The following is a 56,797-nucleotide window of genomic DNA, read 5'->3' on the forward strand; positions in this document are numbered from 1 at the left end:
AATCTGCAGGAATATTTTTAAAAAATACTTACAAGACATCTTGGTATTCTTTCGTGCGATCATAGTAAATATGGCGCGTTATTTTAAATATAGTGGACGAACACAGAAAGCCCAATGAACGTGCATGGTGCGTTTGTGGCGTTTCATGGAAAGATAAAGTCCTTAATGAAGAAAATTCCCAATCACATAATCTGGAATTTTCTTCACTAAATAAAAAAGTATAATTCATTGTCGGGGATTTGCTCAGCCATTCCGCAACTTGCAGGATGGCTGACGCAGCTTTTCCGAAGACCGGTTTGGTACGGATTCATAGGGCGCTTGACTGGATCAGGACCTGTTCAGGCCTGATGGCGCTCGCGCTCGATCAGGGCCAGTCCTTCGGCGACCGAGACGAATTCCGATCCGCCGTCTACACGCTCCGCCCCGAAACGACGGTCGAAGAGATTGCGGACGGCGGGGACGAAGGATGTGCCACCGGTCAGGAAGACCCGGTCGATATCGTCCGGTCCAAGCCCGGCCTGAACCATGGCGTCTTCGATGGCGTCATCCAGCCGCGCCAGATCAGGCGCGATCCAGCTTTCGAAATTCGCGCGGGTGATGGTCTCTTCGATCTTCAGATCGCGATGAATGAAGCGCAGGACAGTGCTGTCCTGACGCGACAGGTCGCTTTTGGCCTGTCCGACCGCGCGATAGAGGTTCTGGCCTTCCTGATCCTCGATCAGTCGCAGCAGGCTGCGCAGCTTTTCCGGCTCGGAGGATGTTTTGGCCACGTCGGCAATGTCGCGCAGGGTCTGCGGCGTGCGCATCAGCGACAGGCGGTGCCAGCGGCCGAGGCTTGCGAACCATTCGGCAGGGACGGGCAGGGGCTGACCACCCATGACGCGATAGGTCGCATCCCGCCCCAGAGCCGGGGCAACGGCATGGCTGATGATGCGGTAATCGAACTGGTCGCCGGCGATGCCAACACCCGAATGGCCCAGCGTTGTGACACGCTGGCTTCCATGCGGATCAAAACGCATGACCGAGAAATCGCTGGTACCGCCGCCGAAATCGCCGACCAGAACGGTGGCAGGCTTGTCGAGGCGCTGCATGAAGCGCCAGCCTGCACCCTCGGGTTCGAGGACGATATTGGGCTCGGGAAAGCCTGCTTCCAGAAAGCTCTCGCGCAGACGGGCGACACCGAGCGAATCATCGGCCAGTTCGCCCGCAAAGCGCACGGGACGGCCGATTGTGGCACTCACATCGCCCGGGTTCAGCCCGGCCTTGTCCATGAGCGACGTCAGAAAGCGCGCAATCAGGGCTTCAAGCGTCATGACGCTGCTGAAAACCCGCGTCTCACGGAAAGACCCCTGCGCGAGATAGGTCTTCATGGACATGATGAGGCGGCTCTCGGCCGGATCGTCCAGATAGGCCTCGATGGCATCCAGACCGATCGCGTCCTTCACGACGCGGCGTCGCCCGTCCTGATCCATCCAAAGGCAGAGCAGCGTGCGGCAGGTTTCGCTGGTCGCATGATCCGTGAAGACGAAGCGGGCAGGCTGCGTGTTGCCATTTTCATCGGCGATCACGACCACGCTGTTGGTGGTGCCGAAGTCAATTCCGACGCGGATTTTGGTCTGGTTGTGTCCGGGCGCCGTCATTGGTTCTGCTTTCTTCCGGTTTGGGCAAAGGGCGTGGGTTTAGGGAAGAAGCGGGCAAAGGCCAAGCATAAAAAAGGGGAAGCGCCCTTTCGAACGCTTCCCCTTTCAGACGTGGACCAAGGATCAGGAGACGGCCATCTCGCAGACGGCGTCTTCCGTCACGGCCGGGCGCATCGTGCCCATCTCGGCTTCAGACTGCACCATGGGCGACATGCCGAGCGCGGAGAGGAGCTGCCGGTCACGGTGTTCGGCCGGGTTCGGCGTGGTCAGAAGCTTCTCGCCACAGAAGATCGAGTTCGCACCTGCCAGGAAGCACAGCGCATGGGCTTCGTCCGTCATGTTCTCACGGCCTGCGGCGAGGCGGACATGGCTTTCCGGCATCATGATGCGGGCCGTGGCGATGATGCGGACGAAGGTGATCGGATCGACCGCTTCGGCCTCACCCAGCGGGGTGCCTTCGACGCGGACGAGCAGATTGATGGGTACGCTCTCGGGATGCTTGGGCAGGTTGGCCAGCGTCATGAGCAGGCCGGCGCGGTCGGACAGATCCTCGCCCATGCCCACGATTCCGCCACAGCAGACATTGATGCCCGCGTCGCGCACGTTCGAAAGCGTGTCGAGGCGCTGCTGATAGGTGCGGGTGGAAATGATAGAGCCGTAGAACTCTTCGGACGTGTCGAGGTTGTGGTTGTAGTAGTCCAGCCCCGCCTTCTTGAGACGCTCGGTCTGCTGCGCGTCGAGCATCCCGAGTGTCACGCAGGTTTCCAGCCCGAGGGATTTTACGCCCTCGATCATCTCGCAGACGGTGTCGAGGTCATGATCCTTCGGTGTGCGCCAGGCGGCTCCCATGCAGAATCGGCCCGCACCGGCCTTCTTGGCAGCCCGTGCTTCCTTGATGACGGACTCCACGGCCATCAGGCGCTCGGCCTTGACGCTTTTTTCGTGCAGCGCGCTCTGCGGACAATAGGCGCAGTCTTCCGGGCAGCCACCCGTCTTGATCGAAAGAAGCGTGGAAATCTGCACTTTCGTGGGGTCAAAGTACCGGCGGTGCAGGGTTTGCGCGCGGTACATCAGCTCCGGAAAAGGCAGGCTGATAAGGGCTTCGACTTCGTCGCGGGTCCAGTCGTGGCGGACGTCTGGCTTGGTCGTGGTGGTGGCCGTCACGGATCAATCTCCAAGGGTTGCTGCATCACACCTACCCAAAATTGTCCCATCGTGTCATCTCATCGTCACTCTTGATGAGCCGGAAAACGGACGAGGTCGCAGAATGAAACACTGGCATATCGATCAGATGGACTGGAACTCCTTTGATCCTTCCCGCGTCGATCCCGAGATCATCCCCCTCGTGAAGGCAGCTTCCGTGGTGGAAAAGAACGGTCTCGACTACGCCCAGTATCTCCGTCGCGTCTTCGTGGGCGATCCGGATTTCAGCAAGGCTGCCGAGAACTGGGCTGTCGAGGAAGTGCAGCATGGCGACGCGCTCGGCCGCTGGGCCATGCTGGCTGATCCGTCCTGGGATTATGAAAAGGCGTTCGACCGCTATCGCGCGTCGTACAAGATCGATGCGGATGTGGACGCCTCTATCCGCGGCTCGCGTACGGGTGAGCTGATTGCGCGCTGTATGGTCGAGACCGGCACGTCGTCGTTCTACACGGCGCTGGCCGATGCGACGGACGAGCCGCTGCTCAAGGCTATCTGCAAGCAGATCGCGGCCGATGAATACCGGCATTTCAAGCTGTTCTACGATCACATGAGCCGCTACCTGAAGCGCGAGAAGCTCGGTGTCTGGGCGCGGACGCGCATTGCGCTGGGCCGCGTGACGGAAAGCGAGGACGACGAACTGGCCTCCGCCTACCACACCACCAATGAGCCGCCTGGCATGGCTTACGATCACCAGCGCTGCATCGCGGCCTACATGTCCAAGGCCATGGGGTTCTACAAGCCCAAGCATATCGACCGGGTGACGGCGATGATCTTCAAGACCATCGGTTTCACGCCCCATTCGCGCTGGCAGAAGCTGGCCGCGAATGTTGTCTATCGTCTGATGCAGTGGCGCCGGAAGGTCTTCCAGAAGGCCGTGGAAGCCTGAGTCCGGAAACGAAACATTGGGATACTGAAAAAAGAAGACGAAACAGGGCGGTTGTGCCATGAAAGGCAGCAGTTTTCCCACCCTGCGTCCGGAGATCGAGATGACCGTTTCCGCCCTTTTCTCCCGTCGTGCCGTCTATGGGGCCACCCTGGCGCTCTGTGCCGTCGGGCTGTATCAGTTTCCGGCCGCAAAAGCGGATCCGTATTCGCTTCCAATCGCCTCATCCGGGCCGGTCAAGACCGATATGCTCAGCCCCGCCACCCTGTCCGCCCAGCAGCTTGCCAAGCAGGTCGGCTACGCACAGTTCACGGCGCCTGACTGGCATGTCGGTCCGGTCCGGCACATGGTGATGTTCCGCTACACCAAGGACTCAACGACCGCCCAGCGTGCCGAAGTCTCGGGCCGTTTCCTGCATCTGGTGCAGGACAGCCGCCGTATGGACGGAAAGCAGGTCGTCGCCAGCATCGAAACCGGCTTTCAGAGCAGCGGGGAAGGGGCGGATGCCGGCCTGCAGCAGGCGTTCCTCGTGACGTTCCGTTCGGAAGGCGACCGCAACTACTATGTCGGCAAACCCATTGTAACGGATCCTGCATTCTTTGACCCGGCCCATGAGGCCTTCAAGGAATTTGCAGCCCCGTATCTCGAGAAGGTTGTCGTGTTCGACTACACGGTTGCGGCTGAAGTCACTCCGGGCGGGACGGGCGCAAAGGCGAAGAAAGCCAAGCATAACCGCTGATCGCGCGGTTTACGTTCCGTCCTTTTGACGAAATGATATTTTATACCTCATTATAGGGGCACCACTCTGGAATGAGGTTTAATGTGAAACGATTCCTTACGTCACGACATGCTCTGAAACATGGAGCCAGCCTGTTTGCCCTGGCAGCAGGACTGATGGTCTCTGGCGCGCAGGCTGCAGGATACAACGCGGGCTGGGGCTTTGACGAAGCCGGAATGAACCGTGCCGTTCAGCCGGGCGACAATTTCTTCGAGTATGCCAACGGCACCTATCTCAAGAACCTCAAGATCCCTGGCGACATGAGCAGCTACGGCCCGTTCCGTATCCTCTACGAACTGTCCCTGTCGCGTCAGAAGACCATTCTTGACGAAGCCGCAAAGAAGTCCGTTGACCAGCCGACGGACGACATGGGCAAGATCGGCACCTATTACGCCAGCTTCCTGGACCAGAAGGCCGTGGATCGCCTGGGTGCCAAGCCGCTCGCTGCCGACCTTGAAACCATCCGCAACGTCAATGACGGCAAGGGTCTGGCCGCGGCATTCGGTTCCTCGCTCAAATCCATGGCTTTCACGACATTCCAGATCGGCGTGGAGCAGGACCAGAAGGACCCCGAGCACTACATGCTGATGCTCGATCAGGGCATGAGCATCGGCGTCGGCGGCGGTCTCGGCCTGCCGGATACGAGCTACTACACAAACCCCAAGCTGGCGGACAAGAAGAAGGCCTATCAGGCTTACATCGCCAAGATGCTGACGCTTGAGGGCTGGCCGGACGCCGAGAAGAACGCACAGGCTGTCGTCGATCTCGAGACGGCTCTGGCCAAGGTCGAGGTCCCGCGTGACCAGACCCGTGATCCGATCAAGACCTACAATCCGATGCCGGTTTCCGAGCTTCAGAAGCTTGCGCCGGACTTCGACTGGGCCACGTTCCTGATCAGTGCCGGTCTGCCGGCCGAAGGGCTGGAAAACCGCAAGATCGACGTGCGTGAGCCGGCCGGGATCAAGGCGATGGCGACGGTCCTGAAGGGCGCGGATATCGGAACGCTGCGGGCCTGGCTCGCATTCCATCTCGGAGACAATGCGGCGGCCTATCTGTCCAGCACGTTCTATGATGCGTCGTTCGAGTTCAACAGCCATACGCTCTCGGGTGTCGCGCAGCAGTCCCCGCGCTGGAAGCGTGCCGTACGCGTGACGAACGGTGCTCTGGGCTGGGCTCTGGGTCGCGAATATGTCGCACGTTACTTCCCGCCTTCCGCACAGGCGCAGATCACGTCGCTGGTGCAGGAAGTGAAGGCGTCTTTCCACGAGCGCCTCGAGCACAACAGCTGGATGGACGAGCCGACCCGCAAGGCAGCCCTGAACAAGCTCGATCATTTCGCCATTCAGGTCGGCTATCCGAAGAAGTGGTGGGATTACAGCAAGCTCGAGATCCGCAAGGGCGACGTCTACGGCAATGCCGTGCGTGGCGCGGCGTTCAACTGGCAGCACGACCTGGATAAGCTCGACAAGCCCGTTGACCGTGACGAGTGGGGCATGACGCCGCAGACGGTGAACGCCTACAACGATCCGACAATGAACGAGATCGTGTTCCCGGCTGCGATCCTTCAGCCGCCGTTCTTCGATCCGAAGGGTGATGTCGCCGTCAATTACGGTGCCATCGGCGGCGTGATCGGTCACGAAATGAGCCATGGTTTCGACGACCAGGGCCGTCATTACGACGAGCATGGCCGCCTGAGCGACTGGTGGACCAAGGCCTCCACGGATGCGTTCCAGAAGCTGGCCGACCGTCTGGGTGCGCAGTACGATGCACAGGAAGTCCTGCCGGGCGCGCATGTGAACGGCAAGATGACCATGGGCGAAAACATCGCGGATTCCGGCGGGCTGAACCTCGGTCTGCAGGCCTATCATGACTCGCTGCACGGCAAGCCCGCGCCGGTCGTGCATGGTCTGACCGGTGATCAGCGCGTCTTCCTCGGCTGGGCTCAGGTCTGGCGTGAGAAGGATCGTCCGGATGCGCTGCGTCAGCAGATGCTGTCGAACGAGCACGCCCCGGCCATCACCCGCGTCAACATCCCGGCTCACAACATCGATGCCTGGTATGACGCGTTCGACGTGAAGCCCGGCCAGAAGCTCTATCTGGCACCGGATCAGCGCGTAAAGATCTGGTAAGGTCGTGACAAATCGGAACGTGGGGCCTAATCACGGTCTCACGTTTCACTTTTTCTACCTGACGGACCCATTCTCATGACGCAAATGACGATCGGCCATCTGTACACCTCGTTGCATGCGGGCTGTGCCAGCGCGGTCGCGCGCGTTCTTGAGGCTTACGAGGTCGAGATCGAATATGTCGATCTGGACCCCGATGATATCGAGGACGCTCTCGAAGGGGCGGAAGTCGATCTTCTCGTCTCCGCATGGTTTCCGCGGGACGAAAAGTTTGCCGGTCCGGGGCGTCGGGTTCTGGGCGATCTGTACCAGCCTGTCGTCAGTTTTGCGGCCCTGTCACCGCTGGGTGCCGTCGGGACGCTCACATCCGCGGATGTGGACCGCATCATCGTCAGCGATGACAGCCGTCAGGCGCTGGAAGATGCTCTCAAGCAGCTTCCGGCCCTCTCGGTGCTGCCGATCGAAAGCATCGGGGAAGGGGCGCTGATCGAGCGTCTGGAAAAGGCGCGCGATGCCGGAGAGAAGCCGCTGGTCGTGGCGACGCAGCCTCATGCGGTCTTCCATACGGATCTGCTGACCGTGATCGAGGATCCGGCCCACCTGCTGGGCGGAGAAATGTCGGCCCGGATGATCATGCGTGAAGATGTGGCCCGTCAGGCGGACAGCGATCTGCTCGACGAGCTTTCGGAAATGATGCTTGGCAACAGGGTCATGAGCGCCCTGGACTATGTCATTTCCGTTGAAGGGCAGGATCCGGAAGGGGCCGCCGAAGCCTGGCAGCGCGGCCGTCTGATCGGCCGCTGACAAAAAAGGGGGCGCGGGAAACCGGCCCTCTTTTTTATGATCTCAGCGGAAAACGAGACCACCGTCGATCAGGACGGACTGACCCGTCATGTAATCGGCGTCACTGCTGGACAAATAGGCGACGAAGCCCGCCACATCGTCCGCCGTCTCCACGCGGCCAAGAGCGATTCCTTCAACGTATTTCTTGTAGGTCGCGCCGATTTCCGTACCGGTGATTTCGGCCATGCGCTTGTCGATCGTGACCCACATGTCGGTTCCGACAATGCCGGGGCAGTAGGAATTGACGGTAATGCCCGAGGACGCGAGTTCCTTGGCGGCCGACTGCGTCAGGGCGCGGACGGCGAATTTGGTCGCGGAATAGGCGCCCAGAAGGGGATAGCCTTCATGGCCGGCGATCGAGCAGGCATTGATGATCTTGCCCTTGGTGCCCTTCTCCTTGAAGAGGGTCGCAGCCGCCTGCATGCCCCAGAGCACGCCCTGAACGTTGATGCTGAAGATCTTCTCGATTTCCGCAGGCTCGATGTCCAGGATCGGCTTGACCTGACAGATCCCCGCATTGTTGACCATGATGTCCAGGCCGCCGAGCGTCTTTGCTGCATCGGCCAGCGTGCTGCGGAACTGGTCGCGGTTGCTGATATCGGCCGTCAGGGCCACAGCGCGCCGGCCGAGAGCTTCAACTTCCTTTGCGGTTTCGGCAAGCGTGTCCTGCTTGACGTCGAGCAGGATGACATCCGCGCCATCCTTGGCCAGACGAAGCGCAATGGCCTTGCCGATACCCTGGGCTGCACCCGTGACTGCGGCGATTTTTCCAGAAAGGGACATTGAAAAAAGATCCTTCGATTGTCCGTCATCGGCATGTGACTGCCATGACGGCGGGAACCATCAACCCTTTGCTTTCCGTATTCCACAAAAAATCGCCTGTTCGGCAGGCCTGACACAGGATTGTGTCAAAGGGGACGGGGCCTGTCCTGGGTAAGGATAATTTTCATAAACCTACTCTGGTCATCTGTTTCCGGGCCTGCGAGGATGCGTTAAATAAACGTTACGAAGAGCCTCGGCAGGACTTGATGAACCACACGGACAGCATTAGTGCCGTTTTTGAGACCTTTGGTGGCATCAGCGATGAGGAATGGCTTCAGGTCCTGGTGTCGTCCGTCCATATTCCCGAAATCCAGGGCGTGACGATGCCTTCGTTTCCGCCGGATGATCTTCAGCGGGAAATCCATGGGCATCATGGGGAAATTTCCATCCATGAGGCGCATGTCTTCTTCCGGGAAATCAAGGCGTACTGCGCCTATGCCGGCCGGCCGGTCCGCCCCGAGACGACACTGCTGGATTTTGGCTGTGGCTGGGGACGCATCGCACGGCTGTTCATGAAGGATATCCGGCCGGCCAATCTGTACGGCGCGGAAACCACCGACCGTTTTCTTATGGCGGCGCGGCGGGCCAATCCCGCGCTCAACTTCCTGGGGAGCGGTCTGGTGCCGCCGATGCTCCTGACGCCCGAAAGCTTTGACCTGATCACGTCATGGTCCGTGTTTTCGCATCTGGACGAATTTCTGGCCGGGCACTGGGTGCGGGAGTTCCATCGCCTGCTCAAGCCGGGCGGCATGCTGGTCATGACGACGCAGAGCCGCAGGTTCATCGCTTTCTGTGCCGAGCAGAGACTCAAGCGCGCGTCCGGGATCAGGCTTGAACACCCCTGGCATGAAGTCTGCGCGGACAGCTTCATCGACGAGACCCGTGCCAACGCAGAATTCGAAGCCGGGCGCTTCCTGCATGCGGCGTCCTCGAAACCACCACAGCCCCAGTCGCATTATGGCGAAGCGATCATTCCGCGCAATTACATCATCAAGGCCTGGGGTGGTCTGTTCCGTCTGATCGAATACATGGACAACCCCGTGCGGTTGCCACAGGTCCTGATCGTGATGCAGAAGATCGGATAGTCATCATTTGTCATGAAGCGACGGGACGTGAGGAGAGGGGTTTGAGAAAAGCCAGTATCGGTACGGTCCTGTTTGCAGCTCTTGTGCTCATGTCTTTCTCCGCTGCGCCTGCCCAGACAACGGAGACCGTGACCGTCACCGGGCAGCACGCGATGCGTGTTGGCAGCTACAAGGGCATTCACTGGGTCTATGACCGGTTCGACCGTCTGCCCGAAAGCGCACGGAAGGATCTGTCGCTGCATTTTCTGGGCGACATCCTGCCCGACCATGCCGTGCCGTCCGAGGCGCATGTCGTGCTTCATGCCAAAGGCGGCGATATTCCGCTCTTCGTAGGGCAGGACCGGGACATGCATTTCCCCCGTTCCGATGCGCTTCTGGCCGAAAATCCGCCCGTTCTGCTGACCCTGCCGCCCGACCGGAAAGTCCAGCTTGAACTGGCGATCGAGGTGGCTCCTCTGCCCACGCCCTCTTTCACGAAAGAGCAGGCCGGGGTCTGGATGGGGGAGATCAACGCCGCCATCCGGGATTTCTTTGGCGTGATCCTCGCCTTTCTGGCCCCGGACGCCCATCGCCTGAAGGTCGATGTCGCCCCCGGCGCACGGTTCGAGGCTGTGGAGAACGGGACGGCGCGGCTTCTGGTCGATAATCAGGGAGCCGTGTCCTACACCTTCATTCTCCGGCCGCAGGACTATCAGGACGGCACGGTATTTCGCTCGGACCGGCCGTTTTCCATGATCCGCGTGAAGGTGCCGACGAACGAGTTCTTTACGCTCAAACGGAAAAAATGACGCGGGATTTGACAGATGGCCCGCAAGGACGCATCACGCGGAACCTTAAATTCACTGCCAGCAGGGGGATCCATGTCGGTTCACGCGTTCGTCTTTCCGGGACAGGGGAGCCAGTCCGTCGGGATGGGTCAGGCCCTGAATGAGGCTTTTGCATCCTCCCGCGCCGTTTTTCAGGAAGTGGACGAGGCCCTCGGCGATCATCTGTCACGCCTGATGTTCTCCGGTGACGCAGATGAACTGACGCGGACCGAAAACGCCCAGCCGGCGCTCTTCGCGGTCTCGCTGGCCGCCGTGCGCGCGCTGGAAAGCGAAGGTGGTTTCAAGCTGGCGGACAAGGCCGCTTTGGTGGCCGGTCATTCGCTGGGTGAGTATTCCGCCCTGGCTGCTGCTAGTACGCTGGGTATCGCAGAAGGTGCCCGTCTGCTGCGTCTGCGCGGACAGGCCATGCAGCGCGCGGTTCCGGCCGGTGAGGGCGGTATGGCGGCTCTTCTGGGCGTTGATGCGGCACAGGCCCGTTCGATCTGCGATGAAGCCTCCCAGGGTGAGACGCTTGAGATCGCCAACGACAATGGGGGTGGCCAGATCGTGGTCTCCGGTGTGATGAGCGCCATTGACCGCGCCATCGTCGTCGCCAAGGAGCATGGCATCAAGCGCGCCGTGAAGCTTCCGGTCTCCGCACCGTTCCATTCGTCGCTGATGGCTCCTGCTGCGCGGGAAATGGAAGAGGCGCTGGCGACCGCAACCCTCAATCCTCCGTCCATTCCCGTCATCGCCAACGTCACGGCCGCCAAAGTCACTGACCCTGCCGTGATCCGCGATCTGCTGGTCAAGCAGGTGACGGGCACGGTACGCTGGCGCGAAAGTGTGCAGACGATGGTGGCCATGGGTGTGACGAACATGCACGAGCTTGGCGCAGGCAAGGTCCTGTGCGGTCTGGCGCGTCGCATTGCTCCGGAACTGGCGACCAGCAATGCCGGGACGCCCGCTGAAATCGAAGCCCTGCTCAAGGCCCTGTAAGGACAACCGATCATGTTCTCTCTTTCCGGCAAGACTGCTCTCGTCACGGGTGCCTCCGGCGGCATTGGCGCTGCGATTGCCCGTCAGCTTCATGCGCAGGGTGCGACGGTCGTGCTCAGCGGTACGCGCGAAGCCGCTCTTCAGGAACTGGCTGACAGCCTGGGCGAGCGTGCCCATATCGCCGTCGCCAACCTGTCCGACCCGGCCGAGGCTGATGGCCTCGTCGCCAAGGCTGAAGCCGTTGCGGGTGCGCCGCTGGACATTCTGGTCAACAATGCCGGCCTGACGCGTGATACGCTCGCCATCCGCATGAAGGACAGCGACTGGTCGCAGGTCATGACCGTGGATTTGGAAAGCCCGTTCCGTCTGGCCCGCGCTGCGCTCAAGGGCATGCTGCGTCGCCGTGCGGGGCGCATCATTTCCATCGCCTCCGTGGTAGGAACGACGGGCAATGCCGGTCAGGCCAACTATGCCGCCGCCAAGGCCGGCATAGTGGGCATGAGCAAGTCGCTCGCGCAGGAAGCCGGTCCGCGAGGCGTGACGGTCAACGTTGTGGCCCCCGGTTTCATCGAAACGCCGATGACGGATGTGCTGCCGGAAACCGTGCGCGAGAAGCTGATTGGCTCCATTCCGCTCGGCCGGATGGGGAATACTGGTGACGTGGCGTCCGCAGTAGTATATCTGGCTTCCGATGAGGCGGCATGGGTCACGGGTACGACCCTGCACGTCAATGGTGGCATGGCGATGGTCTGAATGCTTGGCCTTTTTGGTTAAAGCATGCTAATCGCGCGCTGCTTTGCCCGGCCTGCTTAAGGCTGATGTCCGGTTCTTCCGGCGGCAACGCCTCCCCTGCGAAGGGGGCGGTCCTGCGCTGGAGGAACCTCCGGGCTTCCGGACTGGCAGATGGCAGTACGAGTTTTGATGTAACGCACCGGACGGGCAAAAGGGTCCCGGACGGGCAGAAGGAACGAACAGATGAGCGATATTGCTGACAAGGTAAAGAAGATCGTTGTCGAGCACCTCGGTGTGGACGAAAGCAAGGTAACGCCGGACGCGTCGTTCATCGACGACCTGGGCGCTGACAGCCTCGACACGGTCGAGCTGGTCATGGCTTTCGAAGAAGCCTTCTCCGTCGAGATCCCGGAAGATGCAGCCGAGAAGATCGCAACCGTCAAGGATGCCATCGACTACATCGAGAAGCAGAAGGCAGCCTGACGCTGACTGGAGCCGGTTTTCCGGCTCCGGATTCCCGTCTCGTCATACGAGGCGGAAGACCAGCCGGGCCTTTTCCTGAGGCCCGGCTGCAAGACCAGGACATAACGTGAGACAAGAGGCATCGATGAGCGGGACTGCAACTAACGGGCGGCGTGTCGTCGTAACCGGTATCGGTGTTGTCAGCCCACTGGCTGTGGGCGCGGAACTGACATGGAAGCGGCTGATCGAAGGACAGTCCGGCATTGGCCGGATCACGCATTTCGATCCCTCCGAACTTCCTGCCCAGGTCGCCGGACAGGTTCCGGACGGCCCGACGGCGGAAGGCGGTCTCACGTTGTCCGACTGGGTGCCAGTCAAGGACCAGAAGAAGATGGACCGTTTCATCCATCTGGGCCTTGCCGCAGCCATCCAGGCTGTCGAGGATTCGGGCTGGAAGCCTGAGGACGAGGACGGTCGCTGCGCCACGGGCGTGATGATCGGCTCGGGTATCGGCGGTCTCCAGACGATTTATGACGGCTCCCTGACGGTTTCGAGCGGCAAGGCCCGCCGTCTGTCGCCGTTCTTCATTCCCTCGGCCCTGATCAATCTGATTTCCGGTCACCTCTCGATCCGCTACGGGTTCAAGGGACCGAACCATGCTGTCGTGACGGCCTGCGCGACCGGCGTTCATGCCATCGGTGATGCCTCGCGCCTCATCCAGTATGGCGATGCCGACGTGATGGTGGCTGGCGGTGCGGAAGCCGCGATCTGCTCGCTCGGTATTGCCGGCTTCTGCTCGGCCCGTGCGCTCTCCACCGGCTCCAACGATGATCCGACCAAGGCCTCGCGCCCGTGGGACAAGGACCGTGACGGCTTCATCATGGGGGAGGGTGCCGGTGTGGTCGTGCTTGAGGAACTCGAGCATGCCAAGCGTCGTGGTGCGAAGATCTATGGTGAGATCGGCGGCTACGGCATGTCCGGTGATGCGTATCACATCACGGCTCCTGCCGAAGGTCACAACGGTGCATTCCGTGCCATGAAGGCCGCGCTGCGCAACAGCGGCGGCCTGACCACGGCCGACATCGACTATGTCAACGCCCACGGCACCTCCACCATGGCGGATGATCTTGAGCTTGATGCGGTCGAGCGCTTCTTCGGCGATGACGCCAAGCGTCTGGCCATGTCCTCCACGAAGTCGGCCATTGGCCATCTTCTGGGTGCGGCCGGTGCGGTCGAGGCTATCTTCTGCCTTCAGGCCATCCGTGACGGCATCGTTCCGCCCACGCTGAACCTGGACAACCCGGCGCGTGAAAGCGTCATCGACCGCGTGGCGCATGTGGCCCAGGAGCGCAAGATCGACGTTGCCCTGTCCAACAGCTTCGGCTTTGGCGGCACGAATGCGAGCATCATCCTCAAGCGCTTCAAGGACTGAGGAAGGGTTCGTTTTCAATGTCTGAAGGTCAGCCTGACGGCGAGGAACCGCGGAAGCTTGTTCTTCCGCCAAAGGCTGGCCGCAAGCTGGCGCTCTTCGGGGCGCCACTGCTCCTCGTCGCAGGACTGGCCGCAGGTTACGGGCACTACACCGATCCCGGACCGCTGCAGGACGAGAAGACTTTCGTCATTCCGCATGGCAACAATGCCCGTGTGACAAAGGCGCTCCAGGACGACGGGATCCTTTCCTCGACCTGGGCATCCGGTACGTTTTTCCGGATTGCCGCGTTCCTGACGCATCGCGATGGCCAGATCCACGCTGCGGAACTGCAGTTTCCGGCCCGGGTTTCGGTCGCACATACCCTTGAAATCCTGCGTCACGGCAAGCCCGTTTCCCATCAGCTTACGGTACCCGAGGGGCTGACGGCCCTCAGGATTGCGGCCATTCTGAACAAGGCTCCTGCGCTGAGCGGTGAAGTGCCCACGCTTGCCGAGGGCAGTGTCTTTCCGCAGACCGTCTCTTATGTGTGGGGAACGTCACGTCAGGCTCTGGCCGAAAAACTGCAGAAAATGATGGCGGCCAGACTTGCCGCTGCCTGGGACGGCCGTAATGTCGAAGCGCTGGATGGGCTGATTCAGTCTCCACAGGAATTGCTGGTTCTCGCATCGCTGATCGAGCGTGAGACGGTCGTGCCGTCCGAGCGGCCGATGGTGGCGCGCGTGTTCCTGAACCGCCTGAAACTGGGTATGCGGCTTCAGACGGATCCGAGCGTGATCTACGGGCTCAGCAATGGTGCAGGCACGCTGGACGCGCCGCTGACCCATGAAGATCTGCAGACCCCGGGGCCTTACAACACCTATCTTCAGACTGGACTGCCACCCGGTCCCATCTGTTCGCCGGGACCGACCTCACTGGATGCCGCAGCGCATCCGGCTGACGGGAAGATGCTGTATTTTGTGGCGACGGGGACGGGCGGGCATAATTTCGCCGAGACGCTCGCCGATCAGGATAAAAACATCCGCGCCTATCACGCCCACCTGTCGGCGACACCCCAGAACCAGAACTGAAGTCCCGTCCTCCGGAGAGGACGGGCGTAATGGCCTCAGTGCTTCAGCGGGGCGAGGGTCTGGCTCTGTACGCTGGACGCCTGTGCCGAGTACGGGCGACTGGCGTCATAGCTCGCCGGATAGGGATTGTTGCCAACGACGTCCTGCGTGGCAGTCGTACGCGCGGCGGTGGCAGCCTGTGACACGCGGGACGTCGCGGTGGCTGCGCTGCTGGTGGGCAGTTTGGCCACGGACATCAGGGCGCGGCGCAGCGGATCGGCAGACGGGTTGTTGACGCGCATCGTCACAACGATGTCCTCGGGGCCGACGGTCTGGTTGTAATAGGCCCGGTTGGCGCCACTATCGACGGTCAGCTTGGAACCACCCAGCGCTGCACCGGCATACAGGCCCTCGTTCTTCTGGGCGGCGTAGATGTCGGTATTGTGCGCGCCAGCCGTGCTGTCCTCCAGACCCGAGCCGATGCTGGCGAAGGAGGCGGAGGCGGAGGCATCAAACTTGAACTGGCTGTCCAGAATGGCCTGGATGCCGCGCTGGGACATGATGAACAGGATCGTTTCCGTGCTCTGCACGCCAAGCTGAAGCCCCATCGAGGCCGTGCCCAGACGGTAGAATGCCGGGTCGGACCATGATCCGCGGGCGTCACGGCTCAGAAGCACGCAGCGGCCGCCGGAGCCGCCGATCCCGAAGGACATGTTCAGCACGGACGGGCAGACCATGACGGCCTTGGCTTCGGCCAGCAGCTTCTGGGAGCGGGACTGCGCTGTTGTTCCCGTGAAGAGATCCTGAACCGCCAGCGTGGCACGATCGACAATGATCTGCTGCTGGCTGGCCGTGGTCTGGGGAGCATCGGAACAGGCTGACAGGGCGGCGCAGCCCGAAGCGACGAGCATGGTCTTACGCAGGAGACCGGACAGGGTCATGGAGGATACCTTCTGCAGTCATCGTAGGAATATTTCCCCGCACTATGCGTCAAATGCGGCCAAATCACGAGTGCGGGGCGGAAGGGATGTCAGATTTCCACGTCAACGGCGGCTGACAGGGCCTTTGCAATGCCGGGCGCGGCGGCAAGAATGGTTGCCCCACCCGTCAGGCCGCCTGTCTGAAGGAAACGCGACACCGCGGCCCCGGCTTCCGAAAGGATGACCAGTGCGGCTGCCACATCCCAGAGCTGGATGACGATTTCCAGATATCCGTCGGAGCGCCCGCAGGCCACATCGGCCAAGGCCAGCGCGCCCGATCCGCCGGAGCGCGGCATTGCGCCGAGCGCCATGATGGCGGCGATCTTCTCGTTGAAGGTTTCGGTCGTCACGCGCGCGGACCAGCCCATTTCGATCATGGCTTCCTGCGTGTTCGTAATGGGGGATGCCTTGATCGGCTTGCCGTTCAGGAACGCGCCCTTGCCCTTCTGGGCCGTGAAGACTTCGCCAAGCGCCGGAGCATCGATCACGCCGGCAACAGGTTTGTCTCCGTCCAGCAGGCCGAGCGAGACGCACCAGCGGTCACGGCCGCGTGCATAATTGGACGTCCCGTCGATCGGGTCCACGACCCAGCGGAAGCCGCCCTGACGCGTCGCACCATTTTCTTCGCCCTGAAAACCATCCTCGGGGAAAAGCTCCTGGATGCGGCGGCTGACAAAGGCTTCGACGGCGCCATCCGTCTCGGTCAGGTAGTCCTGCCGGCCCTTGAGTGTTCCGGTCGGGCCACCCGGAGCAGGGCGCAGGGAGAGAGCAAGCCGGGCTGCGTCCCGCACAACGGAACGGGCGGCTTCGAGGCGGACGGCAATCGGATCGAAGGTCATGAAACTGTCCTAGTCTGTGCGCCGTGCAGCGCGGAGGGATGCCGTAATGGCGGGGTCTTCAAGGCTCATGAGACGACTTGCGGCCGTTGTCGCAAACAGATGCAGCAGAGTGCGCCGCCGTGCGGGAGCGAGCTTGTGGAGCGTGGGTTCCCGAATGATCGTGCATTCTGCCAGAATACTGTCGCGCAGGGCAGCAGGGACGGCGCTGACGCTGACGACGATCAGGCCCACATCCGGCGGAATAAGGTCCAGCGGAAAGCCGTCATCCACCGCAAAAAACAGCCGGTCGGACCAGTCCCGGTATTCGGGCCATTTCTGATCGGTCTGGAAATCGCGCAGGCCGGACTTGATCTCGATGCAGGTCAGGGAATGATCGGGCAGGAGCGCCATGATGTCCGCGCGGCGTCCCGCGGCGGGAAGGGCGAATTCATTGATGGCGGCCCAGTTTATTGTCCGGCACAATCCGAGGACGGCGCGCCGGATGGCCAGCTGCGTTTCCGGCAGGCCACAGGATGTTGCAGCGGGATTTTCGGCAAGAACCGTACTCATGGTTCCATCCTGCCCCGATCTGCGCTCTACGTCTGCCCCGGCAGGCTTTTTTTGAAGCTGTATTTTTACGGGAGAGTGCCTCATGCCATTTTTGCGAACGGATCACTGGCGATGCGCCATCGTTCACGCGCCTCTGGCTGAGGTGGTCGAAGCGGCCAGTCTGAACGGCTTTCCCATCACGACTCTGCCCGATATCGGGGATCATTGTTTTCTGGCCGATCCGTTCGGATTCTGGCGCGACGGAAAGCTGTATGTCTTTGCCGAGGCCTTCGATTACCGCAACCCCACGGGAACGATCGAGGTCCTGATCTATGACGGAACGGGCCGTCTGCTGTCGCGTGAAACCGTTCTGCAGGAGTCTTGGCATCTGTCCTACCCGTTCGTGTTCGCGCATGAGGGCGAGGTCTATATGCTGCCCGAGGCCAGTGCTTCGGGCCGTCTTTCGCTCTATCGGGCAAAATCGTTTCCGCGTGAGTGGGAGCGGGTCGAGGCATTCGATTTCCCCGAAGCCGCGATCGATGCAACGCCATTTCAGTATGCCGGTCGCTGGTGGATGTTCTGGACGCCCGCAGGGAGCAAGGACGAACGGCAGAGCCTTCTGAACATTTCCGTGGCCGACACCTTGATGGGGCCATGGAAAAACCTTGGGCTTTTCCTGAACGACCGGGCAGGGGCCCGTCCCGGGGGCACGCCGGTTCTTGTGGATGGAAAGATCTTCCTGCCTACCCAGGACTGCCGCGGAACCTATGGCCGCGGGATCCGGCTGCTGGAAATCGAAGGGCTGGAACGGGGGCTGCCGAAAGTCACACCGGGACTGTCCATTTCCATTCCGGCGTCTTTGCGGAAGCGTTATCCGGACGGGATGCACACCCTGTCCGCAGCCGGGCAGGTGACGCTGATTGACGTCAAGAAAATCGGGATTGGCCCCAGGCGGGATCTGCTCAATCTGAAGCGCCGGATTTTCGGCGCCTGAGACGTGCGTATCCCCGGGCGCTCAGAAGCCCGGGATACGATCCAGCACGGCATTGCCATGCCTGACGAACGCTTCAGGCCCGAAGCGTTCCAGCACCCGTTTGCGGGACCGGGCGCCCATGGCCGCGAGATCGGCCGGTCTGCCGATCAGGTCCGCCAGAGCTGCCGCAAGGGCAGGGGCATTGTCGAACGGCACGATGCGTCCCGTCCCACCGTCGAGAATGCTCGACGCCAGTTCGCCCGCAGGGGTGGAAACGACCGGAAGGCCACAGGACATGGCTTCATGCCCCGCGACACACATGCCCTCCCAATGCGACGACTGGACGTAAAGATGCAGGGTCTTCAGGAAATCAAACGGCTTTGACTCGTAGCCCAGCAGGTCGATCGGCAGGTTGCCGGCTGTGATGCGATCCTGAAGTGCCGCGTGTTCGGGACCATCGCCTGCGATCTGAAGACGGAATGGCGGCAGGTCCGGATGGTCTTTCAGAAGAGCCACGGCCTCGCACAGGATGTCATACGCCTTGACCGGGTTCAGGCGTCCCAATGTCCCGACGCGCATAACTTCGCCTTCTTTCCACGGCGTGGCCACAGGAGCGTCCGGATCCGCCCGGAAAATGGGCCAGGCAACGAAATTGTCGGTGAGGCCCAGTTCCTTCGCGGCAAAAGTGATGACGGACTGGGAGTCGGCGACCCAGAGCGTGGTGTAGGGGCGGCACAGCCTCAGCAGGAAGGCATTGACCTTCTTCAGCCGTCCACAATGCTGCCAGTGAACCGTCGGGGTCTTGTGACGCAGGGCAACCAGCTGCCCCAGAAGTGTGGCGCGGCTCAGCGACGTCCAGATCAGGTCCGGCTGAAACGCCTCCATCTCGTCCCGCAGCCAGCGATAGGCCGCGATATGGTCCCGCGTCGTGCCTTCCCGGACGCGCACGGGGATGCCGGCGGCTTCGATCAGCGGGATGGCGAGGCCGTCCTTACGTGCCAGGGCGAAGACGGTCACATCCCCGTCGCGGGCCTTCAGAACGGATACGATGTCCGGAATGGGAAGCTGTGCGCCCCCACATTCGAGGGAATTGATGATGTAGGCGATTTTCATGGTGTCGTCTGGGCCTGGATTTTTTCCGCCAGCGTCAGGTCCGAGGGCTTGTCCACGTCCACGGCTGCACGCCCGTCCGAGAGCGTCACCAGACGCACATTTGCACCCGTCAGCGTCCGGATGCGGCGATACAGGGCCGTAGAGTCGAGTGTACGGGTCACGGCCCGCAGCAGGGTGCCGATCCCAAGCGTCAGGGCCATCCGGAGCGGTCGTTTGCGGTTCTGCTGAAGGCGCTTCCACAGTTCGATGACATTCCGACCCTTCGGCGTATTGATCAGGAACAGGTTGCAGCCGGAAAAGCTCATGTCAGAGAGGTGGATATAGGTCCGTTTCGTGCCGGGCACGTCGCGCTCAACCGTCGCACGCAATGCCATGCCGGCCGCAAGATCGCAGCCCTGTGCCTTGGCGAGGAACTCCTGAATCCATTCCGGACGCAGAAGCGCATGATCGGCTGTCGTCACCAGACAGGGCGTGCCGATCCGGACAATGGCTTCAGCCACGCTCTCGCTTGGAGAAGGGGCGGAACGCAGGATCGTGGCGTCGCCTGCGAGATCCCTGATGCAGTCCGGGTTTTCGATGCTGATCGTGACGGGGCCAAGGCCGGGCGTGCGGGCAATCGTATCGAGCACGCGGGCCAGCATGGGCTGACCGCCGACGGGAAGGAGAGCCTTGTGGGAAACCTGACCGAGTTTCGCAAGCACATCGTTCTCGCCGTCCCGGGATCCGGCGAGAACCAGAACCGGAAGCGTCATGCCGCGCGGTTACGGTCTGCTGCGGCGCGGGCGGATGCCGGACGTGCGCCATCGGGACGGTCACGCGGGGGGGAACCCGTCAGGTCCATGACCCACGGATAACGATGGGCTTCCTCAATGTCGTAACCAAGGTTGAAGACATGCTTGCTGCGGGGCCGGTCGCGGGCCTCGCGGTAGAAACTGCGGAACAGACGGTCCGGCACGTAATTCGTGATGCCGTAATTGCCGTCTTCATCGTGGAAATGGTGCAGGACGTGAAGCTGCTTGATGTCCGCCACCCATTTCCAGCGCGGCTTGTAGGCCAGATGCTGGATGCAGTGGAAGAACTCGTAGATGCAGGTCATGACCAGCGCGGTCGAAAGCGCACAGAACGCACCGCTCCATCCTGCGATCAGCCCGCCGATCGGCATTGTGATGATCGCCATGGTCGGCACCGTGTTCAGCGGGGAGCCAAACAGCACGTCCAGCAGATGCGGGTCCTGATGATGATCGAAATGGATGCGCTTCCACAGGGAAGCGGTCCAGTGGTTGCGGTACAGCCACCGCCCGTGAAGGATAAAGCGGTGGATCGCATACCAGGCCAGCGGATAGACCACGATCACGACGGGAACGGGAATGAGCGTCGCCCAGAGCGCGGTCGAGAAATGCAGGGCGGCCCAGGCGGACACTGCGATCAGCGCGAAATAGAGCAGGATCGTCGGATAGGTCAGATAGGCGAACCACAGCTGCGGGAGGTTCATCTTTCCCAGATCGAAGCTGCGACCCGTCCTGATGGCGGACATGTTGCGCCAGGGCGCCTTGAAGTTGCTCATCGTTCCTCCATCCGCAAAAGCCAGGTCAGCCCGAGAAGGGTACCCAGGAGCGGTCCGACGCTGACGGCCAGCGGAGCTGGCAGCGTCCCCGCGTTTCCAAGTGCGGAAATCATTCCCTGCAGGATGACGAAACCCATTCCAGCGGCCAGAACATACACCGGCAGCGGATTTCGAAGTCCTGCACGGGGAGGGATATAGATCACCGGGAGCGTCAATAGAAGCATTACTGCAATTTCGACAGGTAAAATCATCCCGCTGAAGAGGGCCATACGATATGTGGCCCGGGGTAGACTTGCGGGTGCGCCCTTGTGAAGAATGGCGCTGACCTGCGCCGGCGTGACGGTCGCTCCGTTCTGCGAGAGCGTCATGATAACCGAGGGTGTGGCCGGGATAACGAAGGTGCTGTCGCCCTTTGTAACATTCACGTACGACTTGTCATCGGACAGGGAAAGATCCTGCGCCCCATCGGGATGCCACTGCCCGTCACGGTATGTCAGGACGTTCGTGTGTTCGGTGCCGGTCAGCAGACCCGTATTGTCCCGGTGATAGATCGTCACGTCCCGCAGGAACGTGCCGCCCTGGGCGATCTGTCCGATCCGGACCAGCGTGGGACCCGCGCGAAACCACAGGATATTGTCCTCGGGCTGCCCGTCCTGCCCCGCGAGCGGATCCGTGCGGTTCCACCACGTTGTGAGGGCGTTCTCGCAGGCTGGAACCAACCAGTACTGGGCGCAGGTTCCCCCGATCCCCGCGATCAGCACCGCGGGCAGGAGAAGGCGGTACAGCGCGGGCGTTGAAAGCCCGGCCGCCCGCAGGGCCGAAATTTCGCTCGACAGGGTCATCTGCGTGAGCAGGAACAGCGCGCCCACCATGAAGGCAAGCGGCAGGATGTCGATGCTCAGGGCAGGCAGGTGCAGGAAGGCGAAGGTCAGGATGCCGCGAAAGCCGAGATGCCGGTTCAGGATCGGCGTCGTCTTTTCAAGAAGCGCCAGAATTTCCAGCAGCGAGACGAGGACGGCCCCGCACAGCAAAAAGCGTCCCAGAAGGGCACGGTTGAGCGCCTTGATGAGGACATGGCGCGGCATGGCAGGTGTGGAGTCGCTCATGCCGGCGCCCTTGTAAGCTTGCGCCGTCGCCACGACCCACGGGAACGGCGTAGCAGGGCTGCCAGACAGCCGACGCAGAACAGCAGTTCCGGGACCCAGATCGCCAGCCAGATGGGAAGACGTCCGGTCGAGGCGAGGCTGTGGCCGAACATGAGCGTCTGGTCGAAGCCGATCAGGATCACGGCCACCGCAATCAGCCCCCAGACGGATTTTCTTCGCCGGGCGCTGATGGCCAGCGCGACAGCAAGCGGCGGAATGAACGGAATGGCGATTGCGCGCGCCATACGGAAATCCATTTCGGCCCGGAGTGTGCGGTATTCGATGCCGGGCAGGCCATAACGCAGGTCATGCGCCAGTTCGAACAGGGTCAGTTCACGCTCGTCGGCCCCGCGGGAGCGGAAGGAGGTTTCCTTGTTCGGCCGGTCGATAACGCGGACGACATGTTCGAAATGCGTCACAGTCGGTTTGTGGGGTTTGGTGGCCTGGAACGGATCATCCACGATTTCCCCGTTCCACAGGTCGAGGCGGGTGCTGCGGGTCTTTTCCGAAATGGTCAGCGCGCCGGTTCGGGCCGTGATGATGTGAGCCACGCCATTGGCATTCACTTCCCGGATGAAGACCCGTCTGAGGCGGGTGCCGGCATGGCTGACACTGTCGGCCGTCATGACGGCCTTGCTGGACGTGGAGGCGAACATTCCCGCCTGAAGATGTGGGGCCCAGCCGGTATGCTCGGCGAAATAGAAGCCCGCGCGATAGTCATAGCGGGCCACGGGCTGGATATAGCCGTACAGGAACACGCTGGTCGCCCCGAGAAGCAGCCCTACGATCATGAAAGGGCGACTGATTCGCATCAGCGAGACCCGACCGGCCTGAAGCGCATCGATCTCGTTGTTGTCGCTCATGCCCCGGATGGTGAGGAACACCGCGATACACAGCGCCGCGGGCAGGGCGATACCGAAATAATGGGGCAGAAGGTCCGTGAGGAGCGCAATACAGGTCCCGAGCGAACTTCCCGCCGAAGCCAGATAGTCGAAGAGTGACAGCAGGCGCTCCAGCAGCAGCGCGATCAGCATCGCCAGAAGCGCGATCGCAAAGGGCGGTGCCATCTGTGTCAGCAGATACCGGTCCAGAATATGGGCCCGCTGTTTCACGCCTCTGTCCTTCCCGAGCGGTTCCATGACGCCCGTTCACTGACGGAGCCATCGAGCCGGTGACGTGCCAGAGTGATTGTCCAGCCCTTCCCATATGGGTGGATGCTCAGGCGATTCCAGCAGGCCTGACGGTGAGGGCGTTCATCCGTCAGCGAGGCGGACGCCACACCGAGCAGCGGAATGTCCGTGCCGGCAATATGGGTCAGCGTTGCGTCATGGGAGTGTCCGTGCAGCACGATTTCCGCTCCGGCCCGTCTGAAAACGGCGGCCACCTCGCGGTGATCGAGCAGGGACTTCCGCCAGGGCACGAGCCCGCGCCGGGGGGGATGATGGATCATCACGACCCGGCACAGTCCCTCACGACCGAGCTCTTGCAGCAGCGCCTCAAGTCGCTCACGCTGTCGGTGTCCGACGCGCCCGCAGGCCATGAACGGCGCAGTCGGAATGCCGGAATTGACGCCGACGATCGCAACCCCGTTCTGGATGCGGACATACGGATACTGCCGGGCCGACCAGCGTTCCCACTGGTGCAGACCGGCCGAGTCCGGTTGGCGGACCATGCAGTCATGATTGCCGGGAATTACGAGTGCCTGAGCGGGCAGGGCATCGAGCCAGCGTGCGGCCGCAGCAAACTCGTCGGGCGTTCCGAAATTGGTCAGGTCCCCGCTGACGAGGATGGTGTCCACGTCCGAGCGCCCGATATCTTTCACCAGGGCAGCGCAGGTCTGTTCGAGATGGACGTACCGGCGGTGCTTCTTCCATGACAGAAGGCTCAGGGCGCGCTTGTTGAGCGCCTCACGCCAGTGGACCGGGGGCGGGGGCAGGTGCGGGTCCGAAATATGGGCCAGTGTGACAGTGGAGATGACAGCAGGCGCAGACGTGATGACAGGGGACGTTTGCCGCGACGAGATGGTATCTGCGGGCAGGTCAGGGGTCATGATCAGAAAAGGGCCTTGTCAGTATCCACGTCAGAAGCCGGCATCCGGGCGCGCCGGGATGCCATGTTCTGGCAGTTCCATCATAGCCGTGCTAGACCCGCCCGCATAGCCGAACGCCATACGAAGATTGCCTCACCTAGTGCGCATTGCCTTGATCCATAATGCCCGTAGCCGGAAAAACCGCCGGAACGGTTCCAGTTTTGCTGTCGAGGCCCAGGCCCTTCTGGGGAAGGATTTCGTGCCTTCCGATACTCGGGAGGGGACAACCGAACATGTCCGCCAGCTTTATGAGCGTGGGATCGACACCATTCTCATCGATGGCGGCGACGGGACGGTCAGCACGGCCCTGACTGCCATCGCACGCGCTTATCCTGCTGACAGGCTTCCGGATATCGTGGTCCTGGCGTCCGGCAACACGAACCTCATTGCCGGGGACGTCGGCTTCGGTCTGCGCGGGATGGAGGCAATCCAGCGTCTGCGGCAGGGCGGCCTGCGCTCCAGTGTCCGGACGCCGATCCGCCTGTCCTGGCCCGGAACCGACCGGATGCCCGTGCTTGGCCTGTTCGGTGGCTGCGCGGGATATGCACGCGCCGTCCGGATTGCCCATTCGCCGACCGTTCTGCGTTTCGCGCCCCATGATCTTGCGGTCGGTATCACGCTGCTCTCGACATTCGTCAGCCTCATGTTCCGCAAAAGCCGCGAGGAATGGCTCCGTGGAGACCCGCTGCGGATCGAGACCGGCGGCCATGTCTATGACGGGCAGAGCTTCATGTTCCTGACGACAGGGCTTTCGCGCCTGTCCCGCGGGATCTGGCCCTTCTGGGATGCAGAGCCCAATGTCGAAGGACTGCGCTATCTGGACGTGAGCGCCTGGCCGGACAGTCTGCTCCGGGCGACGGCGGCCCTTCTGTGTGGACGCGCACCCCGCTGGCTGCGTCGTCACCCGGATTATGTTAGCGGACGGACGGACGACATGACGCTGGTGACGGAAAGCGATTTCGTGCTCGATGGCGAGGTCTTCAGCGCAGCACCGGGCGGCGTGCTGCGTCTGGAGCGTGCGTCCCGCTTCCGGTTCCTGCATGCCTGACGCGCTCGAACAGCGCCTGATCGGCGAACTGACGACGCCGGTCGATCCGGGCGTCGTCGCCTTTGCCGATGCGCTGGCCCGTGCCTGTCCCGTCCTGCCGCTGGGCGTAGTGTTCTATGGCTCGCTTCTGCGTAAAGCTGATCCGGACGGTATTCTCGACTTCTATATCATTACCGAAAATGCCGCGGGTTTTGGGGGTGGACTGGTGGCCCGGACCGGTAATCTCGTCCTGCCGCCCAATGTCCGTTATTCCGAATTCCGTCATGACGGCCGGGTTCTGAGAGCAAAGATCGCAGTACTGTCACAGGCGCAGTTCGAAGCCCGAACGAGGCTCGGCGCGCTCGACACAACGATCTGGGCGCGGTTCTGTCAGCCCGTGCGGCTGGTCTGGGTGCGGGATCCGCAAAGCGCGGATGCCATCCTGTTGCTGATCGCAGGCTGTGTGACGACGGCGGCGTGCTGGACGGCTCTTCTGGGCGATGTGTCCATGACGGCGCTGGAGTTCTGGCAGACCCTTTTCGCCCATACCTATGCGTCCGAACTGCGGGTCGAGAAGAAGGGACGGGGCAACAGCATTCTGGAAGGGCAGGAGGCGCGTTACGCTGCCCTGCTGACGCTGGGGTGGGCACGGGGACATCTTCAGTTCTCGGCTCATGGCGACAGGCTTGAACCCGTCATCCACGAGGAACTTCGCCGGAAAGCGACCCGTCGCTGGGCGCTGATCCAGACATCCGGACGTCCACGCAATGTGGCCAGGCTGCTGAAGGCCGCCTTCACGTTTGAAAACGGCGCGTCCTATCTGGCTTGGAAGATCCAGCGGCATACGGGTTTTGACATGCAGTTGTCGCCCTTCGAAAGCCGCCATCCGCTTGTGATGCTGCCCCGGCTTCTGTGGCGCGCGCGGGGACTTCTGGGGCGTTCGAAGGCCTGAATTAAAAAAGGGGGATCCGGTGGATCCCCCTTTTTTATGGATTACAGCCCGAAATGTCTGGCGACTTCGCCGAAGACGGCCACGGCGCGGTCAATTTCCTCGGGGGAATGGGCCGCCATGACCGAGCAGCGCAGCAGCGGCCGGTTGTCAGGCGTGGCCGGTGGGAGCGAGAGGTTCACATAAACCCCGTTTTCCAGCAGCGCGTTCCAGAAACCGACAGCCTGATCCACGGTCTCCAGCGTTACGGCGACCACCGGGGAGACGTGCTCGCCCGTTTTCAGGCCAACTTTCTGGAGCCCCGCATGCAGACGGGCTGCGTTTTCCTGAAGCTTCGTCCGCAGTTCCGGGCGGCCCTGCATGTCTTCAAGCGCTGCCATGGTGGCTGCGATGATTTCGGGGGGCAGGGACGCCGTGAACATATAGGGACGCGAGCACAGACGCATCAGGTCCACGCCGTCATGGTTCGTGACGCAGTAGCCGCCCACGGTTCCGAGGGACTTGGAGAAGGTGCCGACCACGAAGTCGATCCCGTCCTCGCAGTCCTGCATTTCCGCAACGCCGCGGCCATGCGCACCCAGGACACCGAACGAATGGGCTTCGTCAGCCATCAGATACGCACCGTGGCGCGTCTTGATGTCCACGAACTTGTCCAGCGGGGCGACATTGCCCGTCATGGAGTAGATGCCCTCGGCGATGATGAGCTTGGCGCCCGTGTGGTCCTTCAGGCGTGCCAGACGCTTTTCCAGATCGACCGGATCGTTGTGGCGGAAGCGGATGACCTGCGCGCCGGACAGCTTGGCGCCGTCATAGATGCTGGCATGGCTGTCCGCATCAAGCAGCAGGACGTCGTCCTTGTTCACCAGAGCCGAGATCGTGCCCAGATTGGCCTGATATCCGGTCGAGAACACCATGCAGTGCTTGCGGCGGAAGAACTCGGCGAGCTTTGCCTCCAGCTTGCGGTGCAAACCGAAGGTGCCATTCGCAATGCGGGAACCCGTCGTGCCGACGCCCATCGTCTCGGCCGTTTCCACGGCTGCTTCGATGGCTTTCTTCGACTGGCTGAGACCAAGATAGTTGTTGGTCCCGAAGAGCAGCGTCTCGCGCCCTTCGATGATCCCGACGCTTGCGGAGATCGGACGTTCGATCACGACCTCGAACGGGTTGCGCGGGGAGGCGGCCGTGAGGCCTTCATAGGCTTCGCGCAGCCCCTGGTGCTTGGCGAAAATATCCGTCACGCGTGGGCGACCTTGAGCGTGTGCAGGCAGCCGGCAAGGTCGTTGATGGTGCGGATATCGGCCAGCTTGTCGAGCGGGACGGAGACGTCGAGCTCGTCTTCGATTTCCATGACGAAGTTCATGACGGCCAGGCTGTCAAAGGCCAGGTCTTCGACAATCTTGCTGTTGCCATCGATGTCCCGGGGAACTTTCGGATTGGCAAGCAGTTTCTCAATGATCATTCCGGAAATACCGGCGACGCTGTCAGTCATGGACTTCAACTCTCGGTGTCTGTGCAATCTTGGGCAAGCCTTATGCTCCAAACCGGCCCCCTTCGCCACCCCTTTGCCTCTTCAGGCAGCAGGGCGGCGGAAGCCGGTCCGGGATCAGGCGACCGAAGACGTGGTTTCGGGCTGCTGCTCGAACTGACCGGAGAGCAGCATGGTCTTGGCCTTCGCACGGGTCAGCTTGCCCGAGGAGGTCTGGGGAAGCGTGCGGGGCGGCACAAGGATGACGTCAACATCCACGCCGTGCTGGCGGCGGAACAGACTCGTGACCTCGTCGCGGAGCTGGTTGCGGCTCTCATCCTCGGTCGCGCGGCACTGGACGAGTGCGACGATCTTCTCGCCTTCGTCGCCATCCACGGAAAAGACGGCCACGTCACGCGAACGCAGGTTCGGGATCTCGCTTTCAGCGGACCATTCCAGATCCTGCGGCCAGATATTGCGGCCGTTGATGATGATCAGGTCCTTGGCGCGGCCGGTGACGACGATCTGGCCATTGAGGCGATAGCCAAGATCACCCGTGTTCAGCCAGCCATCCGCATCGAGGACGGCCTCGGTCTCGTCGGGACGGCGGAAATAGCCGCACATGAGACTCGGTCCACGGACATAGACGGTGCCGACCTGCCGGTCCGCCAGATCATGTCCTGCAGCGTCGCGGACTTCGATCTGATGATCGGGAAGGGCCTCGCCGCACAGGACAAAGGTCCGCAGCGGATGGGACGGGTCGTTGGACGGCTCGGCAATGCCGTCCTTCTCAAGGCGGCGCAGATCGATCGTGTCGGTCTGGATGCCGGTGTTGAGCGGGGCGAAGCTGATGGCAAGCGTCGCCTCGGCCATGCCGTAGCTCGCGACGAAGGACGTGGCCCGGAAGCCGTTCGAGGCGAAACGCTCCGCAAAGCCTTCGAGGATATGATGGCGGATCATGTCACCGCCAATGCCGGCAATGCGCCAGCACGACAGGTCCAGATCGGCCTGACCGCTGCGGCGGGCGCAGAGCTCGTACCCGAAGGAGGGGCTGTAGGCGATTGTGCCGCGGTTGCGGGAAATCAGATCCAGCCAGACATGCGGACGACGCGCGAATTCGCGGGTGGGCAGCAGATCGACGGAAAGCTGGCAGGTCAGGGGCGTCAGGAAGAAGCCGACCAGCCCCATGTCATGATAGAGCGGCAGCCAGGAGACGCAGCGGTCATCGCGCGGGTCTTCGGCCGGATAGACGTGAAGACCGTCGCGGGCGATGGCGCGGGCATTGGCCATGCCGGCTGCCTGCGTGACCGAAACACCCATCGGAAAACGTGTGCTGCCCGAGGAAAACTGGAGATAGGACAGGGCTGTCGGGGAGATTTCCGGCAGTTCGACACGGGCTTCGGCGTGACGGTACAGATCGGCCGGCGAGCCGCCGAAGACCAGGTCGAGACCATCGACGATATCCGCCGTCCAGCTTCCAATCACATCGGGCACCACAACGGCGCGGGCCGCAGCGCTCTGGATCATGCCGCGCAGCGTCGTCACATAGCCCTCGCGTCCGCCGAAGGCGACCGGCAGGGGGAGTGGCGCCGGGACCAGGCCTGCATACTGGCAGCCGAAGAAGATCCGGGCGAAGTCGCCATCGCTTTCCGCCACGATCGCAACGCGATCGCCCGGGACCAGACCAAGACCCAGCAGGCGGCAGGCCATGGAACGGGCCTGTTCGCGCAGCAGACGGTATGGCAATGCCTCGAGAAGCTGCCCCCGGCCGGAATAGATGTTGAATCCGCTCTCACCCTGGGCCGCGTAATCAAGGGCGGCCGCAAAGCTGGGGAAATCTCCGTAGCGTCTTTCCAGGCCGGAGCGGCTTGGCGTCGGAACGGGATTGGCGGTTGGGTTCTGGTTGGCCTCGGTCAAACCTGGACTAGCTCCGTTTGGATTACCTGACATCAGGCAGCCCTTTTCAGAAAATCGACAATTGCATCCGCGGCAGCGGGAGCAGTGGGCTCATCGCCCAGTGTTTCGAATGTCTCTAATACATATTGGCGCTGCGCCTCAAGAAAACGAGGATGCGTTTCGAAAGCATTCTCTATCTTGGAGCCCAGATCCGATACATTTTCCGTCACTGGCCCCAGCGTCCAGAACTGGTAGTCCGCATTTCCATGCCATTTGACATGGTGGGCGTTGAGAAAGAGACAAGGGCGCGGGCGGATCATGAACTCGGCGACCTGGCTGCTGACATCACCCAGATAGAGGTCTGCCCCCATCGTATAGGTCATGTCGATGCTCCGGTGGCTGCCCGGGTCGATCAGCATGTGGGGCAGGTGCCCATACTGGCGCCTCAGGGCTTCCCCCTCTTCGCGGTGATTGTCGAAGAGACGGAAATGCGGTGCGAAAACAAGGTTGTAGCGATCCTGCGTGGCAAAGAACTGCAGGACCTGATGTCCCATTTCCGGCCAGGAGGACAGGCGGCGCAGGAAATGCGGATTATACAGGATCGTCGGCCGGTTGTTGTTGAAGAGTTTCGGCCGTTTCGCGTCCGTGCGCCGCACGAGATCAAACTTGGCGTAGGTGCCGCGATGATAGGCGCCGGGGCGGATGATACCCTTTTCCAGCATGCGCTGTTCCACCTTGCGTCCGGGAACCAGCAGGAAATCGAATTTTCCGAGATGCCGGGCAAAACCGATCGCCCGGTCACCGGCGCCATGGCCCGTCCAGATCATTTTCGGACGCCGCACGCCCATGCGGCGGAGCTGCAGGGACGTCGCTTCCGGCACGATGATCGCATCGAAGGTCCGGAAATAATGCCGGGAGGCGAAAAGCCCGATCAGGCGGTCCACCACCCGAAGCCCGTGCAGTTCGATCCGGCGACGGAGCTTGGGGGAGATCGGGAGCAGGTCGAACTGCACCCGGGCTTCCGGATAGAGCGTCGCCAGCGAGCGTGCCAGTTCGAGATGGCTCACGGTCAGGCATGAGACATGGACTGCAACGTCCGGATGGCGCGCGGAGACTTCCAGCGCGATTGGCAGGACGTGCAGGGTCTGGTGACGCTGGCCGATAAGGGGGAAAGCCACCTTCATGCCGCAAGCCCCTGCGGGCTGCGGACCGTGCGGATCACGAAGACAAGCTGGATCGTGATCAGAAGGGTGACGCCACATAATGTCGCTGGCCCGACGCCGCTCAGACCGTAATGGCGAACCATCATCACCAGGGCCGGAAGGAAGAAGGTACATTCCAGGATACGAGCTCCGATCGCGGCGCCGGAACGGTTCGTCGTGAACAGCAGCGGTTCCAGTGGCAGGCCCCAGACGGTGACCACTTCCGCGGCCAGCAGCCACAGCGTGACGGGAAGAGCCTCTGTCGCTCCCTTGTGGCCGATATAGAGCTGAAGGAGCGGGCGTCCGGCAAACAGCGTCAGCAGGAGCAGGGCCGTTCCGATTCCACCAGCCATCAGGGCGATCTGGCCCGTCAGGCGATACAGCCGGTTCATGGCCCTGTCGCGCCATAGCCGGGCCATTTCGGGATAGACCGTCGTCTGGATCAGGGTTGCGGGCTTGGCGATCCCGGCCGCGATCTGGCTTGCGATCCGGTAGTAGCCGGCGCTCGTCGGGCCGACGAAGGCGCCGACCACGAGGGTGCCGATATGGCCGAAGGCGAGGGCGAGCGTGGAATTGAGGTTCGTGTTCAGCGCGAAACGCCAGATCCCGGGATAGGTGCGGAAAAACTGTCCGCTCAGGATCTCGGGCAGGATACCGCGCATTTCATGGAAGAGGCCGCGGATCAGGTCCCGGCGATACATCTCGCGGGCCGCCATGAAAAAGATCGTGCCCCAGGCTGCCACTTCCGCTGCGATCCAGACACTGGCAAGCGCCGTCACGGACGCCCAGCCCAGAGCCATCGAGGCCGTGCCGATCACGCGGACGATGGTGGCCACGGTGCCCTGTACGGCCAGCAGGTCGTACCGGTCGAAAACCCGCAGCAGGCCCGTTGCGGTGGCGGATGCCATGAAAAGGATGGAGACGCAGTAGACCACGCCGATGACGTGGATCTCAGGCGGCCAGCCCAGAAGATTCATGGCCAGAAGACTGATGAGGACGCCCCCGCCAAAACCCAGCAGACCCCCGACGCTGTCCAGCAGCAGACTGAAGGAGACGATTTTCTGGAAACCGCGACGGTCACCCTGCGTTAGGGGGCGCAGGCCATAATGCAGAACGGTCTGCCAGGACTGGAAATCCACGATGTCGCCCATCGTCCGTGCGAAGGCATACATCATCGCGACGAGCCCGAAGCTGTAGCTCCCCAGCAGATGGGTCGCCATCCAGATATGGATGAGGCTCAGCGGAGCATTGACTGCGCGCCCTCCCAGAAGGACGCCCAGATTGCTCATGACGCGCTGGACACCGCCGGGTCTTGCAGCCTGAGAAGACGATGAGTCGTCTGACATCAATTTATGGAAACTTTCGTGACAGTCTTGCCGTTAACTCCGATGGGCACCAGAAATAGGCGTTTCCCCGGAAATCTGAACTCACTTTTTGTGACCGAAGATTGCATTCGCATGCAGCGGATGGCGTCTTGTTGCGCAGAATTCCCGATGTGAAAAGTCCGGTGTGAAAAGAGGGGCATGACATTGCTTCATGGGACTGGAGTGCCATAAGAAAGCATTGCAGTCTTTTGGGCAGCCTCATGCAAACAGTTTTCCAGGACGCAGCATCGGCACGGGCCGGAGCCTGGCTGGGTGTCAGCCTGCGGGCCATCGCAGAAAATTACAATCTCGTTGCCGCTCTTGGCGCCGGCGCGGAATGTGCGGTCGTCGTCAAGGCCGATGCCTATGGGCTGAGCGCGGATCGCGTGGCGCCCGTTCTGGCCGCACGCGGGGCGGGCACATTCTTCGTGGCGCATCTCGACGAGGGGATCGCCTTGCGGGCCATACTGCCCGAAGTCCGCATTTTTGTGCTGCATGGCTTCATGCCGGGCTGTGAAGGCAGCATGCAGGCCCATAACCTGTTTCCCGTTCTCAACGATCTCGAACAGGTTCGCAGCTGGCAGCGGCTTTGCAGGGAAAAGGGCTGTGCCTTTCCCGCAGCCCTCCAGTTCGACACCGGGATGTCCCGGTTTGGTCTGAGTGATCAGGACCTTGAGGACCGCTCGGTTTTCGAAGGGCTGAACCTGCAACTGGTGATGAGCCATCTGGCCTGCGCGGATACGCCGGACAATCCCGCCAACGCGATTCAGCGGAAGCGTTTTGTTGAAATGGCCGCCGGCTTTCCGGGCGTGCCGCGGTCCCTGGCGGCCTCTTCGGGGATTTTTCTTGGCCCGGACTATCATTTTGAACTGATCCGTCCGGGTGCCGCCCTGTATGGGATCGCGCCTTTTGAGGGAAGTCGCGTCCTGAATCCGGTCGTCTCGCTCGATGCGCGGATCGTGCAGATCCGGACGGTGCAGGCCGGAGACCGCGTCGGATACGGGTTGGGGTGGACAGCCACGAAGCCCACACGGATCGCCACGCTGGGGCTTGGTTATGCGGACGGTTTCTTCCGTGCTCAGGCTGGGCACGGGGCTGTCTGGTATGGGCAGACCCGGCTTCCGGTCATTGGACGTGTCTCGATGGACAGTATTTCCGTTGATCTGACTGATGCGCCTGCCGGGCTGAAAGCGGGGGACGTGCTGTCAGTGCTGGGACCGGCGCAGGATGTGGATGCGCTGGCGCGCTCGGCAGGGACGATCGGCTACGAGGTCCTGACGGCGCTGGGAAGCCGTTTCCACCGTGTCTATGTGTCGGATGACTGAGCCGGGTCAGACCGATTTGCGGATGGAAAACGAGATGGTCCGTCCGAGCGGGTCGAGAAAGGCCGGTTCATAGCCGGCGGGTGTGATGCCCGAGCCGTTGCGGGCGCGGATGCGGCTGTTGAACAGGTTGCTGACCGAGACCATGACCCGGAAATTCTTGGCCCAGTTCCGGTTCTGCCAGCGGGGGATTTCTCCCAGATCGGCGAAGGCCGTCATATCCACGGTCGCCAGATCGCTGAAGAACAGGCTGTTGGCGTGGGTGCTGGCGAGGGTGGAGGTTGCGGACTGCCATTTGGTGACGAGACGGAAGCCTAGGCCGTTCTTGAACACGCCCCCCTGAAGCTCGACTTCATGGCGTGGCTGACCGCCGGTGCCGCCGATCGTCCCGCCATTGAGCAGATCGATTGGCGCCAGGCCCGACCGGAGCTGCACCGTGTCCTTGAGGCGCCAGACCTGCGTCAGAACGATGTAATACCGGCCTCCAGCACCATGTTTGCCGCCTTTTCCTTCGGGCTTCTTCCCCAGCGGTCTGGAAAACGAGAAAGTCGCATTCCATTCATTGCGCTTTTCCATGAGCGCATTGACGGGGCGGATATCGACGACATCCAGAATCCCGTCCGAATTGCGCTGGTAACGGTCCGGAAAGGCTTCCTCGATGGCCGCCGTTGCGGTTGGCAGGCTCATGACCGGGTTGTGGTTGCGGTCCCGGACATAATTTACATGCAGCCGCGCGCCTTCGAGAAAAGTCGGGGAAAGGATCGTGCCGATGCTGATCTCGTGCCGGTCCGCCGCGCGCAGGTTCCGGTTGCCGCCGGAGATGGTTGTCACCTGCACGGAGCGTCCCGTGACATAGTCATAGGTCGTGACGTTGGGGGTCTCGATCTGCGGCGCGACGAGACTGGTGGCGCTGGGGGCTTCTGTCCGGTCGGTCACGGAGAAGGGGAACTGGATCCAGGGGACAGGCTCCCAGGTCACGCCTCCGCCGATCGTCCCGAGTGTGCCGAAATGGGACACCTGACTGACGGCGCCGTTGACGTTTGCATCCAGCTTTCCCAGGAACGACAGGACATGCTTGCGCGCATTGGCAATGGGAATGTCGCCGTTGATCTGAAGGGTGCCGACATCGCGGCTGATATGGGTGCGCTGCAGCTTGCCCTGGCTGATGGAGGTCGCGTTCTGTTCGGTCAGGGTTCCGGTGGGGGCAATGCTGGTCGAGACATCACCGGCGGGCAGGGAGAACAGCGAGCCGGAGACCAGACCGCTGATCTTGCCGGTCGTGCCGGTGGTATGGCCCTGATTGACCAGCCGGCTGTTCAGCCAGCTTCGGTCCACTTCCGAAAACGGATCGAAGCCGACCAGTCCCTCCGTCAGCGCCGTCTGGGCGGCGCTCAGATCAAGCCCGGTCTGGCTGTTGGTCGCGGTGGTGGAGCGGTCGAAACTTCCGGTGCTGTTCCACTTCCAGTTCCCCACGTCGCCATTGAAATTCACCCCGGCATGAACGGAATCCGTATGGGACCTCTGCTGAAGCGCGGAGACGTTGGTGTAGTCCCGGTACAGAAGCGTGTCCTGCGAGAACGGGGAGTACAGGCTGCCGGACGGGAGGGTCAGGATGCCGCGGGCCGGTCCCTGAAGGCTTTCGGAATTGCTGTGGGTGTAGCTGGCGTTGAAGGAGGCCGAGACGTCCTTGAAGATCTGGTCCGCATAGACACCGTTCAGGTTCAGTTCATGCGTTCTGGGCTGAAGGCTGTAATCCGATGCGTCTGAACTGACATGCGGTGCATTGGCATACGTCGTGAAATCCTGAAGGGTCGGAATCTGCCCCGATGCGAGCGACGGTACGCCCGCAGACGTCACGCTCTGTCCGGCAAGCGCATCAAGCGCCGGATCAAGGCTGCCGCCATCCGTGGATGTGACGTTGCCGGCATTGGAATAGAGACTGCTGGCGGAAGGGGGCGTGATGCCGCGGTCGCTGTCCAGAAGGCGCGCCTGTGCCTCATAGCGCGCGCTCAGATTGATTCGCCGCTCTCCAGAGAGCTTCGTGAAGCTGGCGCCCAGAACGCCATCATCGCCGCCGCCATCCGTGGATGTGCTGCCATAGGCCCGCATCCGCACGGCCCGGAAATTCTTCACGGTGATGATGTTCACCACGCGCTCGTCGGCCGGATAGCCGTAGCGCAGGGCCTCTTCCTCGGTGAAGATCTCTACCCGCGCGATGGCCTCGAAGGGAAGGTCATTGACTTCCTGCATGCCCGAAATGCCCTTGCCGTTCAGCAGGACGACCGGTGTGTTGCCGGTCGCGCCACGTCCTGAACGGGTTTCCGGCGCAATGGCCGTTAGCAGATCCGCTGCGGTATCGACGCCATAAGAGCGGATTTCATCGGCCTGGATCTGCATGATCGGCTTGGCATCGCCCAGCACGGCGCTGGCGGGTTTATGGGCTTTGACCTCGATTTTCTCGCCGCCATTGATGGAGGTCGTGGACGTGGTCACGGTCGCGGCGCTGTTCTGGGTGGTGGACGGCGTGGTGGGGGTGTTCGCAGCGGTCTGCGCGAGGGCGGAAGGAGCGGAGAGGAGGCTGCCGAGGCCCCAGACAAGACCGAGAGCCGGACGCAGCCCCGGCCGTGCCGGTGCTGCTGGGGTTTTCAGGTCATGATCTGGCATGCGCGCGTCTGCCGGCTCCTGTGTCTGGTGCGGGCCTGGAACGTCTGCATCCGATGCAGAATGTCACGAATCTGTAAGGATATCGTAACAGCGGAAGGCCATTTGGAGCCGTTTCTGGCGGATTTATGTTACGGTGTCGAGCATAAAGGGCCGTTCAGCCCGGAACCATGTTCCGGCTGCGCATCATGTTCCGCCGCGTTTCCTCGTCGAGAATGGCGCGGATCCGGCGCGTCAGTTCCGTGGCATCGGTATATTTGCGGCCATAGGTCAGATTGAACGTATGGTCGAAATCATCCGGATTGAGACCGGCATTATGCTGGCTGATTGTTTCGATCTTGTCGAAGGCCTTGGCCAGCCGGGCTTCGGGAGAGGCCGCGTTTTCATATTCGTCCCACAACGCCAGAAACTCGGCCTGAAGCTCGTTCGGCAGCGGCGCCATGATCGTCAGCAGATCCTCGCGCTCCTGCGCGGATTTGTTGGCCGAGGCGTGCAGCGAGATCGCGGGCACATCACCGTGAATGGCTTCCCCGAGATCATGCAGGATGCAGATTTTCAGCAGCTTCAGAAGGTCGATGCCTTCAAGCTGGTCGGCGAAGGTCATGACCAGCAGGCAGAGCGCCCAGGTATGCTCCGCCGTGCTCTCGGTCTGGCCGCCATGGGTGTAGGTCCGCCTCAGGATGTCCTTGAGGCGCGACGCTTCCCGGAGAAAGTCGAGACGCTTTTCAAGATCGCCTTTTGTCATGCTGGGGTCCTGTCTGTGGCGATGCGCATCGCGGCGGTAGCGAAAGCCTTATCCGACCAGCGCATGCAGGACTTCATATCCCACAAAGACCGCAGCGACCAGAAGCCCGAGCAACACAAGAAAACCGGGTCCCTCCTGAATGGACTTGAAGATTTTCACCATCAACTGAGCCATGAAACCTCTTTCCTGAAAAGAAGTGCAGTCCGGGAGCGCCAGTCAACAGGACCTCTGTTCGCGAACGGTTATAGCATTTCCACGCATCCGTCTGCCGGAATATCTGCGCAAAATCGCGTTCTGTCATTGTCCGTTACGTTCCTGTCCTTGAGAATACCACATTTCATCGGGCATCCTCGGCACCGAAACATTGCTGATGGAGCATCTTATGAAAAAGATTCTTGCTCTGGCTCTCGGAGCTGGCCTGACCCAGTCTCTGACCGCCTGTGACGGCCCTTACGATGACCGTCGCGGCGGCGGCCATCACCATCATCGTGGCGACGACCGCGGTTACGGCCAGGGTGGCATGGGCGGCCAGGGTATGGGTGGTCAGGGCATGGGTGGCGGCCAGGGTATGGGCGGCATGAATGGCGGCGGCATGGGCGGCGGTCAGGGGGGACAGGGCAGCTGGTAACAGCGCCTACCGGGACGTGCCGGGCAAAGGCACGTCCCGCAACCTGAAGGCACGGAACTGCCGGATTTGACCTTCCGGCCGGCCTGTCGCTGAATGCGGCACGCAAGCGTCTCCCCCGATCCGGAAAATCCGTGCCTCGATGAACACCCAGCCTCACCATTCCAGCCCGGATTCCCCTCAGGACGGCGGCTGGTTTCCTATTTCCATCCGTCTTTCGGGCGCGCGGGTCCTGCTCGTGGGCGGCGGAGAAATCGCCGTCAACAAGGGACGGCTGCTGCTCGATCACGGAGCGCGGATCGACGTCCTGGCCGAAAAACTGCACCCGGCCGTGCAGGGCTGGGTCGAGAACGGCAGGGTGCGCCATGTGGGCGAACGCGCGGATGAGGCGGTGTTGCGCCGTCTGCTTCCGGGCTGCCGGCTGGTCTATGCCGCGACCGACAGCCGGGACACCAACCGTCAGGTCGCGGCTCTCGCTGACGAACTGAATATCCCCGTCTGCGCCGTGGACGATCCCGGACCTTCCAGTTTCATCACGCCCGCTCAGGTGCGTCGGGGCATGGTGCGCGTGGCCGTCTCCACCGGAGGCGCGGCCCCCGTTCTGGCGCGCCGCCTGCGCGAACAGATCGAGACACTGCTGCCCGAAGGCACGGGGCGCCTGGCGACCTATATGCAGTCCCGCCGGGCGTTCGTCTCGGGGCGCTATCCCAATGTTCAGGACCGCAAACGCATCTGGGAGGATTTTCTGGATGGTCCCGGCGCGGAAGCCGCGCGCTCTGGTGATGAAAGCCGGGCGGATGCGCGACTGGAGGTGCTGCTGGACGGGGAGCGCAAGTCGGGAGAAGTCTGGCTGGTGGGGGCGGGTCCCGGTGATCCGGATCTGCTGACCCTCAAGGCGCTGCACCTGATGCAGAATGCGGATTCCGTACTCTATGACAATCTGGTCTCGCCAGCCCTGCTGGACATGGTGCGCCGGGACGCCGAACTCGTCTTCGTCGGCAAGCAGCGGGATCGTCATGCCCTGCCGCAGGACGAGATCAACCGCGAGATGGTCCGACGTGCACAGGGCGGCGAGCGCGTCCTGCGTCTCAAGGGCGGGGACCCGTTCATTTTTGGGCGTGGCGGTGAGGAAATCGAAGCTCTGGTCGAAGCCGGTGTTGCGTTCCGGCTGGTGCCGGGCATTTCCGCGGCCAATGGCTGCGCAGCCTATTCCGGCATTCCGCTGACGCATCGGGACTGCGCGCAGGCCTGCCTGTTCGTGACCGGACATGCAAAGGCGGACGGCGTTCTGGATCTGCCCTGGGACGACATGGCCGATCGCCGCCAGACGGTAGTGATCTATATGGGCATCTCGACCCTGCCGCAGCTTGCCGCCGGACTTCTGGGAAAAGGACTGCCGGCTGACTGGCCGGTGGCGATCGTGGAGCGGGGCACGCAGCCGCGACAGCGGGTTTTCACCGGGACGCTGTCTACCATCGCGCAGCAGGCGGCCGAAGCGCAGGTGAAATCGCCCGCGCTGGTGATCGTCGGGCAGGTCGTCCGGCACCGGGTCGTTTCGCCCTGAGGTGACGGGGTCTGCATGGCTGGAAGACATACTCTTTCAGCCATGCTTTGAATGCATATCGCTCCGTATGATCCTGCGGGTTGCTCACGGGCTCACCTGCCTGTGAAACTCCTGTTCTTTCAGTCACATCGCGTTTCACAGTCCGGGGCCCCATGAGCACAGTTGCGTCCATTATCGTCTCGATCGCAGAGGAGATGCGCACGGCCTCCGAACGGGGCACGGTCGCCAATTACATTCCCCCGCTCGCACGGGTGGATCTGAACCGGTTCGGCATGGCCGTTGTGGGCATGGACGGAGAGACGCATACGGTCGGAGATGCGGAAGTCCCGTTCTCGGTCCAGAGTGTGTCCAAGGTCTTCAGCCTGAGCATGGCGCTTAATGCGATGGGGGACGAACTGTGGGGGCGGGTGCGTCAGGAGCCGTCGGGCAGCGCGTTCAATTCCATCGTCCAGCTTGAAAACGAACACGGCATTCCCCGCAATCCGTTCATCAATGCGGGCGCCATCGTCATCGCTGACATTCTGGTCTCGCGTTATGGCCGCGAGAATGCCCAGACACGCCTGTTGGAGTTCCTGCGTCCGCTGGTGAGCGATCCGTCCTCGATCGACATCGATACCGATGTCGCCCGGCAGGAACGTGAGACCGGTTTTCGCAACATGGCGCTGGCGAACTACATGCGGACCTTCGGGAATATCCGCAATGTGGTCGAGGACACGCTGGATTTCTATTTCCATCAGTGCGCGCTCACCATGAGCTGCCACCAGCTGGCGCAGGTCGGGACCTGTCTGATGACGGGCGGCCGGAACCCGCTTACGGGCGAGCGCATCATGTCGGAGCGCAATGCCCAGACCATCCTCGCGCTGATGATGATGTGCGGCCATTATGACGGCTCCGGCGCCTTTGCCATCCGTGTCGGACTGCCGGGAAAATCCGGCGTTGGGGGCGGCATCCTCGCCATTGCGCCGGGCGTGGCATCCATTGCCGTCTGGTCTCCGGGCCTGAATGCTCAGGGCAACTCCCTGCTGGGGACCCGTGCGCTGGAACGGCTCGTGCAGCACACGGGATGGTCCGTCTTCAGGGCAAACCCGTGGGTCGCCAATCCGACCTGATCTTCAGCCTGCCAGCGTGTCGTAAAGCAGCTTGAAGTTCAGCAGCAGGATCAGCCCGGCAACACCCCAGGACAGGATGCGGACAGGGGTGGAAATCACGAATTCGCCCATTTTCCGGCGGTCCGAGACGAACATGACCAGCGGTATGACGGCAAAGGGCAGTTGCAGCGACAGGATGACCTGACTGGCCATCAGCAGATCGCCCACGCCCCGGTTGCCATAGATCAGCGTAACGATGGCCACGGGCACAATCGCCAGTCCGCGGGTCAGAAGGCGTCTGGCCCAGTGCGGGATGCGGAGGTGCAGGAAGCCCTCCATGATGATCTGCCCGGCCAGTGTGCCGGTAATCGTCGAATTCGTGCCTGCTGCCAGAAGGGCAAGCGCGAACAGCGTGGACGCCATGCCAAGCCCCAGGATCGGGGAAAGCAGCCTGTAGGCATCCTGGATTTCCGCTACGTCCTGATGGTCGGAAGTGTGGAACGCTGCGGCCGCTACGATCAGGATCGCCGCATTGATGAACAGCGCCAGCGTCAGGGCAATCGTGCTGTCCCAGGTTGTCCAGCGGATCGCATCCCGCCGCCCGGCTGGCGTACGCTCATAAGCGCGGGTCTGCACGATCGAGGAATGCAGATACAGGTTATGCGGCATGACCGTGGCGCCAATGATGCCGATGGCGACATAGAGCATCCCCGGCGTCGTCACGATCTTCGGATCAGGAAGGAGGCCGGCCAGAATGCTGTGTACGGGCGGGGCTGCGGCGATGAGCTGGATGCCGAAACACAGCGCGATAATGCCTAAAAGCGCGATGACGAAGGCTTCCAGATACCGGAAGCCCCGGTTCATCAGCAGCAGGACGATCAGTGCGTCCAGAATGGAGAGCAGCGCGCCGCCCAGAAGAGGCAAGCCGAACAGAAGCTGAAGCGCCACCGCCGTGCCGATCACTTCCGCCAGATCACAGGCGATGATGGCCAGTTCACACGCCAGCCACAGCACGATGTTCACAGCCGGTGAGAAATGATCCCGGCACGCCTGCGCCAGATCCCGTCCGGTCGCGATCCCGAGGCGTGCGGAAAGCGCCTGAAGCAGGATGGCCATCAGGTTCGACAGCATGATGACGCAGAGCAGGGTATAGCCGTAGCGCGACCCGCCCTGCAGGTCCGTGGCCCAGTTGCCCGGGTCCATATAGCCGACCGACACCATGAAGCCCGGCCCTACAAAAGCCAGGAAGCGTCTGAACCAGGACGCATCCGCTCCCGGAACCCGGATGCTGGAAAAGGCATCGGGCAGGCTCGGGCGCATCTCCGGGGATGGTGTGTGGGGCGAGGGGGCGTCGGACATCAGGGGTGTATTCAATCCCATCGGGAATGAATATTCAACATGCTATATTGATGAGCCTCATGAAAAACCGGGATATCGGGAAAACGTGATGGATCCTACTGGCATACATGTCGGGAATGTTTTATTCCGCCGTGAATAATGTTTTCTGCATGGAGGCACAGGACGGCGCATGGAACGGAAAAGACGTCTCAGGGATATCGCGCCCAAAGAGACGCTGCCTGACGTCGAAACCCATTCCGAAGGGTTCCGCGCCAACCGCGAGGCGCGACGCAATGTGCTGGTCGAGGACTATGTTGAGCTGATCTCGGATCTGCTGTCCGAAGGGCAGGAGGCCCGGCAGGTCGATATCGCCGGACGTCTGGGCGTGTCACAGCCGACGGTTGCGAAGATGCTCGCCCGCCTTGCGACGGAAGGCTACGTGACGCAGAAGCCTTATCGGGGTGTTTTCCTTACGCCTGCCGGGCAGGACATGGCGGACAGGGCGCGGCACCGGCACCGGATCGTGGAAGCGTTCCTGCTGGCGCTGGGCGTGAGCGAGGAAAATGCCCGCGTCGATGCCGAAGGCGTGGAGCATTACGTCGGGAGCGAAACCCTGACCCTGTTCGAAAAGGCGCTTCGCGGAAATCTGAAACAGTTCATGCAGGCGCTGCCCGACGCCTGAGAACGGGAATCAGGTGCAGATTTCGAGCTTCACGTCCTCCTGCGCCAAGGCCTTGGCGATGGACGGCTTGAGATGGGAGTCCGTCAGAACCCGGTCGAATTCCGACAGGGATGCCAGACGGTGCAGGCCGCCTTTGCGGAACTTCGTGCTGTCCACCAGCAGGACGCATTGATCTGCGATGTCCATCATGGCCCGCTTGACCTTCACCACGTCCTGATCGTTCTGGAACGCGGTTCCGTTGTGGATGATGGATGTGGAGAGGAACATCATGTTCGCCCGCAGCGACTGCGCCGCCTGCTCGCAGACCAGACCGAAGAAGGCATTGCGCGGCGGGTTATAGTCGCCGCCAAGGCAGATCAGCTTCAGATTGGGATAGGGCGACAGTGCCTGGATCACGCCGACGGCATTCGTGATGATCGTCAGTGGTGCCAGGGCCGGGAGCAGGGGCAGCATCGCGGCAACGGTTGTGGAATCGTCCAAAACCAGAACCTGCTCGGGCTGGATCAGCGAGATGGCCCGCTGGATGATGGCGTCCTTGAGATCCGTCGCGCGCGAGCGGCGGAAATTGACGGTTTTCTGTGTTGTAACCTTGTTGCGCAGAACGATGCTGCCATGCAGCTTGTCGATCAGACCCTGCTGGACCAGCGCATGCGCATCGCGGTGGATCGTCATGCGGCTGACATCGAAACGCTCGGCCAGACCTTCGATCGTAGCACTGCCGGTTTCGAGAAGAACGTCGAGGATCTGTTTCTGGCGGGCCGAATTATCCCGTCGTTTTGAACTCTGCGGCAAGGCGGTGGGGATCACGGAGCCCGGACCATCAGTCATGTCTCAAATCGATTCCTGAGCGTGAAAGCAAACAGATGAATGTAAAATCACATTCATCATATCAGGCCGGAACAGGTCTGTAACGCCTCATGAACACAATCCGGCCCCAAAAAGGTGATCATCCGGCCTCACTCGCAATGCCCAGGACCTGCGCCGTGTCCCGGCGAAGCGTTGCGCAGGCGGCTGCATCCTGCGTCAGATCCACGCCATAGGCGGGAAAAACCTGCCGCAGACGGGGCAGCCAGTCGCCCTCGACAAGCCGCTCGGGGAAGCAGCCCTGCACGACCTGAAGCGCTACGGATGCTGCGATGGACGCACCGGGAGAGGCGCCCAGCACCGCGACGAGAGAGCGGTCGGCGTTTTTGACGAGTTCGGTGCCGAAGCGGAGTTTGCCATGCAGGCCGCTATCGGGACGGATGATCTGCACCCGCTGGCCGGCCACGACCTTGCTCCAGTCTTCTGGCCGTGCGGTCGGATAAAAGTCCAGAAGGGCCTGAAAACGCGCCTCGTTGGTCTGGATGACCTGCTTTACGAGATAGTCCAGCAGGCCGAGATTGTCTTTTCCGGCCGTCAGGGCAGGGATGATGTTTTTCGGCGTAAGGGAGCGGAAATAATCCGTCCACGATCCGCTCTTGAGAAACTTTGTCGAGAAACCGGCATAAGGCCCGAACAGCAGGCAGGATTTCCCGTCGATCACGCGGGTATCGAGATGCGGGACCGACATGGGCGGGGAGCCGACGGGAGCCTTGCCGTAAACCTTGGCGTGATGCTGGCGTGTGATGGCCGGGTCGGTGCAGCGCAGCCAGAGTCCGCTGACCGGGAAGCCAGCGTAATGTGTCGCCTCGGGGATGCCGGATTTCTGAAGAAGCGGCAGGGCATTGCCGCCTGCGCCAATGAACACGAAGCGCGTCAGGACTGTTATGGCGTGGCCGCTTTCGGTGTCCGTTGCCGTAACGCGCCAGCGGCCATCCTCGGTTCGGGTCAGATCCGTAACACGATGGTTGTAGTGGATGGAGACACTGCGGTCTGTCTTGAGCGATGCGGTCAGGGCGTGGGTCAGGGCACCGAAATTGACGTCCGTGCCTTCCCTGATGCGCGTGGCCGCGACGGGCTGTGTTGTATCGCGGCCTGCCATGGCGAGCGGAGCCCATTGCGCGATGACCGCCGGATCATCGGTATATTCCATGTCGGCAAAGCAGTGATGGGCGACCATGGCCTCATAGCGAGCCTTGAGGAACGCCACATTCTCCGCACCCCAGACCAGACTGATATGCGGGCAGGGCTGAACGAACGCGGCCGGATCGGCAATCCGGCCTTCACGCACCCAGTGGGCCCAGAGCTGCCGGGAGAGGTCGAATTCCGTATTGACCGCCAGCGCCTTGGAGATATCGACGCTGCCATCCGCGCGCTGGGGTGTGTAGTTCAGTTCGCAGTTGCCTGCATGTCCGGTCCCGGCATTGTTCCAGGCATAGGAGCTTTCCTGCCCGCAGTCGGAGAGGGTTTCGAACATCACCATCGAGAGCGACGGATCCAGCTCGCGCAGCAGGGCGGCAAGCGTGGAACTCATGATCCCGGCGCCGATCAGGACGATATCGGGGCAGAGGCTGGAGAGTGACGGCATGATGCTGAAATCCGGCAGGGACTGGAAAGAAAGGCGGCTGAAAGATCCCCGAAAGCTCAGCCCGTGTAAACAGCACCGGGCGGAAGGAGCTTGCCGGGATTGAGGATATGGTGCGGATCCATCGTGTTCTTCAGGGCGCGCATCACGCTGAGGCTTCCAGGCCCATGCTCGGTTTCCAGAAACTCCAGCTTGCCCATGCCGACACCATGTTCCCCGCTGCACGACCCGTTCAGCGAAAGGGCGCGGGCTACGATCTTCCGGTCCAGATCGAGGGCCTGCTGATGCCCTTCGGGGGTGTCGTCCGTGATGATGAGCGTATGGAAATTGCCGTCCCCCACATGGCCCAGAAGGGGCGCGCGCAGGCCGGAGGCCTCGATATCGCGATGCACGCCCTCGATCAGTTCGCCCAGACGGGAAATCGGGACGATGCAGTCTGTGGAAATGACGCGCGCATCCGGAACGATGGCCTTGGCCGCCCAGTAGGCGTCATGCCGCGCTTTCCAGAGGCGGGTGCGGTCTTCGGGACTTTCGGCCCAGGCAAAGCCAAGCCCGTTATTGCCGGACGCAATGGCTTCGGTCGTCTCGACCTGCTCGCGTACCGCTGCGGGCGAGCCTGTGAACTCGAAAAACAGCGTGGTCAGCGGCTGATATTCGTTCAGGCCGGAATACTGGATGGAAGCTGCCATCTGCACGCTGTCCATCAGTTCCACGCGGGTGATGGGGATGCCGCACTGGATGATTTCCATGGCAGTCTGGATGGCGTCATGCAGGCTTTCGAATTGGCAGATCGCGGCCGAAACACTGTCTGGACGCCCATGCAGACGGAGCTGGACTTCGGTGATGATCCCGAGCGTACCTTCCGAGCCGACGAACAGCGATGTCAGGTCATAGCCGGTGGACGATTTGCGGACGCGGCCACCTGTGCGGATGATTTCGCCGGTCGCGAGAACAACCGTCAGGCCCAGCACATTTTCTTTCATCGTGCCGTAGCGTACGGCGGCCGTGCCCGAGGCGCGGGTGGCGCACATACCGCCGATCGTAGCTTCCCCACCCGGATCGACCGGAAAGAACAGGCCCGTATCGCGGATTTCAACATTCAGCGTCTGGCGCGTGATGCCGGCTTGGACCCGGCAATCCAGATCCTCGGCGTTCAGGTCCACGATCCCCGTCATGCGTGACAGATCGAGGCTGATGGCCTGTTCGGGCGGCACGACATGACCTTCGACGGACGTGCCAGCGCCGAACGCCACGACCGGAACGCGCCATTCATGGCAGTGCCGCAGGACGGTTGCGACATCCTGAGTACTTTCAGCAAACACCACCGCCTCGGGCAGGTTGGAGGCATTCATGGCCTCGCCGTGGCTGTGCTCTTCGCGAACGGAGGGTGCCGTGCTGATCCGCTCACCCATGACGGGCTGGAGGGCTTTGAGAACGGCCTGAAGGCGGTCCGGAGCGGAGGCGGAAGAGGCGGTCATGACTGGTTCCGGCATGAAGAAAGGATGCCCTTCATAAGCCGGATCGGAGCCCTGGGAAATATCTTCGGATCAATATGGGGGGATAAAATGGAATAATCTGTCGGCAAATGAATGCACGATGCAAGATCAGATATTATCCGTGACTATCTCAGGAAAATATTGCTCGCCCGGCTGACGAAGATATAGGTCCGGTAATCGTCCTTGTTGTTCACGATGATCCCCTGTTCCAGATCCGCGCCAACCTTCATGGCTGATCCGATCACTAGGATCTTGCGGTTCAGGACCATCTTGCGGAAATCGCCGCCCAAACGGATATCGGCGTTATAGGCCACGGCGGACGTGATCTGCACGGCGACATTGGCCCGGTCCAGATAGGAATCTTCCGAATTGAGGAAGACCATCTTGTTGAAGACATTCACGCTTTTCACGGTCATGACGAACGTGCCGGGCACAACGGTCCGGTTCGTGGTCTCACGCAGGGTATCCGCCGGTGTCAGCCGCTTCTCGAGAACCAGGTCACCGGAACAGGCAGTCTGCGCGACCAGCAACGTGAACAGAACAAGCGAAAAAAGGGCCTTGCGGACGGTCATCTGAATATTGCTGCCGGCTGTGAAGATGCCGGACCGAGCCTAGGAAAGAATATTCCGGATGTCGTGCGAAATATTCATGTCGTGTTGACGAAAATCAGGGCTCACGGCGTGAAGACGACTGTTCTGTTGCCGTTGATGATGGTCCGGCGCTCAATGTGATACCGGACAGCACGTGCCAGAACCCGGCGTTCGATATCGCGCCCTTTACGGATCAGGTCATCGGGCGTGTCAGCATGGGAAATGCGCTCCACGTCCTGTTCGATGATCGGGCCTTCATCAAGATCACGCGTGACGTAATGGGCCGTCGCGCCGATCAGCTTCACGCCGCGCGCAAAGGCCTGATGATAGGGCCGCGCGCCCTTGAAGCCGGGCAGAAAGGAGTGATGGATGTTGATGCAATGCCCCGACAGGCTGGCAGCCATCTCATTGGACAGGACCTGCATGTAGCGCGCGAGAATGACCAGTTCGGCCCCGGTCGCGGCAAACAGGTCCAGAATTTGTGCTTCCTGCGCGGGCTTCGTGTCTTTCGTGACAGGAAGGTAGTGGAACGGGATGCCGTAGAAATCCAGATCCGCGAAGACCTCGCGCGGGTGATTCGACACGATCCCAACGGGCTCGATCGGGAGTTCCCCGATGCGCCAGCGATACAGCAGATCCACCAGGCAATGATCGAAACGCGAGACCATCAGCAGGACCTTTGGCTTCACGCTCCGGTCATGCAGCGCCCAGTCCATGCTGAACGTCTCGCCCAGAACAGCCAACGCCTCGCGAAGCTGCTGCATGCTGGTCTGGCCATCCGTGATCTCGAAGACGATCCGCATGAAGAAGACCGTGCTGTCCCGGTCATCAAACTGCTGGGCTTCGGTGATGTTGGCGTTCAGTTCCGCAAGCCTGCCGCTGATTGCCGCCACAATGCCCGGGCGGTTGGGGCAGGAAAGCGTCAGGACATAGGTGGTCTGCGGAACTGATGGGGCCGTCATGGACTGTCTTTTCTCGTCTTTTTTAAAGCCTGCCGTCCTCAGACGGTGAAGTATTTTGCCCGTGGGTTCAGCATCACGAGTGCGGATGTCGACTGTTCGGGGTGAAGCTGATAGCCGTCCGAAAGCGACACGCCGATGCGTTCGGCATCCAGCATTTTCAGGATCGGTTCCTGATCCTCAAGCCGCGGGCAGGCGGGATAGCCGAAGGAATAGCGCGAGCCGCGATAGGACTGCGACAGCAGCTTCTCCATGTCGCGGTCGTCTTCGCCAGCAAAACCCAGCTCGGCACGGATGCGCTTGTGCGTGTATTCCGCCATGGCTTCCGCCATCTCGACCGACAGGCCGTGCAGGTACAGATAGTCCTGGTAGCGGTTTTCCTCGAACCACACCCGCGCCAGATCAGACGCCTTCTGCCCGACGGTCACGACCTGCAGTCCGACCACATCGCGGGTATCATCGCTGATGTCGCGGACGAAATCGGCGATGCACTCGCCGTCATCCTTGGGCTGGCGTGGCATGGTGAAACGTGCGGCTTCCGTCTTGCCGTCTTCTTCGAAGAGTACGAGATCGTTCCCGTCACCCGCGGCTTTCCAGTACCCATAGATCGCCTGCGGCCGGATGATGTCCTGCTCAGCACTCAGCGCCAGCATGCGCTTCAGCACGGGGCGGAGTTCGGTCTTGGCGTATTCCATGAATTCGTCGAGGGAGCGGCCCTGTTTCCTAAAGCCCCACTGGAACTGGTACAGCGAGCGCTCATTGAGGAACGGCAGAACCGCATTCGGCGTCGCTTCGAGCACACGTCCACCCCAGAATGGCGGCGTAATGACCGGCTCGGAGCCTGAAATCCGCTCACGCCGGGCCTTGGCGGCTTCGCGATCCACAACGCCAAAGCCGCGCGTTTCCGCGATTTCCGGGGCACGCGCCGTCTTGCGGCTCGCTTGGCTGGCGCGGCGTGTCTGGATCGCCCCAAGATAGGAATCAAGTTCCTTGTTGGCGATCTTGTCCATCAGGCCCAGACCGTCGAACGCGTCACGCGCATAGGCCACGCGCCCCGGCTCACCAGCGCCATAGGAGCGGGCGCATTCTTCCTCGACGTAATTGCGCGTCAGGGCCGCGCCGCCGAGAATGACTGGTACGTCAAAGCCCTGACGGTGCATTTCCTCGAGGTTTTCGCGCATGATGACCGTGGACTTCACCAGAAGCCCGGACATACCGAGCGCATCTGCCTTGTGCTCCTTCACGGCCGCGATCATGTCCGCGAGCGGCACTTTGATGCCCAGATTGATGACCTGGTAGCCGTTATTGGTCAGGATGATGTCCACGAGGTTCTTGCCGATGTCGTGCACGTCGCCCTTGACGGTGGCGAGCACCATCGTGCCGCGATGCTGGCCTTCCACGCGCTCCATGTGCGGCTCAAGCCAGGCCACGGCGGTTTTCATCGTCTCGGCGGACTGCAGCACGAACGGCAACTGCATCTTGCCCGAACCGAACAGTTCGCCGACGACCTTCATGCCATCCAGCAGGACATTGTTAATGATGTCGAGCGGGGGCATTTCCGCCATCGCGTCTTCCAGATCCTGTTCGATGCCTTTGCGGTCACCGTCCACGATCCGGTCCTTCAGACGCTCCGCCGGGGTTTCCGCGCGGCGCTTCTTGACGGCATCGGCGGCCTTTCGCCCGGCAAACAGTTCCAGCAGCTTCTGGAGCGGATCGTAGTCTTCAGTGCGGCGGTCGAAGATCAGGTCTTCCGCGACCTTGACCTCTTCCGGGGCAATCAGATGCAGCGGACGGATCTTGGAGACATGCACGATCGCACCCGTCATGCCGGCCTTGACCGCATGATCCAGAAACACCGAATTCAGCACCGCACGCGCGGCCGGATTCAGGCCGAAGGAGATGTTCGACAGGCCGAGGATGATCTGGATGTCCGGAAACTTGTCGCGGATCAGCTTGATGCCCTCAAGCGTCCATTGCCCAAGCTTGCGGTCGTCTTCAACACCTGTGGCGATAGTGAAGGTCAGCGGATCGATCATCAGATCGGACTGCGGCAGTCCGTACTGGTTGCACGCGAAATCGACCAGACGTTCGGCAATGCGCAGCTTGTCCTGCGGCTCCTTCGCCATGCCGACTTCGTCGATCGTCAGCGCAATCATGGCCGCGCCGAACTTGCGGGCCAGCTTCATGCGGTCATGGGCCTGCTGCTCACCATCCTCGAAGTTGATCGAGTTGATGATGGGCTTGCCGCCGTGCAGCTTGAGCGCGGCCTCAATGACCGGCGTTTCGGTGGAATCGATCACCAGCGGCGCATTCACGGACGATGTAAAGCGCGTAACTACCTCGTTCATTTCGCGAACTTCATCACGCCCCACGAAGGCCGTGCAGATGTCGAGCGCGTTGGAGCCTTCAGCGGCCTGTTCACGTCCGATGGCGACGCAGCCATCCCAGTCATTGGCTTCCTGAAGCTCGCGCCATTTCTTGGAGCCGTTGGCGTTGCAGCGCTCGCCGATGGAGAAATAGCTGTTTTCCTGACGCAGCGGCGTCTGGGTGTAGAGGCTGGAGACCGAGGGCATCCAGATCGTGCTGCGCTTGACCGGGGCAGGGCGCAGCTTCGTGCCGCCCAGACGGCGGAGCATCCCGTCCAGAGCCTGAATATGCGGCGTGGATGTGCCACAGCAGCCGCCGATCAGGTTCAGCCCGTCTTCCTTGACGAAGCGCTCCATCCAGACAGCCATTTCCTCGGGGCTGAGCGGATAGACGGTCTTGCCGTCCACAAGCTCGGGCAGACCGGCATTGGGCTGCATGGAAATGAGGCCCGGCCAGTTTTCCGACAGCCAGCGGACATGCTCACCCATTTCCTGCGGGCCCGTGGCGCAGTTCAGTCCGAGAGACGGCACATCCAGCGCCTGAACGGTCGTGGCGGCAGCGGCGATATCGGGGCCGACCAGCAGCGTGCCGGTGGTTTCGACCGTGACCTGTACGAAGATCGGCGCATCGGAGCCGAGTTCGATCCGCGCAATCTTGGCGGCATTCACGGCGGCCTTGATCTGGAGCGTGTCCTGACATGTCTCGATCAGGAACCCGTCTACACCGCCGTCAATCAGGCCGCGGCACTGTTCGACCAGACCGGCTTCCAGATCGTCATAGGCAATGTTGCCCAGCGTCGGCAGTTTCGTGCCCGGACCGATGGAGCCCATGACATAGCGGTGCCGCCCGTCGGCAAACGTCTCTGCGGCTTCACGGGCCAGCGTGGCTGCCGTGCGGTTGATTTCACGCGTGCGGTCCTGAAGCCCGAACTCCGCCAGCGTAACGATAGAGCCGCCAAACGTGTTCGTCTCGACCATGTCCGCACCGGCTTCGAAATAGCCGCGATGAATTTCACGGACGAGTTCCGGGCGCGAGAGGTTCAGGATTTCGGTGCAGTTTTCCTGCCCCCAGTAATCACGCTCGACTTCCAGATCCAGCATCTGCACGCGCGATCCCATGCCGCCGTCACACAGCAGGACCTGATCGGCGAGGGCGTCAAGCAGATGGGGACGTGAGGACATGGGCAGAACGCTCTGTAGCTGTGGATGATTGGGAATGGATATGGAAGCCGCGATCGGGCTTGCGCCTCTATACACGGTCAGGGACAGGAGGGTGTAGCAAAACGGTTCCCCTCCGGCAAAGAGGCAACACCATGAAAATGCTGCCCGCTCTGCGCAGGGCTGCTACAGAAGATCACATGACGTCTTCCGGTACCGCACTGATCCCGCTGACCCTTCTGTCCGATCCAACGGAATGGCCCAAAGAGCGCAGGCGCGACGCCCTGCTCATCGGTGATCCGGGGGCGGATGGCGGGTGGGGGGATGTGGCCGATATTCCGGCGGTCTCGCCTTTCATGAACCGGCATGCGGCGGGATGTCTGTGCTGTACACGTGACCCCGTGGCCATGGTTCTGGCGCAGGTGTTTCAGGATCGTGTGGTTGGCAGGCGCCCGTTTTTCCGCGAAGTCGCAGTTCTGACCGGGGCAGGGGATCTTGTGGCGGTCCGGCAACAGCTTGAAAATGACGTTCTGGTCCGCGCCCGTTACAGGCTTGCGCCCTGAAGGGTTTTTCAGATCGGGTCTATGCTCCTGCGGGACTTCGGGATAACTGGACGGCATGACGACTGACGCAGAACAGGACGGGCCGCTCCGGCAGCGCAAGAAGGACCGCACCCACGCCGCGCTGGTGCGGGAGGCCATGCGCCTGTTCTCGACCTATGGTTACGAGGAAACATCGGTCGACGAGATCGCCGAAGCTGCGCAGATTTCGCGGCGGACGCTGTTTCGGTACTTCCCGGGCAAGGCGGACATCATCCTGGCCTGGACCGGCAGCGTGACCACGATCCTGACCGAAGCCATTCGTGACGTGCCGCTGGATGTGCCGCTACAGGATGCCGTCCTGGCCGGACTGGTGCCGGTCGTGGCGTGTTATTCGTCCGACAGGATGGACGCTTATGCCGTTGTCAGGCTCGTGGAAGGAACACCAGCCCTGAGGGATATGGCCCTGCGCCGATATTCCGAATGGGAAGAGACGCTGGCCAATGCCCTGATCGCCCGGCTGCCCGCGACCGAAATGCCCTCTCTCGTGGCCCGTCTGCTGGCCCGGACGGCGATTGCGACGTTCCGGACTGCGCTGGACGAATGGATGAAAACCGAGGGTAAATCCGATCTGGAAGCCATCCTGCGCTGGACCTTCACGCTCCAGCCCCTGCTGTGGCAGGACGACTTCCCCCTGAGTTCAGGCTGAGTTCGGGCTGGACCTCCTCAGAGGTCCAGTTCGATGCTGAAGTGATAGGTGCGCGGCAGACCGGCGACAGCCGAGTTCGTGGCCGTGCTCACACCATTGATGCTCGACGGATAGACGGACGCCCAGTAGCTCTGGTTCGTCACGTTGTTCACGCCAAAACGGAACACCAGCGGCTGCCCGTAAGCATGGGTGGCGTAACGCGCGCCCAGATCCAGCGTGACATAGGACGGCGCGAAGGTCGTGTTGTACACGTTGGCGGCGCGACGGCCCATGTAATGGACGTTCGCATTGACGGCAGCGCCCTTGAGGAACGGCAGGCGGTAATCCAGCAGCGCGTTCGCCATCAGCGGCGGCACGCCCACGACCTGCTTGTTCGCCGTCAGCGATGATCCCGTACCGAGCATCTGCGCATCCAGCCAGGTCATGCCGCCGAGGAAGGTCAGATCGTCGGTGATGTTGCCGGAAGCCTGGAACTCGACACCGTAGTTCCGTTGCAGACCGTAATTGGCATAGACCTTGGTGACGGGGTCCGTGAAGCCGTACGGGCGGGCCATGCGGAAGCCGGCGATGTTCACCTGCATGCGCTTGGCGATCAGGATCTTGTAGCCGACTTCATATTCTTCCGAACGCAGCGGCGCCGTCACTTCATTGACGTTGACCGATCCGGCAGGTGCGATGGTACCGGCCTGCAGCGACTTGCCCCAGGTGAAATAGATGGTCTGGTTATCGGTCGGCTTGTACAGCAGGCTCGTCATCGGGCTGAACGCGGCCGAGCGGGTGTAGCTGGACGTCTTGGTGCCTGTCTTGGCGTAGTTGTTCGTGCTCAGCCAGCTCCAGGCGAGGGAGCCCATGATCGACCAGTGTTTCCCGAGGGAGATGGTATCGCCCGCGAGAAGCGACTGGTTCATCGTATCGGCGGATTTGTAGCGGCCGGAATAGTAGGGCTGCGCGCTGGCGAAGCTCTTGGGATGGCCGATCGTGGCCTCCCCCAGCGTCAGGGTGCCGGTGGAGGAGGTGGGGTTGTAGTTCCCCATCACATAGCCGTTCGTGCCAAGTTCGATCTGGTGGCGCAGCGGGCCGGTGCGGAACTTGCCGTTCAGGTAGGCCATGTTGCTGCCGGCCACGAAGTCATTGGCTGTGAGGGCCGCGGAGATCGTCTGCTTGTACAGACCGGCGGAATTGAGAAGCTGGTTGGATGTGCTGAAGACGTTACGGGCCGCGTTCTGCCACAGACCACCGAGCTTGAGGCTCCAGTTGTCGTTGAAGTTATGGATGATCTTGGCCATGACCGTATCGGTTTCCATGTTATAGTCCGCCTGTGGCTGGCCATAACCCTTCTGGCTCAGATCCGGCGCCTGGGGCAGCTGGATCGCGGTGCTGTAGGCGAAACCTCCCGGAAAGCCGCGCTCGGCATAGGTGTACTGGCTGGCATCGAGCTGGATAACGGTCTTGGGCGAGAGATGGATGTCGAAATCGCCGCTGACGAGATCACGCCGCAGATGCGAGCCCTCGACATAGCCTTCGCCGTTCTGGTTCAGCAGGTTCAGGCGATAGCCGAACCAGCCGTTCCGGCCCACGCGTCCGGAGACATCCGCGCTTTCCAGCGGGGCGCCGATGGAGTCCGTCCCCACGACCAGTCGCTCGGTCATGCGGTCCGTCGGGCGTTTGAGCGTGAAGTCGAACGTGCCAGCCGGATTCTGGGGCCCGTAAAGCGCGCCGGCCAGACCATTCAGAACCTGCATGCTGTCGAACTGCTCGGCGGCATAAGGTGTGGTGATGACCATGTTCAGCCCGTCCATGCGGGTGTTGGCAATCACGTCACCTTCAAAACCGCGGGACTGCGGGCGGCTGGTGTTCGGATCGCCGCGCATTTCAAGCTGCACAGACGGGACATAGGCCACGAGATCGTTGATATTGCGCGCCTGCTGGTTCACCAGGACGTCATGTGGCACGACCATGATGGACATGGGCGTGTCGAGGACGGAGCGCGTTCCAAGTGGGCCGAGCGCCACGTCCTTGGTCCGGTAATCGGCAGCCGTACCGGTGCCGTTGCGGCTGTGAACCGTGATGTTCTCGGCCTTCGGGGCGGCAGGGGCGGCCTTGGCCGGAGCAGCGGGATGTGCTGCTTTCTGCTTGGAAGCCGGTTGTGTTTCCGCTGCAAATGCTGGCATACTGCTCAGTACAGATCCGGAGAAGAGACAAAGCAGCAGGCGTGCGGATTTCATGGACGGTCGGTCCTGATCGATCTATATTGTAAAGCTGGACTTTCCTCTCTACTTTATGACACCCGGTGTCAAAATAATTCGTTCGCTTCAGCGAACCATCTGGTCCGCTTTGTCCGTGGCTGTTTCCTGAAAGACACAGATGTGGCCGATTTTACCGATCCCCATCAATCCGGTCCACGATCTTCAGAACATCCTGCCAGTTATCCGCGCGCGGGCTCCAGGTTTCCAGGGCGTTATGAGGGGCCGTGAAAAGCACGCCCTGACCCTGAAACCGCCTGAAGTGGCGCAGGTTGTCATCGATCATCACATCGGCGGCCAGAATGCTCTTGTCGCCGCAGAAAACGATGTTCAGCGGCGAGATGCAGGGAAAATGTTCCCGAAGCCAGGCGAATTTGGGCGCGCAGGACGCCGGATATTCCATGGCGGCCGTCGTGATGAAGACTTCGCAGGTCTCGCACAGGGCAGAAATGGCATCCTGTGCGCCGGGCATGACGGCGAGTGAAGCGAAGAAATCACCCTGGTGCAGCATGGCTTCCATGGCCGCATAGTCTTCAGGGGAGACAAGATCCCTGAAGCGGCGTCCGCGCAGTTCGGCGTCGGTCCACTCATAGCCGCAGGTTTTGCGGAACCACGTGCGTTGCGCAGAGAACGCATCGGCCAAGACTTCATCCATATCGACGGCCAGACGCAGGCGGAAGGGGGTCATGGGAAGCTCCGAAGCTGAAAGAGGAGCAAACTCTCGTCCTGATGGAGAGCCAAGGCAAGGGGGGGGTATCGTGACCGGTAAAAATATCTGAATACTTTAATGAAAGCGTTCCACTCCCTGATGAACAAGTATTTCAAATATGTCATTCCGAACAGAAAACTCTTTACTTAAAGTAAACTATTCTTGTTCTGTATTTCAGCAACTGTAAGCATGGGGTTCTGTTGTCGGATGGTCCGGTTCAGAACTTCTTTTTCCAGAAGAGGACGAACCGGCACCCGCAGAAGGAAAACCATCATGTTTCGTAAATATGAAGAGAATTTCCGTATCGTTTCCGCAGCTCAGGGCACCGGAAGCGGCAGCTCCGGCAATCCGGGCAATTTTTCGCAGGATCGCGAAAGGGCCTCGGAAGCGGGCCGCAAGGGCGGCGAGCACAGTCATGGCGGTCACTCCACCAAGGAGACCTCCAAGTCGTCCTCTTCAGGGGGAGAGCACTCTACCCGTGGTTTTGCCAAGGATCCGCAGAAAGCGTCCGAAGCCGGCCGCAAAGGTGGACAGGCTTCTCACAAGTCCTGAACCGACCTGCGCGCAGACAGGAGACAATTCTCTCTGCGCGACTGCTGCAAAACCTGCCGAGGGGCTACCCCCGGCAGGTTTTGTGCATTGGAGCCTTACTCCCTGCTGAGCGATCCCGTCCCGAAAGCCAGTCCGGCCGCCGCAATCAGCGCGGCATAATAGGCATCAGAATGGCTGAGGGTCGCGTCCAGATAGCCGTTCTGGGCAATGCTGGTCTGGGTCAGGGAGCCCACGCCGCTGCGATAGGCGGCGGATGACGCCTCAAAACTGGTGCGCGCTGCCGTCTCCAGTCTGCCGGATGCGGCATACGCGCTCAGGCTGGTGCGGAGGGCATTTTCCGCCGCAACGATCTGCTTGACCGAACTGTCCACGGTCTGCCGCAGGGTCGCATCCGCGCTGTCCGACTGGTCCTGCGCCTGTTTCAGAAGGGCAGCCCGCGTGCCGCCGTCAAAGATCGGCACGGTAATGCCGCCGAGGATCAGGCTGCTGAACGCATTGCTGGACAGGTTGAGCGTCGGCGGCGCCTCGCTCCCCACGCCGGGAATGGAAGACAGCGCCAGACGTCCGGTCGTGTAGGCCACGTTGCCCGTCATGAAGATCTTGGGCAGGAACTCGCTTCGCGCCGCCTGAACCCTGCTTTTTGCGGCCTTGGCGCTGGCATAGGCGGCCAGAACGTCCGGCCTGCGCGAGACAGCCTGCTGTACGAACGCATCCGTCAGGCGCATGTCGTCCAGAGCGAGGGGGCGGCCGGAAATATCCAGCGTTTCCAGCTTCGTGGCGGGGGAAATGCCGATGGCGTTGAGCAGTTCCAGCCGGGTATTTTCCTCGTCGCCCTCAGCCTGGACGAGCCGCAGTTCCGTCTGGGCCGTCGCCTGCCGGGCCTGCGTGACATCCACAATCGTGCCCTGGCCCTGATGCAGCCGGGCTTCCGCGGCCGCTTCCACAAAGCGCGCATTATCCCGCGCCTGACGCAGGAGCCGCACACGGGCCGCCGCGGCGGCATGCGTGTAATAG

The 56,797-nt window shown here is 61.7% G+C and carries 52 protein-coding genes (1 of these 52 cut by a window edge); 22 read left to right on the forward strand and 30 right to left on the reverse strand.

Annotated features, from left to right (window positions below; genetic code table 11):
* Window positions 1-338: 338 nt before the first annotated feature.
* Both GOX01_RS07985 and bioB read right to left on the reverse strand, forming a co-directional pair.
* Window positions 339-1,640, reverse strand: a complete 1,302-nt coding sequence (locus GOX01_RS07985) for an Hsp70 family protein (protein WP_011253543.1) — start codon at window positions 1,638-1,640, stop codon at window positions 339-341.
* A gap of 123 nt (window positions 1,641-1,763) precedes the next feature.
* A complete protein-coding gene (gene bioB / locus GOX01_RS07990; RefSeq protein ID WP_011253544.1) occupies window positions 1,764-2,804 on the reverse strand; it encodes a biotin synthase BioB in 1,041 nt (346 codons plus the stop codon).
* Window positions 2,805-2,907: 103 nt separating this feature from the next.
* Between bioB and GOX01_RS07995 the strand changes: the two genes are divergently transcribed.
* The 4 genes from GOX01_RS07995 (at window position 2,908) to GOX01_RS08010 (ending at window position 7,434) form a co-directional block, all read left to right on the forward strand.
* Window positions 2,908-3,729, forward strand: coding sequence for an acyl-ACP desaturase (locus GOX01_RS07995; protein ID WP_011253545.1), 822 nt, complete (start codon window positions 2,908-2,910; stop codon window positions 3,727-3,729).
* Window positions 3,730-3,787: 58 nt separating this feature from the next.
* Window positions 3,788-4,465 carry a Dabb family protein gene (locus GOX01_RS08000; protein WP_228119221.1) on the forward strand — a complete coding sequence of 226 codons (678 nt, stop codon included), beginning with the start codon at window positions 3,788-3,790 and terminating at the stop codon, window positions 4,463-4,465.
* A gap of 71 nt (window positions 4,466-4,536) precedes the next feature.
* Complete coding sequence (locus GOX01_RS08005; protein ID WP_011253547.1) at window positions 4,537-6,633, forward strand: M13 family metallopeptidase; 2,097 nt, start codon at window positions 4,537-4,539, stop codon at window positions 6,631-6,633.
* Window positions 6,634-6,708: 75 nt separating this feature from the next.
* Window positions 6,709-7,434, forward strand: a complete 726-nt coding sequence (locus tag GOX01_RS08010) for a glycine betaine ABC transporter substrate-binding protein (protein ID WP_011253548.1) — start codon at window positions 6,709-6,711, stop codon at window positions 7,432-7,434.
* Between the two features lie 42 nt (window positions 7,435-7,476).
* On the opposite strand, the gene GOX01_RS08015 is transcribed toward GOX01_RS08010, so the two are convergent.
* Entirely contained in the window at window positions 7,477-8,256 is a 780-nt protein-coding gene (locus GOX01_RS08015; protein WP_011253549.1) for an acetoin reductase, read from the reverse strand.
* 245 nt (window positions 8,257-8,501) lie between these two features.
* On the opposite strand from GOX01_RS08015, the gene GOX01_RS08020 reads away from it, so the two are divergent.
* The 7 genes from GOX01_RS08020 (at window position 8,502) to mltG (ending at window position 14,878) form a co-directional block, all read left to right on the forward strand.
* Window positions 8,502-9,380, forward strand: coding sequence for a class I SAM-dependent methyltransferase (locus GOX01_RS08020; RefSeq protein ID WP_011253550.1), 879 nt, complete (start codon window positions 8,502-8,504; stop codon window positions 9,378-9,380).
* Window positions 9,381-9,421: 41 nt separating this feature from the next.
* Window positions 9,422-10,168, forward strand: coding sequence for a hypothetical protein (locus tag GOX01_RS08025; RefSeq protein WP_024716793.1), 747 nt, complete (start codon window positions 9,422-9,424; stop codon window positions 10,166-10,168).
* A gap of 72 nt (window positions 10,169-10,240) precedes the next feature.
* The gene (fabD, locus tag GOX01_RS08030) at window positions 10,241-11,185 is read left to right on the forward strand and encodes an ACP S-malonyltransferase (protein WP_062269248.1); all 945 of its coding nucleotides are present in this window, start codon (window positions 10,241-10,243) and stop codon (window positions 11,183-11,185) included.
* A 12-nt stretch (window positions 11,186-11,197) separates the two neighbouring features.
* Entirely contained in the window at window positions 11,198-11,938 is a 741-nt protein-coding gene (gene fabG / locus GOX01_RS08035; protein ID WP_011253553.1) for a 3-oxoacyl-[acyl-carrier-protein] reductase, read from the forward strand.
* A 222-nt stretch (window positions 11,939-12,160) separates the two neighbouring features.
* Window positions 12,161-12,400 (forward strand): acyl carrier protein, encoded by a 240-nt coding sequence (locus GOX01_RS08040; protein ID WP_011253554.1) that lies wholly within the window; start codon window positions 12,161-12,163, stop codon window positions 12,398-12,400.
* A gap of 124 nt (window positions 12,401-12,524) precedes the next feature.
* Window positions 12,525-13,811, forward strand: a complete 1,287-nt coding sequence (gene fabF / locus GOX01_RS08045) for a beta-ketoacyl-ACP synthase II (RefSeq protein ID WP_011253555.1) — start codon at window positions 12,525-12,527, stop codon at window positions 13,809-13,811.
* Window positions 13,812-13,828: 17 nt separating this feature from the next.
* Entirely contained in the window at window positions 13,829-14,878 is a 1,050-nt protein-coding gene (gene mltG / locus GOX01_RS08050; protein WP_062269246.1) for an endolytic transglycosylase MltG, read from the forward strand.
* A gap of 35 nt (window positions 14,879-14,913) precedes the next feature.
* Here the strand turns inward: mltG and GOX01_RS08055 are convergent, their stop codons facing one another.
* The 3 genes from GOX01_RS08055 to GOX01_RS08065 form a co-directional block, all read right to left on the reverse strand.
* The gene (locus GOX01_RS08055; RefSeq protein WP_011253557.1) at window positions 14,914-15,798 is read right to left on the reverse strand and encodes a lipid-binding SYLF domain-containing protein; all 885 of its coding nucleotides are present in this window, start codon (window positions 15,796-15,798) and stop codon (window positions 14,914-14,916) included.
* 89 nt (window positions 15,799-15,887) lie between these two features.
* Window positions 15,888-16,676, reverse strand: coding sequence for an inositol monophosphatase family protein (locus tag GOX01_RS08060; protein WP_062269244.1), 789 nt, complete (start codon window positions 16,674-16,676; stop codon window positions 15,888-15,890).
* 9 nt (window positions 16,677-16,685) lie between these two features.
* Entirely contained in the window at window positions 16,686-17,225 is a 540-nt protein-coding gene (locus GOX01_RS08065) for an MmcB family DNA repair protein (RefSeq protein ID WP_011253559.1), read from the reverse strand.
* Between the two features lie 82 nt (window positions 17,226-17,307).
* Here GOX01_RS08065 and GOX01_RS08070 point away from each other — a divergent pair, with 82 nt between their 5' ends.
* Window positions 17,308-18,198, forward strand: coding sequence for a glucosamine inositolphosphorylceramide transferase family protein (locus GOX01_RS08070; RefSeq protein ID WP_062269242.1), 891 nt, complete (start codon window positions 17,308-17,310; stop codon window positions 18,196-18,198).
* Window positions 18,199-18,219: 21 nt separating this feature from the next.
* Here GOX01_RS08070 and GOX01_RS08075 read toward each other — a convergent pair whose 3' ends face one another.
* From GOX01_RS08075 to GOX01_RS08100, 6 genes are read right to left on the reverse strand one after another with little or no spacing between them, the layout of a single operon-like run.
* Complete coding sequence (locus tag GOX01_RS08075; RefSeq protein WP_011253561.1) at window positions 18,220-19,290, reverse strand: glycosyltransferase; 1,071 nt, start codon at window positions 19,288-19,290, stop codon at window positions 18,220-18,222.
* Window positions 19,287-20,042: a nucleotidyltransferase family protein gene (locus GOX01_RS08080; protein WP_011253562.1), complete on the reverse strand. Its 756-nt coding sequence runs from the start codon at window positions 20,040-20,042 to the stop codon at window positions 19,287-19,289. Before GOX01_RS08080 ends, GOX01_RS08075 begins: the two co-directional genes overlap by 4 nt.
* Complete coding sequence (locus GOX01_RS08085) at window positions 20,039-20,854, reverse strand: sterol desaturase family protein (protein ID WP_011253563.1); 816 nt, start codon at window positions 20,852-20,854, stop codon at window positions 20,039-20,041. Before GOX01_RS08085 ends, GOX01_RS08080 begins: the two co-directional genes overlap by 4 nt.
* Window positions 20,851-21,960: an LptF/LptG family permease gene (locus GOX01_RS08090; RefSeq protein ID WP_024716796.1), complete on the reverse strand. Its 1,110-nt coding sequence runs from the start codon at window positions 21,958-21,960 to the stop codon at window positions 20,851-20,853. The genes GOX01_RS08085 and GOX01_RS08090 overlap by 4 nt, the downstream gene beginning before the upstream one ends.
* A complete protein-coding gene (locus tag GOX01_RS08095; RefSeq protein WP_062269240.1) occupies window positions 21,957-23,111 on the reverse strand; it encodes an LptF/LptG family permease in 1,155 nt (384 codons plus the stop codon). Before GOX01_RS08095 ends, GOX01_RS08090 begins: the two co-directional genes overlap by 4 nt.
* On the reverse strand, window positions 23,108-24,049 hold the full coding sequence (locus GOX01_RS08100) for a metallophosphoesterase family protein (protein WP_062269238.1): 942 nt from the start codon (window positions 24,047-24,049) through the stop codon (window positions 23,108-23,110). Before GOX01_RS08100 ends, GOX01_RS08095 begins: the two co-directional genes overlap by 4 nt.
* 139 nt (window positions 24,050-24,188) lie before the next feature.
* Here GOX01_RS08100 and GOX01_RS08105 point away from each other — a divergent pair, with 139 nt between their 5' ends.
* Both GOX01_RS08105 and GOX01_RS08110 read left to right on the forward strand, forming a co-directional pair.
* Window positions 24,189-25,136, forward strand: coding sequence for a diacylglycerol/lipid kinase family protein (locus tag GOX01_RS08105; RefSeq protein WP_011253567.1), 948 nt, complete (start codon window positions 24,189-24,191; stop codon window positions 25,134-25,136).
* A complete protein-coding gene (locus GOX01_RS08110; RefSeq protein WP_062269236.1) occupies window positions 25,129-26,067 on the forward strand; it encodes a hypothetical protein in 939 nt (312 codons plus the stop codon). Before GOX01_RS08105 ends, GOX01_RS08110 begins: the two co-directional genes overlap by 8 nt.
* A 41-nt stretch (window positions 26,068-26,108) precedes the next feature.
* Here GOX01_RS08110 and spt read toward each other — a convergent pair whose 3' ends face one another.
* From spt to GOX01_RS08135, 5 genes are all read right to left on the reverse strand, one after another.
* Entirely contained in the window at window positions 26,109-27,302 is a 1,194-nt protein-coding gene (gene spt, locus GOX01_RS08115; RefSeq protein ID WP_011253569.1) for a serine palmitoyltransferase, read from the reverse strand.
* Complete coding sequence (locus GOX01_RS08120; RefSeq protein WP_011253570.1) at window positions 27,299-27,553, reverse strand: acyl carrier protein; 255 nt, start codon at window positions 27,551-27,553, stop codon at window positions 27,299-27,301. Before GOX01_RS08120 ends, spt begins: the two co-directional genes overlap by 4 nt.
* Before the next feature lie 114 nt (window positions 27,554-27,667).
* Window positions 27,668-29,479 carry a fatty acyl-AMP ligase gene (locus GOX01_RS08125; protein WP_011253571.1) on the reverse strand — a complete coding sequence of 604 codons (1,812 nt, stop codon included), beginning with the start codon at window positions 29,477-29,479 and terminating at the stop codon, window positions 27,668-27,670.
* Window positions 29,479-30,609, reverse strand: coding sequence for a hypothetical protein (locus tag GOX01_RS08130; RefSeq protein ID WP_011253572.1), 1,131 nt, complete (start codon window positions 30,607-30,609; stop codon window positions 29,479-29,481). The genes GOX01_RS08125 and GOX01_RS08130 overlap by 1 nt, the downstream gene beginning before the upstream one ends.
* The gene (locus GOX01_RS08135) at window positions 30,606-31,973 is read right to left on the reverse strand and encodes a lipopolysaccharide biosynthesis protein (RefSeq protein WP_062269470.1); all 1,368 of its coding nucleotides are present in this window, start codon (window positions 31,971-31,973) and stop codon (window positions 30,606-30,608) included. Before GOX01_RS08135 ends, GOX01_RS08130 begins: the two co-directional genes overlap by 4 nt.
* A gap of 239 nt (window positions 31,974-32,212) precedes the next feature.
* On the opposite strand from GOX01_RS08135, the gene alr reads away from it, so the two are divergent.
* Window positions 32,213-33,316, forward strand: coding sequence for an alanine racemase (gene alr / locus GOX01_RS08140; protein ID WP_011253574.1), 1,104 nt, complete (start codon window positions 32,213-32,215; stop codon window positions 33,314-33,316).
* Window positions 33,317-33,322: 6 nt separating this feature from the next.
* Here alr and GOX01_RS08145 read toward each other — a convergent pair whose 3' ends face one another.
* The 3 genes from GOX01_RS08145 to GOX01_RS13140 form a co-directional block, all read right to left on the reverse strand.
* Window positions 33,323-35,977 carry a TonB-dependent receptor gene (locus tag GOX01_RS08145; RefSeq protein WP_062269468.1) on the reverse strand — a complete coding sequence of 885 codons (2,655 nt, stop codon included), beginning with the start codon at window positions 35,975-35,977 and terminating at the stop codon, window positions 33,323-33,325.
* 154 nt (window positions 35,978-36,131) lie between these two features.
* Window positions 36,132-36,719: an HD domain-containing protein gene (locus tag GOX01_RS08150; protein WP_011253576.1), complete on the reverse strand. Its 588-nt coding sequence runs from the start codon at window positions 36,717-36,719 to the stop codon at window positions 36,132-36,134.
* Window positions 36,720-36,767: 48 nt separating this feature from the next.
* Window positions 36,768-36,893: a hypothetical protein gene (locus GOX01_RS13140; protein WP_255314064.1), complete on the reverse strand. Its 126-nt coding sequence runs from the start codon at window positions 36,891-36,893 to the stop codon at window positions 36,768-36,770.
* 208 nt (window positions 36,894-37,101) lie between these two features.
* Here GOX01_RS13140 and GOX01_RS08155 point away from each other — a divergent pair, with 208 nt between their 5' ends.
* The 3 genes from GOX01_RS08155 to GOX01_RS08165 all read left to right on the forward strand — a co-directional run bounded on the left by GOX01_RS08155 (window position 37,102) and on the right by GOX01_RS08165 (window position 40,017).
* The gene (locus tag GOX01_RS08155; protein WP_011253577.1) at window positions 37,102-37,347 is read left to right on the forward strand and encodes a hypothetical protein; all 246 of its coding nucleotides are present in this window, start codon (window positions 37,102-37,104) and stop codon (window positions 37,345-37,347) included.
* 139 nt (window positions 37,348-37,486) lie between these two features.
* Window positions 37,487-38,908 carry a siroheme synthase CysG gene (gene cysG, locus GOX01_RS08160; protein ID WP_011253578.1) on the forward strand — a complete coding sequence of 474 codons (1,422 nt, stop codon included), beginning with the start codon at window positions 37,487-37,489 and terminating at the stop codon, window positions 38,906-38,908.
* Between the two features lie 152 nt (window positions 38,909-39,060).
* A complete protein-coding gene (locus GOX01_RS08165; RefSeq protein ID WP_011253579.1) occupies window positions 39,061-40,017 on the forward strand; it encodes a glutaminase in 957 nt (318 codons plus the stop codon).
* Window positions 40,018-40,020: 3 nt separating this feature from the next.
* Here the strand turns inward: GOX01_RS08165 and GOX01_RS08170 are convergent, their stop codons facing one another.
* Entirely contained in the window at window positions 40,021-41,355 is a 1,335-nt protein-coding gene (locus GOX01_RS08170; protein WP_228119224.1) for an Nramp family divalent metal transporter, read from the reverse strand.
* Between the two features lie 169 nt (window positions 41,356-41,524).
* Between GOX01_RS08170 and mntR the strand changes: the two genes are divergently transcribed.
* A complete protein-coding gene (gene mntR / locus GOX01_RS08175; RefSeq protein ID WP_011253581.1) occupies window positions 41,525-42,016 on the forward strand; it encodes a manganese-binding transcriptional regulator MntR in 492 nt (163 codons plus the stop codon).
* A gap of 9 nt (window positions 42,017-42,025) precedes the next feature.
* Here the strand turns inward: mntR and GOX01_RS08180 are convergent, their stop codons facing one another.
* The 6 genes from GOX01_RS08180 to metH all read right to left on the reverse strand — a co-directional run bounded on the left by GOX01_RS08180 (window position 42,026) and on the right by metH (window position 51,055).
* Window positions 42,026-42,844, reverse strand: coding sequence for a DeoR/GlpR family DNA-binding transcription regulator (locus GOX01_RS08180; protein ID WP_011253582.1), 819 nt, complete (start codon window positions 42,842-42,844; stop codon window positions 42,026-42,028).
* A gap of 118 nt (window positions 42,845-42,962) precedes the next feature.
* Complete coding sequence (gene mqo, locus GOX01_RS08185; protein WP_011253583.1) at window positions 42,963-44,465, reverse strand: malate dehydrogenase (quinone); 1,503 nt, start codon at window positions 44,463-44,465, stop codon at window positions 42,963-42,965.
* A gap of 56 nt (window positions 44,466-44,521) precedes the next feature.
* Window positions 44,522-45,940, reverse strand: a complete 1,419-nt coding sequence (locus GOX01_RS08190; protein WP_024717105.1) for an FAD-binding oxidoreductase — start codon at window positions 45,938-45,940, stop codon at window positions 44,522-44,524.
* Window positions 45,941-46,083: 143 nt separating this feature from the next.
* A complete protein-coding gene (locus GOX01_RS08195) occupies window positions 46,084-46,530 on the reverse strand; it encodes a hypothetical protein (RefSeq protein WP_011253585.1) in 447 nt (148 codons plus the stop codon).
* Window positions 46,531-46,631: 101 nt separating this feature from the next.
* The gene (purU, locus tag GOX01_RS08200) at window positions 46,632-47,510 is read right to left on the reverse strand and encodes a formyltetrahydrofolate deformylase (protein ID WP_011253586.1); all 879 of its coding nucleotides are present in this window, start codon (window positions 47,508-47,510) and stop codon (window positions 46,632-46,634) included.
* Window positions 47,511-47,548: 38 nt separating this feature from the next.
* Window positions 47,549-51,055 carry a methionine synthase gene (gene metH, locus GOX01_RS08205; RefSeq protein ID WP_011253587.1) on the reverse strand — a complete coding sequence of 1,169 codons (3,507 nt, stop codon included), beginning with the start codon at window positions 51,053-51,055 and terminating at the stop codon, window positions 47,549-47,551.
* A gap of 176 nt (window positions 51,056-51,231) precedes the next feature.
* Between metH and GOX01_RS08210 the strand changes: the two genes are divergently transcribed.
* Window positions 51,232-51,594, forward strand: coding sequence for a hypothetical protein (locus tag GOX01_RS08210; protein WP_034954350.1), 363 nt, complete (start codon window positions 51,232-51,234; stop codon window positions 51,592-51,594).
* A gap of 55 nt (window positions 51,595-51,649) precedes the next feature.
* Window positions 51,650-52,279, forward strand: a complete 630-nt coding sequence (locus tag GOX01_RS08215) for a TetR family transcriptional regulator (protein ID WP_011253589.1) — start codon at window positions 51,650-51,652, stop codon at window positions 52,277-52,279.
* A gap of 17 nt (window positions 52,280-52,296) precedes the next feature.
* On the opposite strand, the gene GOX01_RS08220 is transcribed toward GOX01_RS08215, so the two are convergent.
* Complete coding sequence (locus GOX01_RS08220; protein ID WP_228119225.1) at window positions 52,297-54,450, reverse strand: TonB-dependent receptor; 2,154 nt, start codon at window positions 54,448-54,450, stop codon at window positions 52,297-52,299.
* 205 nt (window positions 54,451-54,655) lie between these two features.
* A complete protein-coding gene (locus GOX01_RS08225) occupies window positions 54,656-55,210 on the reverse strand; it encodes a 5' nucleotidase, NT5C type (RefSeq protein WP_011253591.1) in 555 nt (184 codons plus the stop codon).
* A 294-nt stretch (window positions 55,211-55,504) separates the two neighbouring features.
* Between GOX01_RS08225 and GOX01_RS08230 the strand changes: the two genes are divergently transcribed.
* Window positions 55,505-55,783 (forward strand): con-10 family general stress protein, encoded by a 279-nt coding sequence (locus GOX01_RS08230; protein ID WP_024717102.1) that lies wholly within the window; start codon window positions 55,505-55,507, stop codon window positions 55,781-55,783.
* Between the two features lie 95 nt (window positions 55,784-55,878).
* On the opposite strand, the gene GOX01_RS08235 is transcribed toward GOX01_RS08230, so the two are convergent.
* Window positions 55,879-56,797, reverse strand: the 3' portion of a protein-coding gene (locus GOX01_RS08235; protein ID WP_062269466.1) for a TolC family protein. It continues 704 nt past the right edge of the window; only the last 919 of its 1,623 coding nucleotides appear in the window; its start codon lies off the right edge, out of view; the stop codon is at window positions 55,879-55,881.

This window comes from Gluconobacter oxydans, from assembly GCF_006539685.1.
GTDB classification, from domain to species: Bacteria; Pseudomonadota; Alphaproteobacteria; order Acetobacterales; family Acetobacteraceae; genus Gluconobacter; species Gluconobacter oxydans.

Bases quoted from the DNA above. Each gene is read 5' to 3' on its own strand.
- GOX01_RS08005 (WP_011253547.1), top strand. From the start codon at position 4,537: ATGAGGTTTAATGTGAAACGATTCCTTACGTCACGACATGCTCTGAAA.
- mltG (WP_062269246.1), top strand. From the start codon at position 13,829: ATGTCTGAAGGTCAGCCTGACGGCGAGGAACCGCGGAAGCTTGTTCTT.
- GOX01_RS08085 (WP_011253563.1), bottom strand. From the start codon at position 20,854: ATGAGCAACTTCAAGGCGCCCTGGCGCAACATGTCCGCCATCAGGACG.
- GOX01_RS08020 (WP_011253550.1), top strand. From the start codon at position 8,502: ATGAACCACACGGACAGCATTAGTGCCGTTTTTGAGACCTTTGGTGGC.
- GOX01_RS08055 (WP_011253557.1), bottom strand. From the start codon at position 15,798: ATGACCCTGTCCGGTCTCCTGCGTAAGACCATGCTCGTCGCTTCGGGC.
- GOX01_RS08120 (WP_011253570.1), bottom strand. From the start codon at position 27,553: ATGACTGACAGCGTCGCCGGTATTTCCGGAATGATCATTGAGAAACTG.
- GOX01_RS08215 (WP_011253589.1), top strand. From the start codon at position 51,650: ATGACGACTGACGCAGAACAGGACGGGCCGCTCCGGCAGCGCAAGAAG.
- GOX01_RS13140 (WP_255314064.1), bottom strand. From the start codon at position 36,893: ATGGCTCAGTTGATGGTGAAAATCTTCAAGTCCATTCAGGAGGGACCC.
- purU (WP_011253586.1), bottom strand. From the start codon at position 47,510: ATGACGGCCCCATCAGTTCCGCAGACCACCTATGTCCTGACGCTTTCC.
- GOX01_RS08225 (WP_011253591.1), bottom strand. From the start codon at position 55,210: ATGACCCCCTTCCGCCTGCGTCTGGCCGTCGATATGGATGAAGTCTTG.
- GOX01_RS08010 (WP_011253548.1), top strand. From the start codon at position 6,709: ATGACGCAAATGACGATCGGCCATCTGTACACCTCGTTGCATGCGGGC.
- GOX01_RS08075 (WP_011253561.1), bottom strand. From the start codon at position 19,290: ATGAAAATCGCCTACATCATCAATTCCCTCGAATGTGGGGGCGCACAG.
- GOX01_RS08080 (WP_011253562.1), bottom strand. From the start codon at position 20,042: ATGACGCTTCCGGTTCTGGTTCTCGCCGGATCCCGGGACGGCGAGAAC.
- GOX01_RS08090 (WP_024716796.1), bottom strand. From the start codon at position 21,960: ATGAGCGACTCCACACCTGCCATGCCGCGCCATGTCCTCATCAAGGCG.
- GOX01_RS08130 (WP_011253572.1), bottom strand. From the start codon at position 30,609: ATGAAGGTGGCTTTCCCCCTTATCGGCCAGCGTCACCAGACCCTGCAC.
- fabF (WP_011253555.1), top strand. From the start codon at position 12,525: ATGAGCGGGACTGCAACTAACGGGCGGCGTGTCGTCGTAACCGGTATC.
- fabG (WP_011253553.1), top strand. From the start codon at position 11,198: ATGTTCTCTCTTTCCGGCAAGACTGCTCTCGTCACGGGTGCCTCCGGC.
- GOX01_RS07995 (WP_011253545.1), top strand. From the start codon at position 2,908: ATGAAACACTGGCATATCGATCAGATGGACTGGAACTCCTTTGATCCT.
- GOX01_RS08070 (WP_062269242.1), top strand. From the start codon at position 17,308: ATGCCATTTTTGCGAACGGATCACTGGCGATGCGCCATCGTTCACGCG.
- GOX01_RS08000 (WP_228119221.1), top strand. From the start codon at position 3,788: ATGAAAGGCAGCAGTTTTCCCACCCTGCGTCCGGAGATCGAGATGACC.
- GOX01_RS08155 (WP_011253577.1), top strand. From the start codon at position 37,102: ATGAAAAAGATTCTTGCTCTGGCTCTCGGAGCTGGCCTGACCCAGTCT.
- mntR (WP_011253581.1), top strand. From the start codon at position 41,525: ATGGAACGGAAAAGACGTCTCAGGGATATCGCGCCCAAAGAGACGCTG.
- GOX01_RS08125 (WP_011253571.1), bottom strand. From the start codon at position 29,479: ATGTCAGGTAATCCAAACGGAGCTAGTCCAGGTTTGACCGAGGCCAAC.
- GOX01_RS08150 (WP_011253576.1), bottom strand. From the start codon at position 36,719: ATGACAAAAGGCGATCTTGAAAAGCGTCTCGACTTTCTCCGGGAAGCG.
- alr (WP_011253574.1), top strand. From the start codon at position 32,213: ATGCAAACAGTTTTCCAGGACGCAGCATCGGCACGGGCCGGAGCCTGG.
- GOX01_RS08180 (WP_011253582.1), bottom strand. From the start codon at position 42,844: ATGACTGATGGTCCGGGCTCCGTGATCCCCACCGCCTTGCCGCAGAGT.
- metH (WP_011253587.1), bottom strand. From the start codon at position 51,055: ATGTCCTCACGTCCCCATCTGCTTGACGCCCTCGCCGATCAGGTCCTG.
- GOX01_RS08195 (WP_011253585.1), bottom strand. From the start codon at position 46,530: ATGACCGTCCGCAAGGCCCTTTTTTCGCTTGTTCTGTTCACGTTGCTG.
- GOX01_RS08040 (WP_011253554.1), top strand. From the start codon at position 12,161: ATGAGCGATATTGCTGACAAGGTAAAGAAGATCGTTGTCGAGCACCTC.
- cysG (WP_011253578.1), top strand. From the start codon at position 37,487: ATGAACACCCAGCCTCACCATTCCAGCCCGGATTCCCCTCAGGACGGC.
- mqo (WP_011253583.1), bottom strand. From the start codon at position 44,465: ATGCCGTCACTCTCCAGCCTCTGCCCCGATATCGTCCTGATCGGCGCC.
- GOX01_RS08210 (WP_034954350.1), top strand. From the start codon at position 51,232: ATGACGTCTTCCGGTACCGCACTGATCCCGCTGACCCTTCTGTCCGAT.
- GOX01_RS08165 (WP_011253579.1), top strand. From the start codon at position 39,061: ATGAGCACAGTTGCGTCCATTATCGTCTCGATCGCAGAGGAGATGCGC.
- GOX01_RS08065 (WP_011253559.1), bottom strand. From the start codon at position 17,225: ATGAGTACGGTTCTTGCCGAAAATCCCGCTGCAACATCCTGTGGCCTG.
- GOX01_RS07985 (WP_011253543.1), bottom strand. From the start codon at position 1,640: ATGACGGCGCCCGGACACAACCAGACCAAAATCCGCGTCGGAATTGAC.
- GOX01_RS08015 (WP_011253549.1), bottom strand. From the start codon at position 8,256: ATGTCCCTTTCTGGAAAAATCGCCGCAGTCACGGGTGCAGCCCAGGGT.
- GOX01_RS08170 (WP_228119224.1), bottom strand. From the start codon at position 41,355: ATGTCCGACGCCCCCTCGCCCCACACACCATCCCCGGAGATGCGCCCG.
- GOX01_RS08110 (WP_062269236.1), top strand. From the start codon at position 25,129: ATGCCTGACGCGCTCGAACAGCGCCTGATCGGCGAACTGACGACGCCG.
- GOX01_RS08220 (WP_228119225.1), bottom strand. From the start codon at position 54,450: ATGCCAGCATTTGCAGCGGAAACACAACCGGCTTCCAAGCAGAAAGCA.
- GOX01_RS08145 (WP_062269468.1), bottom strand. From the start codon at position 35,977: ATGCCAGATCATGACCTGAAAACCCCAGCAGCACCGGCACGGCCGGGG.
- GOX01_RS08135 (WP_062269470.1), bottom strand. From the start codon at position 31,973: ATGTCAGACGACTCATCGTCTTCTCAGGCTGCAAGACCCGGCGGTGTC.
- GOX01_RS08230 (WP_024717102.1), top strand. From the start codon at position 55,505: ATGTTTCGTAAATATGAAGAGAATTTCCGTATCGTTTCCGCAGCTCAG.
- fabD (WP_062269248.1), top strand. From the start codon at position 10,241: ATGTCGGTTCACGCGTTCGTCTTTCCGGGACAGGGGAGCCAGTCCGTC.
- GOX01_RS08100 (WP_062269238.1), bottom strand. From the start codon at position 24,049: ATGACCCCTGACCTGCCCGCAGATACCATCTCGTCGCGGCAAACGTCC.
- GOX01_RS08190 (WP_024717105.1), bottom strand. From the start codon at position 45,940: ATGACCGCCTCTTCCGCCTCCGCTCCGGACCGCCTTCAGGCCGTTCTC.
- GOX01_RS08060 (WP_062269244.1), bottom strand. From the start codon at position 16,676: ATGACCTTCGATCCGATTGCCGTCCGCCTCGAAGCCGCCCGTTCCGTT.